Genomic DNA, 57671 nt, shown 5'->3' with positions numbered 1-57671 from the left:
TCAGTCGGGCCGTGGAGCTGGCAATCATCGCTTTTGCTGCACGTTCCGCGGCGTCACTATCCTGATGACGAATAGCGTCGTACAGCGCTTTATGTTCAGCTAATGTGCGCGGCATATTGCCGGCGTCCGCCATGTACGTCTGCGCAAACACCGCTTTCTGGAGCTGGCTTATCGCGACGTTAAGCTGCTGCAGCACCGGATTATGTACCGAGCCCATCACCGCTTCGTGATAGCGAATATCCGCGTCGTTAAACGCTTCGCGATCGAGATGGTTTGCCACCATATCGTTATAGGCCTGTTCGATAGCGGCCAGATCGGTTGAGGTCGCCCGCTCGGCTGACCAGCGCGCAATCTGCGGCTCAACCAGCACGCGCACTTCGTTCATGGCGGCAATCAGGCGCGGATCCTGATCGTGCGCCAGCGCCCACTGCAATACATCGCTATCGAGATAATTCCACTGATTGCGCGGGGTCACGAACGCACCGCGGTAACGCTTCATCTCCATCAGGCGCTTTGCGATCAGCGCACGATAAACCTCACGAATGATGTTGCGTGAGGTCCCGAATTGTTCGCACAGCTCTGCTTCTGCGGGCAGCGCCGCACCCGGCACATACTTACCGGCGACAATCTCTTCACCCAGCGTATGGATAATGCGCTCTGTTTTGCTCAGCTGTTGTTGTGTCATGGGAGTCCGGTATATGAAGGGCATCAGCCCGTCAGATTACTGCGTTCCTGGTTTGAAACCTAACGGCTGCCTGAGCCATTGCGGACGATTGTAGTACTACATATGTATCTCGTACTACAATTCAGATCACAAAACAGACAATCGATGCGGATTTTACCGATCGGCAGGCCCTGCCGGCTCGTCATGACGCGCACAGCGTCAGCGTTTAACCACGCCTGAAGCGCGCGGCTGGTCTGAGAAGGAGGTGATGCCGGTGCGGCAGGCCATACGACCTTCCACAACCGGCACAGAGATACCGCGGTGAGGGGGATTATCTGCGGGGCTCCCGCAGCGTGCCGGGAATCATATAAACGTGCTGGGGTTACAGCACCAGCTCTTCGATAGCGTGCGCAACGCCATCTTCCATATTGGTTTTAGTCACGAACTGAGCGATCTTTTTCACTGAGTCGATGGCATTACCCATCGCCACGCCGGTGCCGGCATACTCAATCATCGCCAGATCGTTCTCCTGATCGCCAATCGCCATCACTTCTGACTGCTGCAGGCCGAGTTTTTCCGCCAGCATCTTCACGCCATAGCCTTTGTTCACCAGCGGGTTGAGGATCTCCAGAAAATAAGGCGCGCTTTTCAGGACGGTGTAGCTCTCCTGCATGCGCGCTGGCAGCCTGGCAATCGCTTTATCCAGCAGCGCCGGCTTATCGATCATCATAATTTTCGGGAAGCGCGTCGCCGGATCCATCTCTTCAACCGCACGATAGCGCACCGGAATACCGGTCAGGCTGGCTTCATGGATGGTGTATTCGCTGATGTCTTTATTGGGGGTATAGAGGGACGATTTGTCGAACGCCTGAAAATGCACGCCGAGTTCGCGCGCCAGCTGCTCAAGATAGAGGTAATCATCAAAGCTCAGCGTTTTCTCAGCCACCACGTCACCGCTATCGGCCTTATGCGCCAGCGCTCCGTTATTGCTGATGCAGTACTGACCCGGCTGGCGCAGATCCAGCTCCATCAGATAGCGCTCAACGCCGACAAACGGGCGGCCGGTCGCCAGCACAATCGACACGCCCTTGTCGCGCGCGCGCCCAATCGCTGTTTTTACCGCCGGAGTGATTTCGTGCTGCGGATTCAGCAGCGTGCCGTCCATATCGATCGCAATCAGTTTTATCGCCATAACGTCCTCGGTTAATTCAGGGTCTGACTTTCATGCTAGCGCGATTCAGCTCTCATTGACCAGTTTATCGGCGCGGCGGATCGCAGATGCGGTGGGCGGCAGGCTGAGCCTGGTGGTTGAGATGCCGGATGGTGCAGGAGAAAGGACTTTGCGGATATAAAAAACCCCTCCCGGGCGGGAGGGGTCAGAGCGTATCAGATATCGATGTTAGCGGCTTTCAGCGCGTTCTCTTCGATAAAGGCGCGACGCGGCTCCACCGCATCGCCCATCAGCGTGGTGAAGAGCTGATCGGCAGCAATCGCATCCCTGATGGTGACGCGCAGCATACGGCGGCTGTCCGGATCCATGGTGGTTTCCCACAGCTGCTCCGGGTTCATCTCGCCCAGCCCTTTATAGCGCTGAATGGAGAGACCGCGGCGTGACTCTTTCACCAGCCACTCAATCGCCTGCTCGAAGCTGGCAACCGGCTGACGACGTTCGCCACGCTCGATATAGGCGTCCTCTTCAATCAGGCCGCGCAGCTGCTCGCCCAGCGCACAGATTTTGCGATACTCCGGGCCACCGATAAACTCGCTATCCAGCGGGTAGTCGGTATCCACACCGTGGGTGCGCACACGCAGTACCGGCTCAGCCAGCTGCAGCTCACGGTTTTCGCGTACCTGTGCCACATAGGTGCTGCCGTGTGCTTCACGCTCGTTAAGATACGCCACCAGCGTCTCCAGCCAGCTGCTGACGGCGGCGGTATCATCCAGCCCTGCCAGCGTTGGATGGTAAACCAGCGCATTAAGCAGGGCTGCCGGGAAGCGACGCTCCATGCGTTTGATCATCTTCTGCGTACTGTTGTACTCCGCGACCAGGCTTTCCAGCGGCTCACCGCCCAGCGCCGGTGCGCTGGCGTTGGTGTGCAGCGTAGCGCCGTCCAGCGCGATGGCGATCTGATACTGATCCATCGCGTCGGTGTCTTTAATATACTGTTCCTGCTTGCCTTTTTTCACTTTAAACAGCGGCGGCTGCGCAATGTAAACGTGGCCGCGCTCAATGATTTCCGGCATCTGACGGTAGAAGAAGGTCAGCAGCAGCGTACGGATATGTGAGCCATCGACGTCCGCATCGGTCATGATAATGATGCTGTGATAGCGCAGCTTATCCGGGTTGTACTCATCGCGGCCGATACCGCAGCCCAGCGCGGTGATCAGCGTGGCGACTTCCTGCGAAGAGAGCATTTTATCGAAACGCGCTTTCTCTACGTTGAGGATTTTACCCTTCAGCGGCAGAATCGCCTGGTTTTTACGGTTACGCCCCTGCTTCGCCGATCCGCCTGCAGAGTCACCCTCCACCAGGTAGATTTCAGAGAGCGCCGGATCGCGCTCCTGACAGTCTGCCAGCTTGCCCGGCAGGCCGGCCAGATCCAGCGCGCCTTTGCGGCGGGTCATCTCACGCGCACGGCGTGCTGCTTCGCGCGCGCGCGCCGCATCGATGATTTTGCCTACCACAATTTTTGCATCCGCCGGGTTTTCCAGCAGGTATTCGCTCAGCAGCTCATTCATCTGCTGCTCTACCGCCGATTTTACTTCGGAGGAGACCAGCTTATCTTTGGTCTGCGAGGAGAACTTCGGATCCGGCACTTTCACGGAAACCACGGCAATCAGGCCTTCACGCGCATCGTCACCGGTGGCGCTGACTTTGGCTTTTTTGCTGTAGCCCTCTTTATCCATATAGGCATTGAGCGTGCGCGTCATCGCCGCACGGAAACCGGCGAGATGCGTCCCGCCGTCGCGCTGCGGAATGTTATTGGTAAAGCAGTAGATGTTTTCCTGGAAACCATCGTTCCACTGCAGCGCCACTTCCACACCGATGCCATCTTTCTCGGTAGAGAAATAGAATACGTTAGGGTGAATCGGGTTTTTGTTGCGGTTCAGATACTCCACAAACGCCCTGATGCCGCCTTCATAGTGGTAGTGATCGCTCTTGTCATCACGCTTATCCTGCAGGCGAATAGAGACGCCGGAGTTCAGGAACGACAGCTCACGCAGGCGTTTGGCAAGAATCTCATATTCAAAATCGGTGACGTTGGTAAAGGTCTCGTGGCTTGGCCAGAAGCGTACGCGCGTACCGGTCGTCTCGGTATCGCCGGTAACCGCCAGCGGCGCCTGCGGCACGCCGTGCACGTAGGTCTGCTGATGCACTTTGCCGTCGCGACGAATGGTCAGCTCCAGCTTCTGCGACAGGGCATTAACCACGGAAACGCCAACGCCGTGCAGGCCGCCCGACACTTTGTAAGAGTTGTCATCAAACTTACCGCCGGCGTGCAGAACGGTCATGATCACTTCCGCCGCCGAGACACCCTCTTCCGGGTGAATACCGGTTGGAATACCGCGCCCGTCATCCTGCACCGACACGGAGTTATCCGCGTGGATAGTGACCACGATGTCACTGCAGTGTCCGGCGAGCGCTTCGTCGATGGCGTTATCCACGACCTCGAATACCATGTGATGCAGACCGGTGCCGTCATCCGTATCGCCGATATACATACCCGGGCGTTTGCGTACCGCATCAAGCCCTTTCAGGACTTTGATACTTGAGGAGTCATAAGAATTCGACATCAACGTTTCTCGCTCATTTAATCTTCAGGTTGAACCGCTATTTTACCCTGTTCCACGCGGAACATCTTGCCCTTTTCGTCGCTCATATCGATTACATGCTCTGTGCCAATAGCGCTGACAAACACCTGAGCCTGCGTGGCTTTCAGCCGCTCAGCCAGCAGTCGCCGGCGCGTGTCATCCAGCTCGGATGCGAAGTCATCAATCAGGTATAAACAGCGACGTCCGCTGCTGCGCGTCAGGTACTCACCCTGCGCTAAACGCAGGGCGCACATCAGCAGCTTCAGCTGTCCGCGTGAGAGTAAATCTTCTACCGGCGTCCCTTCAGCACGAATGCGGAAATCCGCTTTGTGCGGGCCGCTGGCGGTGTAGGTAAGCGCGCGATCGCGCTCAAAATTGCGCTCCAGCAGATCGCCATAGTCGCTCTCTTTATCCCAGCCGCGCTGGAAAGAGAATGACAGGGCAAACTCAGGCAAAAACTGGCTGCAGGTCGCGGTGATCTCACTGGCGATGGCCGCGCTGTACTCCGCGCGCCAGGCGCTGATCTGCGCGGCCAGCGGCACCAGCTCCTGATCCCACGGACGAATCTGGCTGTAGCGTGAGGCCTGACGCAGCGCCGCGTTACGCTGCTTCAGCAGGCGACGCAGGTTGCTCCAGGCGATAAAAAAACCGGGATAAGCATGAAAACAGCCCCAGTCGATATAGGCTCTGCGGTATTTGGGGCCGCCGTTGAGCAATGTAAACCCCTCAGGCGTAATCAGCTGCATCGGCAGCAGCTGCGCCAGCTCGGCCACTTTATGCCCGTCGCTGCCGTCAATCCGCACCTTGCTGTCGCCGGCGCGGTTTTTGGTCAGCCCCACCGCCAGCGCGCGTTCACCGCCGCCATCAATACGCCCGTGCAGGACAAACGCCTCCTGCTCGTGACGGATCACCCGCCCCGCCTGCAGGCTGCGAAACGCCCGTCCGTGACCCAGCGTATAAATCGCCTCCAGCACGCTGGTTTTACCGCTGCCGTTGGCGCCGACAAGAAAGTTAAAGCCGGGTGCGAGGTCCAGGTCAGCCTGCTCAATATTACGAAAATCTTTAATCAGAAGGCGGGTTAAAGCCATGAACGAATCCAGCCAGAAGGGAATAGCCTAACGTTAACAATGCGGGCCGTTGGCGGCGCAGGCAGTCTGGTCACGGCCAGCGCGCAGATCCTGGGAGCATACTGAAGTATGTGACCAGGGGCGAGCACTGCCCGGGACCAGAATGGCAAGTAAGCCAGGCCGATATTTTCTGCTACAAGCGCATCGGCATGACGACGTATGCCGCAGCTGGACTGGCTACGTCTTCAATCTGTACGCTGGAAACAGAGTCGGTAAGCAGCAGACGGACGTTCTCGCACTTCAGCGCATTCAGCACATCCAGTACGTAGCTGACGTTAAAGCCAATCTCCAGCTCGGTGCCGCTATAAGAGACATCCAGCATCTCTTCCGCCTCTTCCTGCTCCGGGTTGTTTGCCGTGATTTTCAGCTGATTTTCAGTGATGTAGATGCGTACGCCGCGGAATTTCTCATTGGACAAAATAGCCGCACGGGCAAACGCCTGCTTGAGCAGATCGCAGCCCGCCTCCAGCGCCTTGTCCGGATTTTTGGGCAGAACGCGCCGGTAGTCAGGAAAACGACCATCCACCAGCTTAGAGGTGAAGATGAAATCGCCTACGTGCGCCCGAATGTTGCTGCTGCCAATCTGCACGCGCAGCGGGTTCTCACCGCCGTCCAGCAGGCGGACCAGCTCAATGACCCCTTTACGCGGTACGATCACAGAATGGTTTGGCAGCGCCTGACCAATCGGCATGGCGCAGACCGCCAGACGGTGACCGTCGGTTGCAACGGTACGCAGCTCTTCACCTTCGGTCTCAAACAGCATACCGTTAAGGTAGTAACGTACATCCTGATGCGCCATTGAAAACTGCGTGGCTTCAATCAGCCGCTTCAGAGTGGCCTGCGGCAGCGTAAATTCAACCTCGCTTTGCCAGTCATCCAGGTTAGGAAAATCGCTGGCAGGCAGCGTTGACAGTGAAAAACGACTGCGCCCGGAACGTACCAGCATGCGATCGCCTTCCAGCGTAACGCTGATTTCAGCGCCTTCCGGCAGGCCACGGCAGATATCAAGGAATTTACGCGCCGGCACCGTGGTAGCGCCAGGCTCGTGGGCCTGATTCAGCGCCACGCGCGCTACCATTTCCATTTCCAGATCGGTTCCGGTCAGCAACAACGACCCTTCATTTACCTGCAGCAGCAAATTTCCGAGGATCGGCAGCGTCGGACGTCCGCCAAGCGGACCACTTACCTGTTGCAGGGGTTTCAGCAACTGCTCACGTTCAACAATAAATTTCATATGCGTCAGGAAGATAATGTTCGGATAAGGTTAGAGAAATCTTCTTTGATGTCGTGGCTCTCTTCACGCAGCTGCTCGATTTTTCGGCAGGCGTGCAGCACGGTGGTATGGTCCCGGCCACCAAACGCATCGCCAATTTCTGGCAGACTATGGTTGGTCAGCTCTTTTGCCATCGCCATCGCCATTTGACGCGGCCGCGCCACAGAGCGCGACCGGCGTTTCGACAGCAAATCCGCCACTTTGATTTTGTAATATTCCGCTACGGTTTTCTGAATGTTGTCGATAGTAACCAGCTTCTCCTGCAGCGCCAGCAAATCGCGCAGCGCTTCACGCACGAAATCGATGGTAATGGCGCGTCCGGTAAAGTTTGCATTCGCGATCACGCGGTTCAGCGCCCCTTCAAGCTCACGCACGTTGGAACGCAGACGTTTGGCAATGAAGAAAGCGACTTCACCCGGCAGGCGGATATCGTTCTCATCTGCTTTTTTCATCAGAATGGCCACGCGCGTTTCCAGTTCAGGCGGCTCAATGGCTACGGTCAGACCCCAGCCAAAGCGTGACTTGAGACGATCTTCCACGCCGTTAATCTCTTTAGGATAACGGTCAGAGGTGAGAATGATCTGCTGATTGCCTTCCAGCAGCGCGTTGAAGGTGTGAAAAAACTCCTCCTGCGAGCGCTCTTTATTGGCAAAGAACTGAATATCATCGATCAGCAGCGCGTCCACGGAACGGTAGTAGCGTTTGAACTCTTCAATCGCATTGTTCTGCAGCGCTTTTACCATGTCCTGCACAAACCGCTCTGAGTGCATGTAGACCACTTTGGCGTTGGGTTTACGGGCAATAATGCCATTACCGACCGCATGCAGCAGGTGCGTTTTACCCAGACCCGTGCCGCCATAAAGGAACAGCGGGTTATAGGCACCACCAGGATTATCTGCCACCTGGCGTGCCGCCGCGCGCGCCAGCTGGTTTGATTTACCCTCAACAAAGTTGTCGAAGTTATGGCGGTTGTTCACGTTCGAGCGATAGGTCACGTCCGCAGGTGCCGGCACTGAATCCCAGCTCGGACGCAGCAGCTGTGCCGGTGCCGGACGGGTTTCCACCGGTGCCGGCGCGCTGACGGTGCTGGTCATAACCGGCTGTGCAGCAGCAACCTGCGCCACAGGACGCGTACCCACTTCAAATCGCAGCAACGGCACATTTGCGCCGCAGAATTCGTTCAGCAGCCCATTAATACTGTTGAGGTATTTATCCCGAACCCAGTCGAGTACAAACCGATTTGGTGCATATAAGGCCAGCGTATTGTCGTTTAATTCAGCCTGCAGTGGACGGATCCACATGCTGAATTCGGTGGCAGGTAATTCATCCTGCAAACGGGCAAGACACTGTTGCCAAAGCGTAAGTGACACGGCGGACTCCACTCGTACAAAATCGATAAGAATTTCAGGCGCTAATAATAGAAACTGTCTTTTTTGACACAGGCGGTCAGAAAGCGCCTGCGACCGCTGTCTGCGGTAGTCATCCCCGGCGATCGCAGTGAGGATCGTCAGCGGAAGGGCGGATCATAGCGCAAAGCGCACCAGAGATCTTCCCTTTCTACACAGTTTTGATCCAATTTATCCACAGGGTGTAAAACCTTTGAACAGTTTATCCGTTCTGGCAAAAAAGCAAGCGAAGATCGCGCAGCAGACGCGAATTTTTCAGCCGCCGTCGCGTTTTTTTTCCTGTGGATAGCGTGTGCGATCGCAAGAAGATCCTGGACGATCCTTGCGCTTTCCTTTACAGGCCGTATAATTCCCCACCCGGCATTGGCACGTGGTGCATTAATGCCCGGAATCGCGGTGTTTCCGGGTATTCAGGTCCCGCGACCAGCGAAGTAAATTGACTCCGGACTGTACAATTATTACAATCCCGCCTCTTTATTAAAGACACATTGAGGCGTCGGTCGCTTTACTGCCCCGAAAACGCGTCACCCAGTGAAATTTTTCAAGTTTAGGTAGAAATCGCCATGAAACGCACTTTTCAACCGTCCGTACTGAAGCGCAACCGTTCACACGGCTTCCGTGCTCGTATGGCAACCAAAAATGGTCGTCAGGTTCTGGCACGTCGTCGTGCTAAAGGCCGTTCTCGTCTGACCGTTTCTAAGTAATAAAAGCTAACCCTCGTGGTTCAGCTCGCATTTCCCAGGGAGTTACGTTTGTTAACTCCCGCTCATTTCACTTTCGTCTTCCAGCAACCTCTTCGGGCTGGCACGCCGCAAATCACCATCCTCGGCCGCCGCAATTCGCTGGGGCATCCCCGCATCGGTCTTACCGTCGCTAAAAAGCATGTAAAGCGCGCGCATGAACGTAACCGGATCAAGCGATTGACCCGGGAAAGTTTTCGTCTGCGTCAGCATGAACTGCCTGCGATGGATTTTGTTATTGTTGCGAAAAAGGGGATTGCTGACCTCGATAACCGGGCACTGATGGAAGCGTTGGAGAAACTATGGCGTCGTCACTGTCGCCTGGCTCGCGGCTCCTGATCGCACTGATACGCGTTTATCAACGCGCTATCAGCCCTCTGCTGGGACCTCATTGTCGGTTCCATCCCACCTGTTCGCAGTACGGGATTGAGGCCCTGCGCCGTTTCGGCGTGATAAAAGGCAGTTGGTTGACGATTAAACGCGTATTAAAATGCCACCCGCTAAACCCGGGTGGCGACGATCCTGTGCCGCCAAAAACCTTTGATACCAGAGAACATTAACGATGGATTCGCAACGCAATCTCTTTCTCATCGCTTTTCTGTTCGTGTCTTTTATGATCTGGCAAGCCTGGCAGACGGACCACGCTCCGCAGCCACAGCAGACCCAGACCACGCAGAACACAAGCAGCGCAGCGGGTGATGCCGCCACTTCCGGCGTGCCGGCCAGCGGTCAGGGCAAAACGATCACCGTTAAAACTGACGTCCTGTCACTCAATATCAACACGCGCGGTGGTGATATTGAACAGGCTCAGCTGCTGACCTACCCGGATAAACTCGGCTCCGACGCGCCATTCCAGCTGCTGGAAACCACGCCGGCATTTGTTTATCAGGCGCAGAGCGGCCTGACCGGTCGTAACGGCCCGGACAACCCGAACAATGGCGCGCGTCCGCTCTATACTGCCGCACAGGATAGCTTCGACATGGCCGATGGCCAGACTGAGCTGCGTGTGCCGCTGAGCTGGACTGGCGAAAACGGTGTGGTTTATACCAAAACCTTCATCTTCAAGCGTGGCGAGTTCGCGGTTAACGTTGACTACAACATCAATAACACCTCACAGCAGCCGCTGGAAGTGGCGATGTTTGGCCAGCTGAAGCAGACCATCGACCTGCCTAAGCATCGCGACACGGGCAGCAACAACTTTGCGCTGCACACCTTCCGCGGTGCAGCCTACTCCACCAGCGATGCGAAATATGAAAAATATAAGTTCGACACCATCGCTGATAACGAGAATCTGAGCACCACCACCAGCAACGGCTGGGTTGCGATGCTGCAGCAATATTTCGCCACGGCGTGGGTGCCGCGTACGCAGGGCAATAATACCCTGTATACCAGCAACCTCGGCAACGGCGTAGCGGCGATCGGCTATAAGTCAGCGCCGGTTACCGTTGGTGCAGGTGCACAGCAGACGCTGGGCGCAACGCTGTGGGTCGGCCCGGAAATTCAGGATAAGATGGCTGCGATTGCGCCGCACCTTGACCTGACCGTGGATTACGGCTGGCTGTGGTTTATCTCTCAGCCACTGTTCAAGCTGCTGAAGTTCCTGCACAGCTTTATCGGTAACTGGGGCTTCTCCATCATCGTCATCACCTTCATCGTGCGCGGCATCATGTACCCGCTGACCAAAGCGCAGTACACCTCGATGGCTAAGATGCGCATGCTGCAGCCGAAGATTCAGGCGATGCGTGAGCGTCTGGGCGATGACAAGCAGAAGCAGAGCCAGGAAATGATGGCGCTCTACAAAGCGGAGAAAGTGAATCCGCTGGGTGGCTGTCTGCCGCTGGTGATTCAGATGCCTATCTTCCTGGCGCTCTACTATATGCTCTCTGGCTCGGTAGAACTGCGTCACGCACCGTTTGTACTGTGGATCCATGACCTCTCTGCACAGGACCCGTACTACATTCTGCCGGTGCTGATGGGTATCACCATGTTCTTCATTCAGAAGATGTCACCGACCACCGTGACCGATCCGATGCAGCAGAAGATCATGACCTACATGCCGGTGATCTTTACCGTCTTCTTCCTGTGGTTCCCGGCAGGTCTGGTGCTGTACTACATCGTCAGCAACCTGGTCACCATTCTCCAGCAGCAGCTGATTTACCGCGGCCTGGAAAAACGGGGCCTGCACAGCCGCGATAAGAAGAAAGCGTAACCTTCAGCCCGGCTGAGCAACAGGTATAATCAAGGGGCGACATTTATGTCGCCCTGTTTTTTTTCTATTTTTCAGCCCGGCACAGTGCGGGCAAGAGGACGATCATGAGCCACAGCGATACTATCGTTGCGCAGGCAACCCCACCGGGCCGCGGCGGCGTCGGTATACTGCGTATCTCAGGCACCCGGGCAGCAGACGTTGCGCAGGCGCTGCTGGGTAAGCTGCCAAAGCCGCGCTATGCCGATTATCTGCCCTTTACCGATGCAGATGGCAGCGTGCTGGATCAGGGCATTGCGCTGTGGTTTCCGGGTCCGAACTCCTTTACCGGTGAAGATGTGCTGGAGCTGCAGGGGCATGGCGGACCGGTTATCCTGGACCTGCTGCTGAAACGTATTGTCGCCCTGCCCGGCCTGCGTATTGCGCAGCCAGGTGAGTTTTCGGAGCGCGCGTTTCTGAATGACAAGCTCGATCTGGCGCAGGCTGAGGCGATTGCCGATCTGATTGATGCCAGCTCGGAACAGGCGGCGCGCTCGGCAGTGAACTCGCTGCAGGGCGTGTTTTCACAGCGCGTAAATGCGCTGGTGGAGGCGCTGACCCACCTGCGCATCTATGTTGAGGCCGCTATCGATTTCCCGGATGAGGAGATCGACTTTCTTTCCGACGGTAAGATTGAAGCGCAGCTTAATGCGGTGATCGGCGACCTGAATGGCGTACGCGCTGAAGCGCGTCAGGGCAGCCTGCTGCGTGAGGGCATGAAGGTGGTGATTGCCGGACGCCCGAATGCAGGTAAGTCGAGCCTGCTGAATGCGCTGGCGGGACGCGAAGCGGCTATCGTTACCGACATTGCCGGCACCACGCGCGATGTCCTGCGCGAACATATCCATATTGATGGAATGCCGCTGCATATCATTGATACCGCCGGACTGCGCGAAGCCAGTGATGAAGTCGAGCGCATCGGCATCGAGCGCGCCTGGCAGGAGATTGAACAGGCCGATCGGGTGCTGTTTATGGTCGATGGCACCACAACGGACGCTACCGAAGCGGCGGCTATCTGGCCCGACTTTGTGGCACGCTTACCGGCGGCGCTGCCCATTACCGTGGTGCGTAACAAAGCGGATATGACCGGTGAGATCCTGGGGCTGAATGAGATGAACGGCCATGCGCTAATCCGCCTTTCAGCCCGGACCGGCGACGGTGTGGAAACGCTGCGCGATCATCTGAAACAGAGCATGGGCTTTGCCGGCAATATAGAAGGCGGATTCCTTGCGCGCCGTCGCCATCTGCAGGCGCTGGAGAGTGCCGCCACGCATCTGCAGCAGGGGAAAGCGCAGCTGCTGGGCGCGTGGGCGGGTGAGCTGCTCGCGGAAGAGCTGCGGCTGGCACAGCAGGCGCTCAGCGAAATTACTGGCGAGTTTACCTCTGACGATCTGCTGGGCCGTATCTTCTCCAGCTTCTGTATCGGGAAATAATACGGCGAGAAATAGCTGAAAATAGAATAAACAATTGAATATAATCATATTATTTTGAATGTTCGTGCCTGATTCTGATACCTAACGGTATCTGCATCAGGCGTCTCTCTGGATATGAGACTGGTAACCCCCTCCCCTCAATCTTTTAAATTTCCATAAGGTCTGCTTTTTGAATATTTCCAGAAGCGATTCCTGACCAGGGTGTCCATAATCTGGCTACTGTTTATAACAGTCAGCAACTAATTACCCACCATAACATGCATGAATTTTCTTACACGCTATAGCGTGTAAGCTTTGATTTACCTGCTTAAGCGTGTAAATTAAAATCATCCGATTAACAGGATGCCACGATATGAAGATTATTAATGTCAGCCAGCTCAGCGCTCACCTGCGAGATGTTCGTCTGTCAAAAAAACTGTCTCAGGGAAAAGTGGCCAGCAAGGTAGGGATTCGCCAGGACACCGTATCCAGCTTTGAACTCCAGCCAGGCACCAGCAGGCTGGAAACTTTTTTCAGGATATTGTCAGCACTGGAGCTGGAGCTGGAGGTGAAACCCAAAGGCAGCGATACCCAAAGCTCTGAAGGCTGGAAAGAGGAGTGGTAATGGCTGAACTGGATGTCTACATGAATGGCTATAAGGTGGGTGTTTTTAGCCGTGCCGGGACCGGTGCTCATGCATTTCAATATGCTGAGGCCTGGCTTAATCAGACCGGCAGCCGTCCTGTATCACTTTCCATGCCCTTGCGGCGACAGCCTTATCAGGGCAATGAGGTTTATAACTTCTTCGATAATCTATTGCCAGATAACCCGGAGATCAGAGGCCGAATCCTGGCCCGCTATAACGCAGACTCAACCCAGCCCTTCGACCTTTTGGCACGAATCGGTGCCGATACTGTTGGCGCGCTACAACTGCTACCTAAAGATGCCGCGCCGGGCGACATTTGCACCATCGACTACAAAGCATTGTCTGACCGGGATCTGGCCAAAATCCTCACAGGCTATAAAGCTGGCGCGCCCCTGGGCATGATTGAAGAAATTGACGACTTTCGCATATCGCTGGCAGGCGCACAGGAGAAAACTGCCTTGCTGTTCAGCAATGATTGCTGGTGCCAGCCCAGAGGAACCTCGCCTACAACCCATATTCTCAAATTGCCTATCGGCAAGATAGAGAGCCACTCATACAGTCTCGACTTGTCAGACAGCGTCGAAAACGAATTTCTCTGCACGCAACTGGCAAAAGAGTTCGGTTTACCGGTCCCTGATTGCTTTATATTGCATATCAATGATATCAAAGCATTGGCTGTGAAACGGTTTGACCGCCGGTATGCCTCGGATGGTAGCTGGATAATGCGGCTGCCCCAGGAAGATTTTTGTCAGGTGTTAAATGTTCCTTCAGCACGGAAATATGAAAATCAGGGCGGCCCTGGCATAGGCGATATAATGCAAACTCTGCTGGGTTCAGCCAACGCAGAGCAGGATCGTTATCACTTTATGAAGGCGCAAGTATTATTCTGGCTGCTGGCGGCCACCGATGGCCATGCAAAAAACTTCTCGGTCTTTATTGAACCGGAAGGGCGTTTTCGCCTGACTCCTTTTTACGACATCTTGTCTGTCTATCCAGTATTTGGCGGCCGGGGCCTCAATCGAAAAGACGCCAGGCTCGCTATGGGCCTGACAAGCAGCAAGGGGAAAAAATACGCCATTGAGCAGATATTCCCGCGCCATTTTTTCCAAACGGCGAAAGCTGTGGGGTTTGAGCGTTCTGTTATGGAAGAGATCCTGACAGAACTGGCTAACTCTGTTGATGTTGTTATTGAGCGTGTGACCCGGCAATTGCCGGCTGGCTTTCCCGATGCCAACAGCAGCGCCATTCTGGAAGGCCTGAAAGCCCGTTCAGCCAGACTGATAGCGGGCTGGGAATAAATTTCCGATAAGCCGGGATGCCTGTAGCTCAGCTGAACCCCTGATGCACGGGAAATAAGCGCGTACTGCTCTTTGCCAGTCGATCATACATCTTTGTTATTTGGCTCCCTTTCTCCTTTACAGTATAACGATAGAGGCTGCGTTAAGCGCAGCCTCTATTATTCATGCTAAAAATCGGGCCTGCATCGCAGCCTGAACAGGAGAAAAACATGAGTACACCGCTCGACAGCGCGGCGCTTGATGCGCTGTTTACTGACGCCCGCACCCACAGCCACTGGCAGGATAAGCCGGTTTCACAGGCGCTGCTGCAGGAGCTTTATACCCTGACGGCTCTGGGCCCGACCTCCGCTAACTGTTCACCAGGCCGCTTTGTATTTGTGACCTCAGCGGAAGGCAAAGCCAGGCTGAAACCTGCCCTCTCCTCAGGCAACGTGGATAAAACCATGTCGGCGCCGGTAACGGTGATTGTCGCGTGGGATCCGGAGTTTTTTGAGCAGCTGCCAAAACTGTTTCCGTTTGGTGACGCGCGCAACTGGTTTACCAGCAGCCCGGAGCTGACAAAAGAGACCGCGTTTCGTAACAGCAGCCTGCAGGCAGGCTACCTTATCCTCGCCGCACGTTCGCTCGGTCTGGATGCCGGTCCGATGTCCGGCTTTGATCCCGCCAAAGTAAATGCCGCTTTCTTCAGCGAAAGCAAATGGCAGGTGAACATGCTGATCAATCTTGGCTACGGCGAGGCAGATAAACTGCATCCGCGCCTGACGCGACTCGGTTTTGATGAAGCCACCACCTTTGCCTGAAAGCTGGCAGCCCGTTTGCGCTCTGCCGGTCAGTCCGGCAGAGTCTCTTTCCCGCCTCGTCCCGCGCTGATTTTCAGTCTTATCTGAATTTATCGCTCTGCCGGGAAAGCCGGATGCAAACATCTAAGAAAATTCTTACAATGCCGCTGATGATTATTCGCCCATTTTCACGGAGCGACAGATGGCTGGTCATTTTGTGCGCTGGACAGGCACCACACCCCTGCCGGTAACGGTTTCACGCATCACTCCGGATGTGCTGGATAGCGCTGCCCGTCTGCCCGACCGGCGGCGCGCGCGTTTTCTTGCTGCCCGCGAGCTGCTGGCGCAGCTGATGCTGCGTATCTACGGAATCGATCGGCTGCCACCGCTGAGCGTCAGCAGCAGCGGACGCCCCTGCTTTGCCGATCCGAACCTGCCTGATTTCAGCATCTCCTATACAGGCAATATTACCGGCGTACTGCTAGCGGAAGAAGGCGGGCGTGCCGGACTGGATATGGAGATTGTCCGCGCGCACAGCCGGCAGACGCAGGAAGCGCTGATGCAGGAACTCTCTTCCGGTGAAAAGGCGTGGATCAATGCACAGCAGGATTTTATGGAAGCGGCCACGCAAATCTGGACGCTACGTCAGAGCGTGCTTAAGCTGACCGGTGAAGCAGATCGGGGCCTCTCTTCGCTGCGTCTGCATCCGGCATCAGGCCGGTTGCGCTCCACGCTATTTCCCGATATTCAGGCGGTCTGTGATGCCGAGCCGACGCTGGTCTGGTCATGCGCCCTTTCACCCGGAACCGGGCATCTGCGACTGTGGGAGATTGACGCGCAGCAGCAGTGGATTGCGCTGCGGGATATTGAAATGAATAAGCCGAACATGGATTCACATACGCTGCGCCTGACCAGTCTGCCCGGCGAACGCCTGGCCGGGCAGCAGGAGATGCGGCAGCACTGAATCGGGTGGCCGCACAGGCCACCTGAAGCGTCAGTGCGCGTCAATAAACGCGATTTTCAGTGCAAACAGCAGCGCAACTATCACCACGCAGGGGCTAATTTCACGCCAGCGTCCGGTGCCCAGCTTCATCACGCAGTAGGCGATAAAGCCCAGCGCGATCCCTTCCGTAATCGAGAAACTAAACGGCATCATCGCCGCGGTGACAAAGGCCGGTACCGCTTCGGTGAGATCGTCCCAGCGTACGCGCGACAGCGATGCCGTCATCAGTACACCGACATAGATCAGCGCGCCCGCCGCCGCATAGCCCGGCACCATCGCCGCCAGCGGCGACAGAAATATTGCCAGCAGGAACAGCAGCCCGGTGATGACCGCCATCAGCCCGGTACGGCCGCCAATGGCAACGCCAGACGAACTCTCAATATAGGCTGTCACCGATGACGTACCCGCCAGCGCACCCGTGACGGAGCTGATGCTGTCCACATACAGCGCCTGCTTCATACGGGGAAAGGTGCCCTTTTCATCGGTCAGACCCGCTTTATCCGTTACGCCAATCAGCGTACCGGAGGAGTCAAACAGATTGACCAGCATAAAGGAGAAGATCACGCCTGCCATACCGATATTGAATGCGCCTTTGATATCCACCGCACCCGCCACCGCAGAGATTGACGGCGGCGGCGCAAAGAAACCGGTGAACCTGACATCTCCCAGCGCAAGCCCGATGCTGGTCGTGATCACAATCGAGACCAGCACCGCCGCGTGAATATTACGCGATGCCAGAATAGCGATAATGAAGAAGCCCAGCGCGCCCAGCAGCACACTGTGCGACGTTAAATCGCCGACGGCCACCAGCGTCTCCGCGTTTGGCACAATAATGCCGGCATTTTTCAGCCCCATCATCGCGATGAACAGGCCGATACCGGCGGTGATCCCGGTGCGCAGGCAGAGCGGAATATTGGCTATCATCCAGTAGCGCACGCGCAGCAACGTCAGGATCAGCAGCCCCAGCGCACCCCAGAAAATGGCGCCCATGCCTATCTGCCAGGAGTAGCCCATTGCACCCACCACCACAAATGCGAAAAAGGCGTTCAGGCCCATCGCGGGTGCCAGCGCAACCGGCAGGTTCGCTATCAGCCCCATCAGGATGCTGCCAAAGGCGGCAATCAGACAGGTAGTGACAAACACCGCCTGGGTATCCATACCGGCAGCGCCGAGGATCTGCGGGTTAACAAAGACGATATAAACCATCGTCAGAAAAGTGGTGAACCCGGCAATCACTTCGGTGCGTACCGTAGTCCCGTGTTCCTGCAGTTTAAACGTGCGCTGCAGCAGGCCCTGAGTCTTCATTTCGCTGTTCCGCTGAAAAATTTATCGCCGCGTATCCTATAGGCTTTATTGCGGTAAAACACGGAATTTTCGCAACCGGTTGCCTGCTGCTGCCTGTGGCAATCCAGGCTAGAGTAAAAGCTGAAGAGTTATCAGAAGGATAGTGGGCGATGACAGTGGAGTGTGTGTTCTTTGATTGTGACGGCACGCTGGTCGACAGCGAAATGCTCTGCACGCAGGGCTATGTGAATACGTTTGCGCGCTACGGCATCACGCTGTCGCTGCAGCAGATGTTTGAGCGGTACAAAGGCGTGAAGCTTTACGACATTATTCGCGACATCAGCGAAGAGTATCATCAGGCGCTGCCGGTAGCAGAGGTGGAGCACGCCTATCGTATTGAAGTCGCGCGCCTGTTTGAGCAGGAGCTGCAGCCGATCGGCGGTGCACCGGAGCTGGTGGCGCGGATCCGCGTTCCGGTATGCGTGGTTTCTAACGGACCGGTAAAGAAAATGCAGCATTCGCTGGGTCTTACCGGCATGCTGCCGTGGTTTACCGAGCGCCTGTACAGCGGCTATGACATTCAGGCATGGAAACCCGATCCGCAGCTGATGTTCCACGCCGCAGAGCAGATGCAAGTGCCGATTGAACGCTGCATTCTGGTGGATGATTCCGAAGCGGGCGTTCGCGCCGGCATTGCTGCAGGTATTCCGGTGTTTTACTACTGCGCCGATGCGCATAATCCCGCAATTGATCATCCGCTGGTGACGCGGTTTGATGATATGGCGCAGCTGCCTGCGCTGTGGCAGGCGCGCGGCTGGGCGCTGTTATCAACCAACGAGGTTCTGTAGGGGGCGCCCCTGATATGCGGCGGCATTGCCTGATGAACCGGGGGCAGCGCCTGATACCAGGGCGGCATGAATGCCGCCCCTGCAATGCCCCAGAAGAAGTTCGGCAGGGGGCGCATTTATGCGCCCCTGGTGTACGGCGGGCTATCAGCCTATCGCGCCCAGCGAATCCTCATTGCTTTGCTTCTTAGGCAGCAGAAACAGCGTGGCGAAAATATCCAGCAGATAAATCAGCGCCAGCAGCGTAATAGCGGCGGTGAAGGAAATTTGCGTAGCCAGCGCGCCAATCACCAGCGGACCAAAACCGCCGACGCCGCGCCCGAGGTTAAACAGCACATTTTGCGCGGTAGCACGCGCCTGCGGCGGGAACGTATCGGAGATCAGCGCGCCATAGCCGCCAATCATGCCGTTAACAAACATGCCCATGATGGCGCCGGTAAACAGCATTACCGTCGGATCGCGCAGCTGCGCATAGACCACCACCATCACCACGGCACCGAACTGGTACAACAGAAAAATTTTCCAGCGTGCGAAGCGATCGGCCAGCACGCCAAACAGCCAGATACCCAGGGTCATGCCCACCACCGTCACCGCGGTCCACAGCCCCGATTTTGTCAGGCTGAAACCAAAGCTGGAGGAGAGATAGCTCGGCATCCAGATCATCAGACCGTAATAGCCAAAGTTCTGTACCGAACAGAGGATAAAAATACCCAGGCTCGCTTTACGGGTGGCGCGGTCAGCAAACAACAGCCTTATGCGGGCGGTAAATGAGAGTGCCGGTACGCTTTTTACCTGCCGTGTGAAACTCTCCGGCTCACCCATACTGCGCCGCAGCACGAATGAGAGCAGTGCCGGCAGCATACCCACCAGAAACATGCCGCGCCAGCCAATCACGCTGAGCAGCGGCGGCGTAATAAAGGCAGCCAGCAGCACACCGAGCTGCCAGCCGATGCCGACCCAGGCCGATGCCCGGTTGCGCTTCTCCTGCGGCCAGGCTTCGGCGATCAGCGCCATACCGATACCAAACTCGCCGCCCAGCCCCACCCCGGCCAGAGTCCGGTACGCCAGCAGATCCCAGTAGCCCTGCGCCACCGCGCACAGGCCGGTAAACAGTGAAAACATCAGTATCGTTACGGTCAGGATACGGATCCGGCCAAAGCGATCGCTGAGGTGGCCAAACAGAATACCGCCGATCACTGCACCGATCAGCGTCCAGGTCACCAGCGAGCCCGCCTGTGACGGGTCAAGCACCAGCGATACGCTGATGGCCGGCAGCATAAAACCGAGGATCAGCAGATCAAATCCATCCATGGCGTAGCCGCTGATTGCGGCCAGCATCGCTTTAGCCGGCGTAACGGCTGGTTTAGCAGATCGGGAAAGGGACATAAAAGAGCACCTGGCGAAAAAAAGTGCGCCAAGTATAAAGAGCGGGCGGCGGAGTGACCAATCAGAAATGGTAATGGCTGCCGCACAGGCAGCCGGAGGAGAGGATCAGGTAGGGCGATTGCTGCCGTCGTCGCCGGAGAGCAGTTCATCCAGCCGGTCGCCGCCAACGTGACGAAAATCCTGCCCCTTAACAAAATAGAAGATAATTTCGCAGATGTTCTGACAGCGATCGCCGATACGCTCGATCGCGCGCGCGCAGAACAGGGCGGTCAGCACGCTGGGGATCGTGCGCGGATCTTCCATCATATAGGTCATCAGCTGGCGCACGATGCCTTCATACTCTTTATCCACTTTTTTATCTTCACGGTAGATGGTGATGGCAGCGCTGAGATCCATGCGCGCAAACGCATCCAGTACGTCATGCAGCATCTGCACCGTATGATGGCCCAGCGACTCCAGGCTGACCAAGAGCGGCAGATGCTGCTGGCCAAACTTCTCCAGCGCGGTGCGGCTGATTTTTTCCGCCACGTCACCAATACGCTCCAGCTCAGAGATCGCTTTGATAATGGCCATTACCAGCCGCAGGTCGCTGGCGGTAGGCTGACGCTTGGCGATAATACGCACGCACGCCTCATCAATCTCTACCTCCATCATATTGACCTTCTGGTCGCCTTCAATCACCCGGCGTGCCAGTTCCGCATCCTGATTATGCATGGCGGTAATCGCATCGGTGAGCTGCTGCTCCACCATACCGCCCATGATCATCACCTGCGTACGAATATGCTCCAGCTCGGCATTAAACTGACCGGAGATATGTTTATTAAGATTTAAATTATCCATGAGTCTCTCCTGAATCAGCCGTAACGACCGGTGATGTAATCTTCAGTCTGCTTCTGCGCGGGTTTGGTAAACAGCGTGTCGGTGTCGCTGAACTCAATCAGCTCGCCAAGATACATAAACGCCGTATGATCGGAGCAGCGGGCAGCCTGCTGCATATTGTGCGTCACAATCACCACGGTGTAATCCTGCTTGAGCTCGGTGATCAGCTCCTCAATGCGGCCGGTGGAGATCGGGTCCAGCGCCGAGCAGGGCTCATCTAGCAGCAGCACTTCCGGCCGGATAGCGATACCGCGCGCGATGCAGAGACGCTGCTGCTGCCCGCCGGAAAGACTGTAACCGCTCTGATGAAGCTTGTCTTTGGTTTCGTTCCACAGCGCGGCTTTGGTCAGCGCCCACTGCACGCGCTCATCCATATCCGCGCGCGACAGCTTCTCAAACAGGCGCACGCCGAAGGCGATGTTGTCGTAAATTGACATCGGAAACGGCGTTGGCTTCTGAAATACCATGCCGACGCGCGCGCGCAGCAGGGCGATATCCTGGTGCGACGCGAGAATATTGTCGCCATCCAGTAGGATCTCACCTTCTGCGCGCTGCTCCGGGTAGAGCGAATACATTTTATTAAACGTGCGCAGCAGCGTGGATTTCCCGCAGCCCGACGGACCGATAAACGCGGTGACCTGATTGCGGGCAATATCCAGGTTGATATCTTTCAGCGCGTGGAACTTACCATAATGAAAGTTCAGATTACGCACCTGGATTTTACCGGCAGAAGGGGTTGCCATACTCATTGCTCATCTCTCTTATGCAGCGCCGCCAGAGCCGCGCCGGAAAATTAGTGTTTGCCTTTGGCGAAGATCATGCGGGCAACAATGTTCAGCAGCAGCACGCACAGCGTAATGATCAGCACACCCGCCCACGCCAGGCTCTGCCATTCGGCAAACGGGCTCATGGCGAACTTGAAGATAGTGACCGGCAGGTTGGCCACCGGCTGCATCATGTCAGTGCTCCAGAACTGGTTGGAGAGCGCGGTAAACAGCAGCGGAGCGGTTTCACCTGCGATACGCGCAATCGCCAGCAGTACGCCGGTAATGATGCCGGAAACAGACGCTTTCAGCGTGATGGCTGAGATCATCTTCCACTTCGGTGTGCCCAGCGCGTATGCCGCTTCGCGCATGCTGTCCGGCACCAGCCGCAGCATATTCTCGGTGGTACGGATCACAATCGGGATCTGCAGCAGCGCCAGCGCCGCAACGCCTGCCCAGCCGGAGAAGTGCTGCATCTGTGATACCACAATGGTGTAGACAAACAGTCCGACCACGATAGAGGGCGCGGAGAGCAGAATGTCGTTGATAAAGCGGATCACCTCTGCCAGCCAGTTCTTACGGCCATACTCCGCCAGCCAGATCCCGGCCATAATGCCCAGCGGCGTACCGAAAAAGGTGGACCAGAAAATCAGCAGGCCGCTGCCCGCCAGCGCATTTGCCAGCCCGCCGCCGGCGGTGTTGGGCGGCGGCGTTGATTCGGTAAACAGCGACCAGCTCAGCCCGTCGATGCCTTTAGTCACCGTGGTGAACAGGATCCAGATCAGCCAGAAGAGGCCAAACGCCATGGTCAGCAGCGACAGCGTCAGGGCGATTTTATTTTTTGTACTGCGCCACGCCTGCATTTTGCGGCGCGAGGCTTCCAGCTCAGTACGGCTCTGCATTTCAATTGCGGTCATGAACGGGCCCCTTCACTTTTTGCCAGCCGCAGGATCATCAGCTTCGAGATCGCCAGGACGATAAAGGTGATCACAAACAGGATCAGACCCAGCTCCATCAGCGCAGCGACATGCACGCCCGATTCCGCTTCAGCAAACTCGTTAGCCAGCGCTGAGGTGATACTGTTGCCAGGCATAAACAGCGAAGCGCTGTCGAGCTGGTAGGTGTTACCGATAATAAAGGTCACCGCCATGGTCTCTCCCAGCGCCCGCCCCAGTCCCAGCATCACGCCACCGATGACGCCGTTTTTGGTAAACGGCAGCACGATACGCCAGATCACTTCCCAGGTTGTGCAGCCGATGCCATACGCGGACTCTTTCATCATCACCGGCGTCTGTTCAAAGACGTCGCGCATTACCGAGGCGATATAAGGAATGATCATAATCGCCAGGATGACGCCTGCGGCCAGGATACCGATACCAAACGCCGGGCCGGAGAACAGCGTGCCGACGATGGGAATGTTAGCGAGGACGTTGCCAACCGGCGTCTGAAAATATTCGGCAAACAGCGGCGCGAAGATAAACAGGCCCCACATGCCATAAACAATGCTCGGGATGGCCGCCAGCAGTTCAATGGCGGTGCCCAGCGGACGACGCAGCCAGCCGGGTGCCAGCTCGGTCAGAAACAGTGCGATCCCGAAGCTTACCGGTACCGCGATGATTAATGCGATCAGTGAGGTCACCAGCGTGCCGTAAATCGGCACCAGTGCGCCAAACTCTTCGTTTGGTGCATCCCAGGTTTTGGTCCAGAGAAAGGCGAAGCCAAACTTCTGAATGCTGGGCCAGGAGGAGACGATCAGGGAGACAATAATGCCACCCAGCAGCAGCAGGACAATCAGCGCAGAGAGTTTAACCAGCGCGCCAAAAATCATGTCGCCTTGCTTACCCGGTGCTTTGAATGCCGGCTTGGTAGCAGCCATAAAATTCTCGGTTCTCAGAGGATATGCAGGGCGACCAGGCGGCCGCCCCCGGGATACTCAGCCAGTAGCCGAGCCTGACAATGGCTTACTGCCAGAGCGCTTTGCCGCTGCTGTCTTTGATATTCGCTTTCCATGCCGCACGGATCTGCGTCACTACGCTCTCCGGCAGCGCTGCGTAATCCAGCGCCGTGGCGGTTTTGCTGCCGCCTTTATAGGCCCAGTCAAAGAACTTCAGCACTTCTGCGCCCTTCTCCGCATTAGCCTGATCTTTGTAAATCAGGATAAAGGTGGTGGAGGCGATCGGCCACGCGTCGTCACCTTTCTGGAACGTCAGGTCCTGAGCAAACGAGCTGCTCCAGTCAGCGCCTTTGGCGGCGTTGGCAAAGCTGCTTTCACTCGGGGCCACCGGCTTGCCATCCGCATCCAGCAGTTTGGTGTAGGTCAGGTTGTTCTGTTTCGCGTAGGCGTATTCGACATAGCCAATTGAACCCGGCAGACGCTGCACGAAAGCGGCCACGCCATCGTTGCCTTTACCGCCAAGGCCTGTTGGCCAGTTAACGGTGTTGCCTTTGCCTATTTTGCTTGCCCAGTCCGTGTTCACTTTGGTCAGATAGCTGGTAAACACAAAGGAGGTACCGGAGCCGTCAGCGCGGCGCACGACGTTGATATTGGTGTCAGGCAGTTTCAGGTTCGGGTTCAGCTTAGCGATCGCCGGATCGTTCCATTTTTTGATGGTGCCGAGGTAGATGTCACCTACGGTTTTGCCATCGAGCGTCAGCTCGCCCGACTTCACACCCGGAATGTTAACGGCCAGCACCACGCCACCGATAACGGTCGGGAACTGGAACAGGCCATTTTTCTGCAGATCTTCCTCTTTCATCGGCGCATCAGAAGCACCGAAATCCACGGTTTTTGCGATGATCTGCTTTACGCCACCCGAAGAGCCGATCCCCTGATAGTTGATTTTGCTACCGGTGGCCTGCTGATACTCTGCTGCCCACTTGGCATAAACCGGGGCCGGGAAGGTCCCGCCAGCGCCGGTCAGATCGGTAGCGGCAAACGCAGAAACTGCGCTGACGGCGAAAGTGGCGGCGAGGATTCGGGCTACGGTGCTACGCATCAGTGTCATGTTCCCTCCGGGGGAGTATAAATCAGGCTTAACGCCGTTTTAGTTGGAGTCAGTGATTGCTGCTGGAGGGAAAATAGGACAGTTTGATGACAGCGAAATGTACGAAATATGACAGTTTTATGACGAGGATAAAAACCGGGCGGGCCCGTTGCAGGCCCGCCCGGCTTAGCGATTACTCAACGGTAACCGATTTTGCCAGGTTACGCGGCTGGTCCACGTCGGTGCCTTTGATCAGCGCCACATGATAAGAGAGCATCTGCAGCGGCACGGTGTAGAAGATAGGGGCAATCACTTCCTCAACATGCGGCAGTGAAATGATTTTCATCCCTTCACTGTCGCTGAAACCCGCATCGCCATCGGCGAAGACATAGAGCAGGCCGCCGCGCGCGCGCACCTCTTCAATGTTGGATTTCAGCTTTTCCAGCAGCTCATTGTTAGGTGCGACCACGATCACCGGCATATCGGCATCGATCAGCGCCAGCGGGCCGTGCTTCAGCTCACCGGCCGCGTAGGCTTCGGCATGAATATAGGAGATCTCTTTGAGCTTAAGCGCGCCTTCCATGGCGATCGGGTACTGATCGCCGCGGCCAAGAAACAGCGCATGATGCTTGTCAGAGAAATCTTCTGCCAGGCTCTCGATGATCTTATCCTGCGCCAGCATCTGCTCAATACGGCTTGGCAGCGCCTGCAGCGCGTGCACAATCTCATGCTCCGTTTCCGGCTTCATGCCGTGCAGACGACCCAGTTTTGCCACCAGCATCAGCAGTACCGTCAGCTGCGTGGTAAAGGCTTTGGTGGAAGCCACGCCAATTTCCGTGCCCGCTTTGGTCATCAGCGCCAGATCGGATTCGCGCACCAGCGAAGAGCCGGCGACGTTACAGATAGCCAGTGAGCCAAGATAACCCAGCTCTTTGGAGAGGCGCAGCGCCGCCAGCGTATCGGCGGTTTCACCCGACTGCGACAGGGTGATCAGCAGGCTGTTTTTGCGAACTGCGGATTTGCGGTAGCGGAATTCAGAGGCGATCTCAACGTCACACGGGATATTCGCCAGTGATTCAAACCAGTAGCGCGATACCATACCGGAGTTGTAGGAGGTGCCGCAGGCGATGATCTGGATATGCTCTACTTTGCTCAGCAGCGACTCTGCATGCTCACCCAGTTCGCGCAGATCGACAATCCCGTCGTGGAAGCGGCCCGCCAGCGTATTTTTGATAGCGTTGGGCTGCTCGTAGATCTCTTTCTGCATATAGTGGCGATAGATACCTTTATCGCCCGCGTCATACTGCGCGTTTGATTCGATCTCCGCGCGCTGGACCTGATGGCCTTCGCGATCGATGATAGTGACTTCACGGCGGGTAACCTCGGCAATATCCCCCTCTTCCAGGTAAATAAAGCGGCGGGTAACCGGCAGCAGCGCCAGCTGATCGGATGCGATAAAGTTCTCGCCCACGCCACGGCCAATCACCAGCGGGCTGCCGGAGCGCGCGGCCACCAGCACCGACGGATCACGGCTGTCCATGATGACCATGCCGTAAGCACCGCGCAGCTGAGGGATCACGCGCAGAATAACCTCACGCAGCGTGCCGCCCTGCTTCTGCTCCCAGTGCACCAGATGCGCCACCACTTCGGTGTCCGTCTCGGAGGCAAAATGGTAGCCACGTTCGATCATTTGCGCGCGCAGCGGCTCATGGTTTTCGATAATGCCGTTATGCACCACGATGATCTGCTCTGAGACGTGCGGATGCGCATTTGCCTCAGAAGGTTCACCGTGCGTGGCCCAGCGGGTGTGGGCAATACCGGTACCGCCAATCAGCGGCTGCTGATCTGCGGCCTCCGCCAGATTAGCCACTTTGCCAACGCGACGCAGACGCGTCACGTGCCCCTGACGATCGACGACCGCCAGACCGGCTGAGTCATAACCGCGATACTCCAGACGACGCAGACCTTCCAGCAGGATCTCTGCAATGTCACGCTGCGCTACTGCTCCAACAATTCCACACATATTCGTTTCCTGACTTCATGGCTTTCGGCCATTGCGTTGTCATCTGACCTGATTTCCGGCTGCGCCGGTTCCCCGAGCCTTGTAGAGAGTGGGGATATCGTTATGGCACTGCTAAACGGGCCGATCTTTGCCGGCCCTTAAAATTTATTTTTTCTTCACCGGGCGCTGCCAGCCCGCTTTCTGCTGCTGTTCTTTGCGGTTGTAGACCAGATCGGCGGCGGTAACATCTTTCATCACCGTAGTACCGGCAGCGATAGTGGCGCCTGTGGCAACAGTGACCGGTGCCACCAGCTGCGTATCCGATCCCACAAAGACGTTATCGCCAATGATGGTTTTAAACTTGTTAGCGCCATCATAGTTGCAGGTAATAGTGCCGGCGCCGATGTTAACGCCCGCCCCTATTTCCGCATCACCCAGGTAGGAAAGATGGCCCGCTTTGGAGCCTTTGCCGAGCGTGGCCTTTTTCATTTCCACAAAGTTGCCGACGTGCGCCTGTTCAGCCAGTTCGCTGCCAGGACGCAGCCGGGCAAACGGCCCGACCGTGCAGGCGGCGGCCAGCGTCGCATCTTCGATGACAGAATAAGGGCTGATCTCACAGTCATCGCCCAGAACGCTGTTTTTGATCACGCAGCCGGCGCCAATTTTTACCCGGTTGCCCAGCGTGACATCACCTTCAATGATGACGCCGATATCAATTTCCACGTCGCGCCCGTGCGCCAGCGTACCACGCAGGTCAAAACGCGCCGGATCGCGCAGCATCACGCCCGCCAGCAGCAGTTTTTCCGCCTGCTCCTGCTGAAAAGTGCGCTCCAGCGTAGCCAGCTGCAGACGATTATTTACACCTTCCGTTTCACTGATACGCGCCGGATGAACGGTATTAATTACGCGGCCTTCCTGATGCGCCATCGCGATGATATCGGTGATATAAAACTCACCCTGTGCGTTATTGTTGTCGAGCTGTGCCAGCCAGCGCCGGAGATCGCCGCCGTTGGCTATCAGGATACCGGTATTGATCTCCTGAATAGCCAGCTGCTCAGGAGACGCATCTTTCTGCTCAATAATGCCGGTCACGGTCATATCTTCGCGCACGATGCGGCCGTAGCCGGTGGGGTTATCCAGCACCACGGTCAGCAGCCCGATGCCGCCTTCAGGTTTCGCCGCGCGCAGCTGCTGCAGCGTTGTCTGCGAGATCAGCGGCACATCGCCATACAGCATCAGAATATCTTCGTCATCGGCAAAGAAGGGCGCTGCCTGCTGCATGGCGTGCCCGGTGCCGAGCTGTTCCGCCTGCAGTACCCAGTTCAGGGCGTTGTGCGCCAGCTTCTGCTGCAGTAGTTCCCCCCCGTGACCATAGACCAGGTGAACCTGCCGGGCACCAAGCCCGGTAGCGGCATCAATAACATGCTGCACCATGGGTTTACCTGCCAGCGTATGCAGAACTTTAGGCAGATCGGAATACATACGGGTGCCTTTGCCAGCGGCCAGGATCACCACACTCATCGCGCTTACAGACATAATTTTCCAGACTCAATTTAACTTTCGAAAGTGTAAGGTTTACCCCTGAGATTACTACATTTTTCTCATGGCGAAATTAGACAACCGGAGGAAAGCGGAAAGGGGAGTCAGGGAGGGTGCATGACAACGGGTTTGCCGGGCGCCGGGCAAAAAAATGCCAGCCCCGGAGGGCTGGCATTTCATGACGCATAAAGCCTGATTACATCGCTTTTTTGGTCAGCTCGATAACACGCAGTTTCGCGATAGCTTTCGCCAGCTCTGCAGAGGCCTGAGCATAGTCCACGTCGCCGTGGCTGCTGTTCATGTGCTCTTCTGCTTTACGTTTCGCTTCCAGCGCGCGCGCTTCGTCAAGGTCTTCACCACGAATCGCGGTGTCGGCCAGAACGGTCGTGCTGCCCGGCTGTACTTCCAGCACGCCGCCGGAGAGGTAGATATACTCCTCGTCGCCGTGCTGCTTCACGATGCGAATCATGCCAGGCTTGATGGCGGTCAGCAGCGGGGCGTGGCCCGGGTGGATACCCAGCTCGCCTTCACTACCTGACACCTGGATACGCTGTACCAGACCGGAGAACATCTGCTGCTCCGCGCTGACCACGTCCAGATGATAAGTCATAGCCATACCATTCCTCCCGGGAAACCGTTATTACAGTTTCTTCGCTTTTTCTACGGCTTCTTCGATAGCGCCGACCATGTAGAACGCCTGCTCTGGCAGGTGGTCGAATTCGCCTTCCATGATGCCTTTGAAACCACGAATGGTATCTTTCAGCGTCACGTATTTGCCCGGAGAACCGGTGAAGACTTCAGCAACGAAGAATGGCTGAGACAGGAAGCGCTGGATCTTACGCGCACGTGCCACCAGCAGTTTATCTTCTTCAGACAACTCGTCCATACCGAGGATGGCGATGATGTCTTTCAGCTCCTGGTAACGCTGCAGCAGTGACTGTACGCCACGTGCGACGTCATAGTGCTCCTGACCCACGATCAGTGGATCCAGCTGACGGCTGGTAGAGTCCAGCGGGTCAACGGCCGGGTAGATACCCAGAGAGGCGATCTGACGGCTCAGCGTAACCGTTGAGTCTAAGTGAGCAAAGGTGGTTGCCGGAGACGGGTCAGTCAGGTCATCCGCAGGAACGTAAACGGCCTGTACGGAGGTGATTGAACCAGTCTTGGTGGAGGTAATACGCTCCTGCAGCACACCCATCTCTTCAGCCAGCGTTGGCTGATAACCTACCGCAGATGGCATACGACCCAGCAGTGCAGATACTTCAGTACCTGCCAGGGTATAACGGTAGATGTTGTCGATGAACAGCAGAACGTCACGACCTTCATCACGGAATTTTTCCGCCATGGTCAGACCGGTCAGTGCTACGCGCAGACGGTTACCCGGCGGCTCGTTCATCTGGCCATACACCAGCGCTACTTTATCGATAACGTTGGAGTCAGTCATTTCGTGGTAGAAGTCGTTACCCTCACGAGTACGCTCACCCACACCAGCAAAGACCGAATAACCTGAGTGCTCAGCCGCGATGTTACGGATCAGCTCCATCATGTTTACGGTTTTACCTACGCCCGCACCACCGAACAGACCGACTTTACCGCCCTTAGCGAACGGACACATCAGGTCGATAACCTTGATGCCGGTTTCCAGCAGTTCCTGCGAGTTTGACTGATCTTCATAGGAAGGCGCGGCGCGGTGAATAGAGGAGACCTCTACTGCGCTGCCATCTTCTTCTGTCAGGTCGCCTTTCATGTCGATAGGCTCGCCCAGCACGTTCATGATACGGCCAAGGGTCGCTTTACCAACCGGAACCTGAATAGGTTTTTTCAGATCGATTACTTCCAGACCGCGCTTCAGGCCGTCAGAAGAACCCATGGCGATAGTACGTACTACGCCACCACCCAGCTGCTGCTGAACTTCCAGCACCAGACGAGTATCACCATTCTTAACCTCGAGAGCGCTGTATACCTGTGGTACCGCGTCCTGAGGGAATTCGACGTCAACTACGGCGCCGATAATCTGGACAATCTTTCCAGCTGCCATCTTGAATCCTCTACCTAATACGAGAATATCCGGCCGCGCTCGGGCGACAGGATATATGCCTGGTTAAACCGCGGAGGCTCCCGAGACGATCTCGGTAAGTTCCTGGGTGATGCTGGCCTGACGAGCTTTGTTGTAGACCAACTGCAGCTCTTTGATCAGGTTTCCGCCGTTATCGGTTGCGGCTTTCATCGCTACCATACGCGCGGCCTGCTCACTGGCCAGGTTTTCCACCACACCCTGATAAACCTGCGATTCGACATAACGACGCAGCAGCGTATCGAGCAGCGCCTTCGGATCGGGTTCGTACAGGTAATCCCAGGTCTTCGCCTTCATCTCTTCTTCACCTTCCGCTGGCGGTAACGGCAGCAGTTGGGTAATGGTCGGAGTCTGAGACATGGTGTTGTTAAACTTGTTGCTGACGATATACAGCTTGTCGATACGGCCTTCATCGTAGGCCTGCAGCATAACTTTTACCGGGCCGATCAGATCGGACAGCGCAGGCTTATCGCCCATGCCGGTAACCTGAGCCACGACGTTACCACCGACAGAGCCGAAGAATGAAACGCCTTTAGAACCGACAATCGCCAGATCGCTCTGAACGCCTTTGTCTGCCCAGCCTTTCATTTCAGCCAGCAATTTTTTGAACAGGTTAATGTTCAAACCACCACAAAGCCCGCGGTCAGTCGAAACGACCAGGTAGCCGACGCGCTTAACGTCGCGCTCATCCAGGTAAGGGTGCTTGTATTCCAGATTACCCAGTGCAAGGTGACCAATCACTTTGCGCATGGTATCTGCATACGGACGGCTGGCCGCCATGCGTTCCTGCGTTTTACGCATTTTGGAGGCGGCGACCATTTCCATCGCTTTGGTGATCTTCTGCGTATTTTTTACGCTTCCGATCTTGGTACGTATTTCTTTTGCGCCGGCCATTAGCTTCTCCTCAAAGCCTTGCGGCCTGTCTTTTCAGACAAGCCGCCAGACATTACCAGGACTGGGTTGCTTTAAACGTTTCGAGCAGGCCTTTCAGCTTCGCTTCGATATCGTTGTTGTAGTTACCCGCCTGGTTGATTTCAGCCATCAGCTCAGCGTGTTCGCGATCGGCGTACGCCAGCAGAGCGGCTTCGAAGCTGCCGATTTTCGCCAGTTCAACGTCGTTCAGGAAGCCGCGCTCAGCAGCAAACAGCACCAGACCCTGCTGCGCAACGGACATTGGCGCATACTGTTTCTGTTTCAGCAGCTCGGTCACTTTCTGACCGTGGCTCAGCTGTTTACGCGTTGCATCATCCAGATCGGAAGCGAACTGAGAGAACGCTGCCAGTTCACGATACTGTGCCAGCGCGGTACGAATACCACCGGACAGTTTCTTGATGATCTTGGTCTGTGCAGCACCACCAACACGGGATACGGAGATACCCGGGTTAACGGCTGGACGGATACCGGAGTTGAACAGGTTCGACTCCAGGAAGATCTGACCATCAGTGATCGAGATAACGTTGGTCGGAACGAACGCAGAAACGTCACCAGCCTGGGTTTCAATGATTGGCAGCGCGGTCAGAGAACCGGTCTGGCCTTTCACAGCACCGTTGGTGAAACGCTCAACGTAGTCAGCGCTTACGCGTGATGCACGCTCCAGCAGACGAGAGTGGAGATAGAACACGTCGCCCGGGAATGCTTCACGGCCTGGTGGGCGGCGCAGCAGCAGGGAGATCTGACGGTAAGCGATAGCCTGCTTAGAGAGGTCATCGTAAACGATCAGCGCATCTTCACCGCGGTCGCGGAAGTATTCGCCCATGGCACAACCAGCGTACGGAGACAGGTACTGCAGCGCAGCAGACTCCGATGCAGAAGCCACAACCACGATGGTATTAGCCAGCGCGCCGTGCTCTTCCAGCTTGCGAACCACGTTAGAGATGGTTGACGCTTTCTGACCAATCGCAACGTAGACACACTTGATGCCTGAATCACGCTGGTTGATGATGGCGTCGATAGCCATTGCAGTCTTACCGGTCTGACGGTCACCGATGATCAGCTCACGCTGGCCACGGCCGATTGGAATCATCGCATCGACAGATTTGTAACCAGTCTGAACAGGCTGGTCAACAGACTGACGATCGATAACGCCTGGTGCAATCATTTCAACCGGCGAGAAGCCGTCGTTGTCGATTGCGCCTTTACCGTCGATAGGTGCACCCAGGGTGTTCACCACGCGACCCAGCAGGCCACGGCCAACCGGTACTTCCAGAATACGACCGGTGCACTTAACCTTCATGCCTTCGGCAAGGTCAGCGTACGGGCCCATAACGACCGCACCAACCGAGTCGCGCTCGAGGTTCAGTGCGATAGCGTAACGGTTGCCCGGCAGGGCAATCATTTCACCCTGCATAACATCGGCCAGGCCATGTACGCGGATGATACCGTCACTTACAGAAACAATAGTACCTTCGTTGTGAGCTTCACTCACGACATTGAACTGAGCAATGCGCTGCTTGATCAGTTCGCTGATTTCGGTGGAATTCAGTTGCATATGCTCCAGTCCCCTTAAGACTGCAAGACGTCTGCCAGACGGTCAAGACGGCCGCGCACGCTGCCATCAATCACCAGGTCACCCGAACGGATAACCACACCTGCCAATACAGACTTATCAATTTTGCAATTCAGCTTAACTTTGCGTGACAGACGTTTTTCCATCGCGGTGCTGATTTTGGTCAGCTGGCTGTCACTCAGCGCACTGGCGGAGATTACATCAACTTCGGCTGTCGCTTCATAAGCGTCACGCAGTTGAATAAATTGCTCCAGTACGTCTGGAAGCGCTGTCAAACGTCCGTTCTCCGCCATTACCTTGATCAGGTTCTGAGCGTGTTCATCAAGTTGATCACCACAGACTGCATTGAAAGAGGCAGATAACGCTTCAGGTGCTAAGGCACCAGAGAGTACTTCTGCCATCTGTTCGTTGCGAGCCACTTCTGCGGCAAACGCCAGCATGGTCTGCCAGCGTTCGATACTTTGATGCTCAACAGCAAAGTCAAAAGCTGCTTTGGCGTAGGGGCGAGCTACAGTAATCAGATCAGACATCAGCCCCTCCCTCCTTACAGTTCAGCGACCAGTTTATCAACGATGTCGCTGTTAGCAGCTTCATCCACGGAACGTTCGATGATTTTCTCGGCGCCAGCTAATGCCAGCAACGCGACCTGTTTACGCAGCTCTTCACGTGCACGTGAGCGCTCGGCTTCAATTTCTGCCTGCGCCTGAGTGACGATGCGGTTACGTTCAGTTTCAGCTTCAGTTTTGGCTTCGTCCAGAATCTGGGCACGGCGTTTGTTCGCCTGCTCGATAATGACCTGAGCTTCTTCCTTCGCTTTTTTCAGCTGGTCGGTCGCATTGGCCTGCGCGAGATCCAAATCTTTCTTCGCGCGTTCAGCAGAAGCAAGGCCTTCAGCAATTTCTTTCTGGCGCTTTTCGATGGCAGCCATGATCGGTGGCCATACGTACTTCATGCAGAACGCGACAAACAGGATGAACGCGATGGCCTGGCCGAGGATTGTTGCGTTAATGTTCACAGCACAATGCCTCTTATTAAGTTAACGTGCTCTGCCGCTATCATTGATAAACGGCAGAATCTGTTCCTCATCACACCAGGTGCCATGAGTGAACAATGGCTACAGGCTTTAGGCGACAGCAAACATCACGTAGAGACCCAGACCAACAGCGATCATCGGGATTGCATCCACCAGACCCATTACAACAAAGAACTGCGTACGCAGCAGAGGGATCAGATCCGGCTGACGCGCTGCGCCTTCCAGGAATTTACCTCCGAGGATGCCGATACCGATCGCAGCACCGATTGCCGCCAGACCCATCATCACAGCGGCAGCCATGTACAGCAGATCCATATTCAGGTTTTCCATGACAGTCTCCAGTTTGTTTCAGTTATGCTTAAGTTGTTGAGAAAAAAATCAATGTTCTTCAGATGCCATCGACAGATAGACAATCGTGAGGACCATGAAAATGAAAGCCTGCAGCGAAATAATCAGGATGTGGAAAATGGCCCATGGCACATTCAGCACCCACTGCGACCACCACGGCAGCAGACCGGCAATCAGGATAAAGATCAGCTCACCCGCATACATGTTGCCGAACAGTCGCAGACCGAGTGAAACCGGTTTTGACAGCAGGCTGACACCTTCAAGAATCAGGTTGATGGGGATGAAGATCGGGTGATTAAAAGGCTGCAGAGTCAGCTCTTTAGCAAAGCCGCCTACCCCTTTCATTTTGATGCTGTAGAACAGAATCAAAATAAATACGCCCAGCGCCATAGATAGCGTGATGTTCACGTCTGCTGACGGCACGACGCGCAGCGCCGGCAGGCCCAGATAGTGCTCACCGATAAACGGCAGCAAATCAATAGGCAGCAGATCCATGAAGTTCATCAGGAAGACCCAGACAAAAATTGTCAGAGCCAGCGGGGCGATAACTTTACTTTTACCGTGGTACATGTCGCGAACGTTGCTATCAACAAAGCCGACAACCAGCTCGATAGCCGCCTGCATTTTCCCTGGCACGCCGCTGGTGACGCTTTTCGCCACGCTGCGGAACAGCACAAGGAATAATACTCCCAGTGCAACAGAGAAAAACATGGAGTCCAGGTTTAACGTCCAGAATGTTGCTGGCGCGTCGTGTGCATTCACCAGCTCGAAAGTACGCAGGTCCATCTGAAGATGCGTCAGATGATGTCCTATGTATTCCTGCGGCGTTGAGATTTCTCCTGCGGCCATGATGCCTCTTACCCTTTGTTGTTAATTACAGCCGGTGCGACGATTTGCACCACCAGCACCGATAACCAGGTGATTGCGAGTGGCCAGAAGACCGCTCCGAACCCACCCAACGCCACAGCGAGAAAAATAACGGTGGCGAACACCTTAAGAACTTCACCCAGGGCGAAACTCCAGGCGACACGCCCTTTAGCCGGTGTTTGATCCTGCAGACGCCAGGCTAAAAACGTGAACAGTATGTTTGGCAGCCAGGCTGCCACACCACCCGCGATAGCAGAGGCGCCCCAGGTGACATCTTTCAGGGCAAACAGCGCACCGATTACGACAAACGTCACCAGCTGGACAACCAGAACGGCTCGGGCTAATTTCACACTGTAAAGAGACACTGACATGACGCTTAACTCTCCTGCCCCGAACGGGGTATGTCGCGTGTCGTATAAGACTGCCTTTGCCGTTTTGAGTCAAGCAGCAAAAGCCGTGCAAATTATACGGGCCGCACCTGCGATTTCAATCGCTAAGTAGCGAAAAGGTGAACAATTATTTAAATTTCTTTCTGAAGGGCTATTTTTCCAAAGATTCATAACCCGGAAAGCCATCAGCGACGTTGCCGTTTTCTGGCTAAAGCGCGATATAAAGCGTGCTGCAGATCACATAATAAACAACCAGACGCTGAAAAATTTACCAGAATGCATAATCCGCACTAATAATCAGGGCATGTTAACCATTTAAAATCATGGTGTTATAAATTTAAATCTGCTTCAGCTCACTCTTTTCCGATAAAAACATCCGGTTGACACTGCGGAAAGAATTAAAATCGAAATAATAATATTACGCCCGCCGATTTATTGCCGCGTCATATTTCCCTGCGTGATAATCGAAAGCAGAAAACAGCGGTTATCATGTGACATTAGTGGCAATAAAATGTGAATTAATCGTTAAATGTAACAACGCTTTTCGGATAATTACGGCGAAGGATGTTAACGCCTTTCCCCTCCCCTGCCGAATAAAAGCGTTTGTCACCGCGCGTTCAACCGCTGTTTTTTTATTCAGCCCTGACGATGGTTCCGCTGCCAGAAGCTGAATAAAACCCTGCTTTTTGCAGGCTTATTGCTGCGAAATCACCACAAGATGACGCTCGCCTTCCAGTTCAGGAACGCGCAAGGCTTCAATTTTTTCTACGCTAAAGCCTGCTGGCAACGAAGCGATCTCCTCATCCGGACGCACGCCTTTCAGCGCATAAAAGCGTCCATGCGTTCCGGGCAATGCGCGGCACCAGGTCAGCATATCCTCCAGTGAGGCAAATGCCCGGCTGATGACACCATCAAACGGTGGATCTGCCGGGAACTCTTCAACCCGGCTCTGGACCGGAGTAATGTTAGTGAGTCCTAACTCATGCTGTACCTGACGCAGAAAACGAACCCGCTTACCCAGGCTGTCCAGCAGCGTAAAATGCGCCTGCGGACGGACAATGGCCAGAGGAATGCCCGGCAGTCCTGGTCCGGTCCCTACATCAATAAAGCGCTCCCCCTGCAGATGCGGCTCTACCACCACGCTGTCGAGGATATGGCGTACCAGCATTTGATGCGGATCGCGCACTGAGGTCAGGTTATACGCTTTGTTCCACTTATGCAGCAGCTCCACATAGCCAACCAGCTGCTGTTTTTGTTGATCGGAGAGCGAAATATTTGCTGCGTCAAGCAGCCGGGAGAGTTTGTTAATCACAGCGAGGTTTCCGTTAACAGGGGCAGTCGAAGCTGCCCCGGTGGTCAGTCAGGCGCTTTTACGCAGCAGACCCTGTTTTTTGAGATAGATCAGCAGAATTGAGACCGCAGCTGGCGTGATGCCGGAAATACGCGATGCCTGGCCAATAGAGGTCGGCTTATGGTCGTTGAGCTTGGCGATCACTTCGTTTGACAGGCCATTAACCTGACGGTAATCGAGATCGACAGGCAGCAGCGTGTTCTCATTGCGCAGCTGGCGATCTATCTCCTCCTGCTGACGCGCAATATAACCCTCATATTTAACCTGAATTTCAACCTGCTCGGCTGCCTGTTCATCAGGCAGTGCCGGACCATAGTCCGCCAGCGTCATCAGTCGGGCATAGGTCATCTCCGGACGACGCAGCAGATCCTCTGCGCTGGCTTCTTTTGTCAGCGGTGCGCTGATGATGCTGTTTACGTCAGCCACATTCTCTGACTTCGGATGCACCCACAGGCTGCGCAGACGCTGGCGCTCCTGCTCAATCGCCTCCAGCTTCTGGTTATAGCGCGTCCAGCGCGCATCATCGACCAGTCCCAGCTCACGGCCCGTTTCAGTCAGACGCAGATCGGCATTATCTTCGCGCAGCATCAGACGATACTCAGCGCGGGAGGTAAACATGCGGTATGGCTCTTTGGTACCCAGCGTGCAGAGGTCGTCGACCAGCACGCCGAGATAAGCCTGATCGCGGCGCGGTGCCCAGCCCTCTTTGTCCGCAGACTGCCGTGCAGCGTTAAGGCCAGCCAGCAGTCCCTGGGCTGCCGCTTCTTCATAACCGGTGGTGCCGTTGATCTGGCCGGCAAAGAAGAGACCGTGGATAAACTTGCTCTCCAGCGTGGGTTTCAGATCGCGCGGATCGAAGAAATCGTACTCGATAGCATAGCCAGGGCGCACAATGGTGGCGTTCTCCAGCCCTTTCATTGAACGGACAATCTGCATCTGTACATCAAAAGGCAGACTGGTTGAAATTCCGTTCGGGTAAATTTCATTGCTGGTCAGCCCTTCCGGCTCCAGGAAGATCTGGTGGGCGTTGCGATCGGCAAAGCGCATCACTTTATCTTCGATAGATGGGCAGTAACGCGGACCAATCCCCTCAATGACGCCCGCATACATCGGGCTGCGATCGAGATTATTACGGATCACATCATGCGTCTGTTCGTTGGTATAGGTGATCCAGCAGGGAACCTGCTGCGGATGCTGTGCCACGCTGCCCATAAACGAGAACACCGGCATCGGCGTATCACCGTGCTGTGGCGTCAGTACAGAGAAATCGATCGAACGCGCGTCAATGCGCGGTGGCGTACCGGTCTTGAGACGGTTGACGCGCAGCGGCAGCGCCCGCAGCCGTTTTGCCAGCGGAACAGAAGGCGGATCGCCGGCGCGTCCACCGCTGTAATTATCAAGACCGATATGAATTTTGCCATCGAGGAAGGTGCCAACGGTCAGCACCACGGTTTTAGCCCGGAATTTCAGTCCCATCTGCGTGACGGCACCTACCACCCGATCGTTTTCGACGATCAGATCGTCAACCGCCTGCTGGAAGATCATCAGGTTGGGCTGGTTCTCCAGCGCGGTGCGTACCGCCTGGCGGTACAGTACACGGTCTGCCTGAGCACGCGTAGCGCGCACCGCCGGACCTTTGCTGGCGTTTAGTATCCTAAACTGGATACCTGCCTGATCGATTGCCGTGGCCATCAGGCCGCCGAGGGCGTCCACTTCCTTTACCAGGTGTCCTTTCCCGATACCACCGATTGCCGGATTGCAGGACATCTGTCCCAGCGTGTCGATGTTATGCGTGAGTAACAGCGTCTGCTGACCCATTCGGGCGGCCGCCATAGCGGCTTCGGTACCCGCATGACCACCACCGATTACGATGACGTCAAAAGGATCTGGATAAAACATGAAGTGGGTCCTCGTTAAAGTTCAGACAGGGATCGTTGCCCTGGGCGGTGGATTCTACTGAAATTATGGTTCAGGCGAAAGCGGCGGATCCTGTGTGTTTATAGAAAGGATCTTTACTCTTTTATATGATCTTCTTGTTAGATCTCTTATTAGGATCGCCGGTTTCTGTGGATAACGTGGCAAACCCGTTATTTTACATCAGCCTGGGAAGGATCGTTTGCTGTGAAAGATCGGTGATCCTGATCCAGATAAGCTGGGATCAACTTTGCTGGTTATCCACAGATGAAAAAAGCATCAGCGGTTATTCTTGGGATAACTACCGGTTATACGCATGATTCAGGCTGGTTTATCCACAGGAGATCGGAGGGATCCGGAAGAAATACAGTGTAATCGTCTGGGGATCGTCACTATTTCCCGATCCCCTGCCGGTTATGATCCGTCAGATCTGCTCAATCCAGCCAGCGACCCAGGCTTCAGCGGCATCTTCCGGTATTTCATGCTCAAGCATGTCGATTTCCAGCCGTTCCCCGATGCGCGTTGCGCCCAGCGCGATCAGCTGAGCCTCCAGAGTTTTTATTGCGCCACAGAAAAGATCGTATTCGCGGTTGCCGATGCCTGCTGCGCCAAAGCGCACGGCGGAAAGATCGGGCTTTTCAGTCTGCAGTGCCTCATAAAAGGGCAGCAGATTGTCCGGCAATTCACCGGCGCCGTGTGTGGACGTTACCACCAGCCAGATACCCGAATCAGGCACCTCATCAAGCGCCGGGCCGTGCAGTACGCTGGTTTTGAAGCCCGCATCCTGCAGCTTCTCTTCTAAATGTTCTGCGACATATTCGGCACTGCCAAGGGTACTGCCGGTGATTAAGGTAATATCAGCCATGATCGTCTCCCGCACTAAAGGCAGGCATTGTACGCTGTGATCAAGCCGTGATCCACCTGTGGAAAACAGGGTTAATAACAGAAAGCATCCGCTGACAAACCGGATACCGCGCCGGATCGCTGCTGCATAACTTTATGCACAGGCTGGTGCGGTTCAGGGCTTGATGGTACGCATGATCGGGTTTTGCAGCGAGATCAGCGTCTCAGTGGACTGGATCTCATCAATAGTCTGGATCTTGTTGATCAGCACCTGCTGCAGCGCATCGATAGATCGGCACATGACCTTAATAAAGATGCTGTAGTGACCGGTGGTATACCAGGCTTCAACCACCTCATCCAGCGCTTCAAGCTTGCTGAGCGCTGCCGGGTAGTCTCGTGCGCTCTTCAGAATGATGCCAATAAAGCAGCAAACATCGAATCCCAGCTGGCGTGGATCGATTTCCACGCGCGTACCGAGAATAATGCCGGCCTGACGCATTTTCTCAACGCGGACATGAATAGTGCCGGGGCTAACATTGAACTGCTTTGCCAGCTCTGCGTAAGCCGTGCGGGCGTTCTCCAGCAGCGCATTGAGTATGCCGCGGTCGAGATTATCCAGTTGCAGATGTTCTGCCATCATCCTTCCTCTTAAATTCGTCTTCGCTGAACAGAGGTGAATGTGCAGGAATTTAGCGGGGCAGGCAAGATGCAGACTGCGGGCATGCCGCAGTCTGCACGCTTTTAGCGCTTACGCCAGAGCGTAAGCTGCGCCTGAGTATGCTGAAACTTGCGTGCGGTTTCGCGGATCACAAAGGGAACATCCTGCGGCGGCGCGATTTCATCAAACTCGTCGCGCAGAAGGCGCTGCAGTGCCTGGCAGGTGGTCAGCGCTTCGCCGTTTTCACGGATACCGCCCAGCCAGTTCTCTTTCGGCGTGAACTCCTCAAGCCAGGTGTAAGGTGAAGAGATCGCCAGCACGCCGCCCTGACGGATCATCGGTGCGATATCCTGCAGGAAACGCTTTGGCTGACGCAGACGATCAATCAGATTGGCGGCCAGCACCAGATCGTACCGATCCGGCTGCGGCTTCAGGTTGCAGGCGTCACCCTGAACGAATTGGATCCGCTCCGCCTGCTGCCGGTCCGTGCCGATCTCCTTCAGGCGCACCTGGCGATACGCCACCAGCTCGCCCTCCTCCGGTACCACGTAGCGGAAATCCTCACCGGAGGTGAGCTGCAGCGCCACGTCGATAAAGCGTGCGGAGTAGTCCATGCCGGTAACGGCAGCAAAGTGACGCGCCAGAGCAAAGCTGGCGCGACCGGTGGCACAGCCGATATCCAGCGCATGCTCGCGCTGATGGCAGTGCGGCAGCACCAGCTCAATCAGTTTTTCGGCATAATTTTCCACTCCGTAGTAGCCAGGCCCGTACTGGAAATCGAGATACTGCGACACCATGCCGTCGGTTTCATACGGGTTAAGCTGCATACTCTCCTGATGCGCTGACACCACGTAACGGAAGCCGGCATGCTGGAAAAAGTGGCGGCGAAACGCGTAGCGCGACGATTTTAACGCCTCATTACCGGTTGAGATCCAGCTGCCGCCTTTGATGATGGCATGCTTGCCGTCAAAGGTAGGCGTGGAAAAATCGTCATACAGCGGATGTACGCGAAATCCTTCAAAGCCATTGATGGGCGTGGTGGTCCACTGCCAGACGTTCCCCACCAGATCAAAGAACGCGCCCTGGGAAAAATGATCCACCGGACAGGAGGAGGCCCAGTACGCGAGATTGATATTACCGGGTGCCTGCTCCCAGTCTGGCTGATCGCCGCTGACCTGTTCGCGCAGCAGCATATATTCCGCCTCACATGGCAGCTGAATTGTCTTACCGCTTTTGTCTGCCAGCCAGCGGCAGAAGGCGGCCGCTTCCAGCTGATTAACTTCAGCCGGCCAGTCCCACGGCATCGGGACTTCCTGCGTCATCAGGCGCAGGCGCAGCGCGTCAGGTTGGGTGATATCACCGACCCAGAAAGCAGGCATCTGCGCCCCGGCAAATGTCCGCCAGCCCTCTCCCTCTTCATCCCACCAGCGCGCCGTCTGATAGCCACCGGCAGCGACAAACTGATAAAACTCCGCGTTGCTGACCAGCATTTTGCTGGCCTGGAAGGGGCCGAGCTCGGTTTTCTGATGGCCATACTCATTGTCCCAGCCATAAGTCTCATCCGTTTTTCCCTGCAGCACCGATCCACCCGCCAGCGCAATCAGACTGTTTTCCGGCACCGCGGCGCGATCGTGACGCGCCAGCGGGCAGGCAGGCCAGACGGGCTGCGGCTGCACCCACTCCAGCGGCAGCTGGCGGATCAGCACGCTGGAGGTTTCCAGATGGATGCGCTCATGCTCAATGCCCATCAGGATCACCCAGGCCGGACTCTCCCAGCCGATCGGCAGCTCAAGCGGCATCGTACGGATAAAATCAGTCACCAGCGCTTTCACTTTGCCGCGGTAGTCGCGCACTTCTGCCACACCGGGCCAGTCGTAGTGGGCGTCATTGAGATCGTCCCAGCTCATCTCATCCACACCAATCGCCATCATCGCCTCAATGCGCGCGTCAACACGCCGATCGAGATAGCGTCCAGCCATCAGCTTGTTGATATAGAAAGATGCGGTATGGCCAAAATAGAAAATCAGCGGATGGCGCAGCGAAATCGCTTTATTAAACCAGGCGCGCTCATCGCTCAGGCAGTCGAACAGGCTTTCATACAGCGTCCAGGTCTGAGTGAAATAGGCGAGCAGTTCGGCGCGTTTCTCTTCAGCGGTGCCACCGGAAAGGCGCAGGGTGCGGGTCGGAGCAGGCAGCTGGCAGGGCAGATCGGCGATTGTCACAGTGAACTCCATAAAGCTGAATAAACACAGCGGGTCATTCACTATAGCAAACAGGCGTGTCTGTCAGATGAATCAGCGCGTCCAGCGACGCAGCAGGCGGCTTTTCAGCCCGGTATCGAAGCGCCAGATATGATCGAAGATGCGCAGAATGCCGGGTTTGCCATGCGCTGACATCGCCACGGCGTGAAACCGCTGCTGCTGCATCCGCTGTCGCTGCTTTATGGTCTTAATCAGCTCTTCCGGCAGGCGCTGGGCGATAAAGTCCGACACGATCACCGCGTCTGCCTCCTGCCACTGGCTGCCTTCCATGCGCTGCACCACGGCACTCAGGCAGGCCGTCAGATCGGTACCGCCGCGAAAACGCTGGCTGAGGAAACGAATCGCCTGTTCAATGCCGTTATCGGCGGTCAGCTCATAGCCGACCACCTCATGGGCAAACAGCATAATGTAGCAGCGACGCCGATCTGCCAGGGCGATTTTCAGCAGCGCAAGGCAAAAGGCCTTGGCGCAGCGTTCATTAAACCCGCCCATAGAGCCGGACGTATCCACGCAGACAATAAACGGACCGCGCGGCTCTGTTTCATGCTGCTGATGGCTCACCGGCCGCAGCGCGGTTTTTTCGTGCCAGGCATCACCCTGCAGGCGATAGGTCAGCAGGCGTTTTTCTACCAGACGCCGGTAAAATTCCAGCTCCAGTTCACTGATACTGAGCGCGGCCAGTTCCGGCGGCAGCAGGCGCAGCACATCATCGCTCTGATGAATGCCGCTGACCTCTTCCGGCACGTTATCTGGCTCATGCACCAGCTGATGAAACGCTTCCAGCGGCGCATCGCGTGACGGCACCGATTTGGCTTCGCGGCTGCGGCCTAACTGCTGCGCCAGCTGCATCAGCTCCGGCTGCTGCGCCAGAAACGCACCATATTGCACAATTAGTGTGTAGTCGCCTGGCTGCAGCGAGGCTTTGCTGAGATCCCACAGCCGGCCGGCGGCGGCCTCATCTTCATCGCTCAGCACCGGCGCCAGCTGGCCGCTCAGCGCCATACGCTGCTGCAGTTCCGCCAACAGCCGTTCACGCTGCGCCTCCAGCAACGTTTCATTCAGCGTCAGCGTCTGCAGCGTCAGGCTCAGTCGCCAGCGCTGCAGGAACAGCCGGTGCTGCGCGTTGCTCAGTTCCGGGCCTTCATTACGCTGCAGCAGCATCCTGGCTTCGGTGAGAAAAGGGGATGGCAGCTTCTGCAGTTGCTCAAGGAGGTGCGGCAGCTGAGCGCTGAAATCACGGCTGCTGAGCAGCTGTAACCGCTCAAACAGCTGAAACTCCTGCGCCAGCACGGCGGGCACGGGCGTCGATCTCATCTGCCCGGCGATTTCAGCGCGCCAGCGCGGCAGATCGCGCAGCATCGCCTGCTTCATGCGGGGAAATTTTTCGAAAAACAGCGTCAGCTGCGGTGTGGCCAGCAGCGCCAGAATCAGCTCATCAATCAGCTCCGTTTCACCAATTGAGAGCAGTGTGCTGAGCGTCTCCAGCGAGATCATTTCCGCGCCTGTTTCAGCTGCTCGGCGACATCCTGCAGGCTGGTCTCAATGCGTGCCAGCCAGTCATCGCTGATAAACAGGCAGCGCTGATGCTGGCTGAACAGCGCCCGCTGCGCCCGCAGGCGGGCCTCAAGCGCATCATATTCATCAACGATTTCCGGCGGCAGCGCCTGCAGGCTCGCCGCTCCGGGCAGCGTCAGGCGCGCAGACTGCAGGCTGACATCGCGTAGCGTCAGGCAGTGATGGGTATCGACCACCAGATCGAGTGACTGTGCAAAGCCGATGCCGTTCAGCTTGCCGCGTATATCTCCGCCTTTCAGCAGCCACTGTACCAGGGCCTCACGGCTTACCACTATATGGCTGACCTGCATATCGTGCAGCGTCAGCGGCTGCTGCAGCATCAGGGTCAGCTGTTCGCCGGCAACCGACTCCGGCAGCTCATAATGTGGCTTACGGCTGAACATGCCGCTGTGTTTCTCCAGCGTCAGCGCCTGCGCCACGCTCTGCTGCTGCTGCAGTGCCAGACGCTGCGCATTGATCTGCTGCAGCCGGTGCAGCATCGCCTGCTGCTGCCAGGCGTGCTGCGTCATCAGCGCATCCATTTCCCGGTCCAGCAGCGTCATCGAAGCGATGTCGTGCCAGAGGCAATCTTTGAGCAGAACCAGATCGATAGGCGCAATCGCCGTGCGCCCGCTGTAAAAGGCGCTGGCCTGCAGCAGATGAATCGCTTTTTTCCAGCGGCGGTCAGAGATGTAGGGCGCATCCGGCAGGTTTTCCAGCTGCTGACGCAGCTGATAGATAAGCTCAAACACATCGTCAGGCAGCTTTACCTGACTGATGCCCTTTTGCCACTGCAGATACTCTTCATCGCTGATGCAGAGCGACTCCGCGACCGGATTGACGTTCTCATCCTGCTGGTGGGTCAGCATGCTGCGAAAATTTTGCTTCTCATGTACGTTATCGAGCCACAGGCGGATAAGCATGCGGTCATAGAGCGCTTCAAGGCCGCTGTCAGCTTCCGGCAGCTCGTTTGAGGCGGTCACCAGCAGACGCATCGGGATCGCCTCTTCGCAGTCGCCGTTCCGGAAGCGGCGTTCGTTAATGGCGGTCAGCAGCGTGTTCAGAATGGCCGGACCCGCTTTCCAGATCTCATCCAGAAAGACGATCTCCGCATCCGGCAGATAGCCTCTGGTCAGACGCTGATAGCGGCCCTCATCTTTCAGTGCCTGAATCGACAGCGGGCCAAACACCTCTTCCGGCGTGGAGAAACGGGTCATCAGATATTCAAACGCACGGGCGTGCTGGAAAGCATATTTAAGGCGACGGGCAATCAGGCTTTTGGCAATGCCGGGCGGGCCGAGCAGAAAAACGCTTTCGCCGCTTAACGCTGCCAGCAGGCAGAGGCGAATGGCATGGTGCCGTTCATACAGCCCTTTTTCCAGCGCATTACTCAGTCGGGAAATTCTTTCTGCCAACAGATGGGGTTGAGCCATAATCACATCATTGTCCTTCTGAACCTGGTGCCGTTACGGTCTGGCGAGCGCAATACTCTACTGTTTATCATGCTTGAATGCGTTGATAGCCGTCAGCTTTTTTGTTTCAGAAGGTTGTGGCAGCACAACGTGCGGTTTTCAGCCCGTTTTCTGCAGGATTTTCGGCGAAAAAGCAGAGTACGCTGCGTATTATCATCAGCGCTGTCTGTTGGTTTCTGCCAATTATGTGCATACTGTGCGCTTTTTGATGGCCTGAGTCGCAACGGCTCCAACACAAGACACCCTATGAGCTCGGATAAGAAACAGTCTCTTAGCGCCGTCACGCTGGCTGCAATCGGCGTGGTCTATGGCGACATTGGCACCAGCCCGCTGTATACCTTACGTGAATGCCTTTCCGGCCAGTTCGGCTTTGGCGTTGAACGCGAAGCGGTATTCGGCTTTTTATCGCTGATCTTCTGGCTGCTGATTCTGGTGGTTTCGCTGAAATATATCAGTTACGTCATGCGCGCGGACAATGCGGGTGAAGGCGGAATTCTGACGCTGATGTCGCTCGCGGGTCGTCACACCGGCGCGCGTGCCACAGCCGTTCTGGTGATCATGGGGCTGATCGGCGGCAGCTTCTTTTATGGTGAGGTGGTGATCACCCCGGCCGTATCCGTGCTCTCAGCGATTGAGGGACTGGAGATTGCCGCGCCCGGTCTCGACACCTGGATCGTCCCGCTGGCGATCGCCGTGCTGACGCTGCTGTTTATAATCCAGAAACAGGGCACCGGTATCGTAGGCAAGCTGTTTGCGCCGGTTATGCTGGTATGGTTTCTGGTGCTGGCCGTGCTGGGCGCGCGCAGCATCCTGAATAATCCTGATGTACTGCACGCGATGAATCCTTACTGGGCGCTGCACTTCTTTGTTCAGTATAAGTCGGTCTCCTTTTTTGCGCTGGGTGCGGTGGTACTGGCGATCACCGGCGTCGAAGCGCTTTATGCGGACATGGGACACTTCGGCAAATTTCCGATCCGTCTGGCGTGGTTTGTGGTGGTGCTGCCTTCGCTGGTGCTGAACTATTTTGGCCAGGGTGCGCTGCTGCTGGCGCATCCGGAAGCGATAAAGAACCCGTTTTTCCTGCTGGCACCGGACTGGATGCTGATCCCGATGCTGCTGCTCGCTACGCTGGCGACGGTTATCGCCTCACAGGCGGTGATCTCCGGCGTCTTTTCCCTGACGCGTCAGGCGGTGCGGCTCGGTTATCTGCCGCCGATGCGCATTGTTCACACCTCTGAAGAGGAGTCAGGACAGATCTACATTCCGGTCATTAACTGGCTGCTCTACGCCGCGGTGGTGATTGTGATTGTTGGTTTTGAGCACTCCAGTAATCTGGCGGCGGCCTACGGCATTGCCGTAACCGGCACTATGGTGCTGACGGCGATCCTCTGCGCCACGGTGGCGATTCAGAACTGGCACTGGAATCGCTATCTGGTCATGCTGATGCTGGCCGCGATGCTCTGCATTGATGTGTCGCTGTTCTCCGCTAACCTGATCAAAGTCTTCTCCGGCGGCTGGCTGCCGCTGACGCTGGCGCTGATGATGTTCATCATCATGACGACCTGGAAAAGTGAGCGCTTTCGTCTGCTGCGCCGCATGCATGAGCACGGCAATTCGCTCGATGCGATGATCGCTTCACTGGAGAAATCACCGCCGGTACGCGTATCGGGTACGGCGGTATATATGTCGCGTGCGCTGAACGTGATCCCTTTCGCGATGCTGCATAACCTCAAGCACAACAAAGTGCTGCATGAGCGCGTGGTGCTGCTGACGCTGCGTACGGAAGATTCACCCTATGTGCATAACGTACGCCGGGTCACCATTGAACAGCTGTCGCCTACGTTCTGGCGCGTGGTGGCGAGCTACGGCTGGCGCGAGACGCCAAACGTGGAGGAGATTTTTCACCGCTGCGGGCTGGAGGGGCTTAACTGCCGGATGATGGAGACCTCATTCTTTATGTCGCATGAATCGCTGATCATCGGTAAGCGGCCCTGGTATCTGCGCCTGCGCGGCAAACTGTTCCTGACGCTGCAGCGTAACGCGCTGCGCGCGCCGGATCAGTTTGAAATCCCGCCTAACCGTGTTATCGAGCTGGGTACGCAGGTCGAGATTTAGCGCCGCTGCGTTGCCGGATTAGCGTAATGCGCAGCCCCTGCGGCACGGCGTGACTGAAGTGCAGCTGCAGGTCGTGCAGCTGCGCAATATTTTTCACAATTGACAGCCCCAGGCCGCTGCCGCTCTGTGCCTGGCCGGGCGGACGCCAGAAGCGTTCGCCGAGCCGCGCCAGCTGCTCGTCCGATACGCCCGCACCATTGTCTTCAACCACTATGCTGTCCGTCTCCAGCCGCAGCGCTATCCGGCTCTGTGCCGGCGCATAGCGCAGCGCATTATCCAGCAGATTACGTATCATCAGGCCCAGCAGCAGCGGATGACCGTTCATCACCGGCGCGGCATCGCTGGTCAGTGTTATCTCTGTCTGCTGCGCGGCGGCCTGCGGCAGATGTTCAGCGACCAGCGCCTGCAGCAGCGGGAGCAGCGCGACCGGCTGAAATTCACTGCGCAGATCGTCCGCTTCAACGCGCGACAGCGTCAGCAGCTGATCCACCAGCCGGGTCGCACGGATAATACCGCTATCGAGCTGCTGCAGCGCCCGCCGTCGCACCTGCTCATCATCTTCGGCCAGCTGGATCACCTCACTTTGCACGCGCAGGGCAGCCAGCGGGCTGCGCAGTTCATGGGCGGCATCGGAGGTGAAGCGACGCTCGCGCTGTACCAGCTGCGCCGTGCGTCCGAAGAGATCGTTGAGCGCCGCTACCAGCGGCTGTACCTCACGCGGCAGATGCGTAACCGGCAGCGTGGTCGCGTCATCCGGCGCACGCTGCTGCAGCCGGTGCGCCAGCTGCTTCAGCGGCCGCAGTTCATACCACACCAGCAAGAGCAGCAGCAGCAGCATAAACGGCATCGCGACAAGCCACGGCAGCAGGGCGGCGGACGCCAGATCGAGCGTCATATCATCCCGGTACTCCTGCTCCTGCCCCACTACCACGCGATACTGTTTATCGGGTGACGTCAGCCAGAGCAGACGCCAGCGCTCATCGTCGTCACGCAGCTGCCCGTCACGAAAGCCGTCGCGTCGCGTATCGAATGATAACCCGCGCCCGTTCTCGCCGTCGTTGAGCAGCGGCGTACCGTCGGTGCGGAACACCGCAAATGCCAGGGCGTCATCATCCTGATCGCCGCGGTGATGGCGTAAAAGGGTTTTGGTTTTCGGTAATGCCGCGTGATGCAGGCTGGTGGGGTCGAGCGCCAGCAGCCGTTTGGCAAACAGCATCTGCTGGGTATCAAACAGTTCATTAACCGTATCGCGCGTCTGCTGCCACGCGCTCCAGCCGGCGCTGGCACCGCACAGCAGGATCAGCAGCACAAAGCCGATCGCCAGCCGGACAAACAGGCTCATTCTGCCGCTCCCAGCGTATAGCCAATACCGTGCACGGTGCGGATAAACTGGCTGCCCAGTTTTTTGCGCAGATGATGAATATGTACTTCTACCGCGTTGCTGGAAACATCGTCATCCCAGCTGTAAAGCTTCTCTTCAAGCTGGCTGCGCGTCAGCACCTGAGCCGGATGTCGCAGAAACAGCTCCAGCAGCGCCAGTTCGCGGCTTTTCAGTTCAAGCGGTTCGCCATTGAGCAGAACGCTGTGGCTGGCGGGCTGCATGACAACATTGCCGTGCCGCAGCTCAGGCTGCAGCTGGCCATGCCGGCGGCGGATCAGCGCCTGCAGTCGCGCAGCCACTTCAGTCAGTGCGAACGGTTTGCAGAGATAGTCATCGGCACCCAGCTGTAAACCCTGTACGCGCTGGTCCAGTGCGTCGCGCGCGGTGAGGATCAGCACCGGAATATCCGCGCCTGCAGCGCGCCACTGGCGCAGGATCTCCAGCCCGTCGCGTTCCGGCAGCGACAGATCCAGCACCACTGCATCCCAGGGCGCTGCGCTCAGCGCCTGACATCCGGCCTCACCGGATATAAACCAGTCGACGCTGAATCCCAGTTTTGTCAGGCCAACCTTCAGCCCGTCGCCAATCAGCGTGTCATCTTCAATCAACAGAATTCGCATTGTGCTCTCCCCCGGCTATAGGCGAGTTATACGAAGCCCGTCCGGGCTTGTACAGGCCAGCAGCGCGATTTTCAGCTATTTTTCACGCAACGGTAAAAAACAGCGCTCCTTAAGATCCTGTTAAGAACTCTCTGGTCTACTGCTGATATTCCACCTGTTCACAGAAATGAGGTAACTAATGAAAACACGTATCGCGTTACTGACCCTGATTGCCCTGGCCACCGCACCGGTACTTGCTGCGCCGCAGGGCGGCTTTATGGATCCCGCTGCGCCAGCCGCACAAAGTAATCAGGCGGGCGGTTTTAAAGCGGGCGAAGCCAGCGTCGTGACGGTAAAACAGGCTGAAGAGATGAAAGATGACAGCTGGATCACCGTGCGCGGGACGCTGGAAAAGCAGACTGGCGATGAAGATTATCTGTTCCGCGACAGCAGCGGCACCATGAAAGTCGAGATTGACCACAAGCACTGGAACGGCGTGACCATTACGCCAAAAGATCGGGTCGAACTGACCGGCGAGCTGGATAAAGATTTCAACGCCATTGAGCTTGACGTAAAACAGGTTCGCAAGCTGCCATAAGCACACTGTGAAGCCACTGCCTGAGTGGCTTCATTCATTCTGATGGGCCCATATCATCCTGCTCCCTGCCTCTCTGTACTCCCTTACCCAAATTTTTTCCGGCTGACAGCGAAACGTTTCGATGGCGATCACACTTCCGTGATGGTGTCATTGCGTTACTATGCTGCTTTTATACACTGCTCCACAGCGAAACGTTTCGCTGTGGAGTGGATGAAATGAAAAAAGGTCGCCTGTTACACGCTGAACTCTCTCATGTGATTGCCCGCCTCGGGCATACCGATACGCTGACTATTGCGGACGCGGGCCTGCCTGTTCCGCACGGCCCCCGGCGTATTGACCTGGCGTTAACGCCCGGTACGCCCGGATTTTTACAGGTTGTGGAGGTGGTCACACAGGAGATGCAGGTAGAAAGCGCCCTGATTGCGGAGGAGATAAAAGAACATAATCCGCAGCTTCACAGCCAGCTGCTCGCCGTGCTCGAAGCGTTGCAACAGCACCAGGGGAATAGCATCACCGTCCGTTACATCAGTCATGAACAGTTCAAACAACAGACGCAGTGCAGCCAGGCGGTCATTCGCAGCGGAGAGTGTTCTCCGTATGCGAATGTCATCCTGAGCGCCGGCGTCACCTTCTGAGGCCGCTATGCAACCCTTACTGCAACTTAAAGGAATCGAAAAGTCGTTTCCTGGCGTAAAGGCGCTGAATGGTGCCTCGCTGGCGGTCTACCCGGGGCGCGTTATGGCGCTGGTAGGCGAAAACGGGGCCGGTAAATCCACCATGATGAAGGTGCTGACCGGCATCTACACCATGGACGCTGGCTCGCTGCAGTGGCTGGGTGAACCTGTTGCCTTCTCCGGCCCAAAGGCGTCGCAGGAGGCAGGCATCGGCATTATTCATCAGGAGCTTAATCTGATCCCGCAGCTGAGCGTGGCGGAGAATATTTTCCTGGGCCGGGAGTTTATAAACCGGTTTGGCCGTATCGACTGGAAAAAGATGCATCGTGAGGCAGAGGCGCTGCTTAAGCGTCTTAACCTGCGTTTCAGCAGCCACAAACTGGTGGGCGATCTCTCAATTGGCGATCAGCAGATGGTAGAGATTGCCAAAGTACTGAGTTTTGAATCACGCGTCATCATTATGGATGAGCCGACGGATGCGCTGACGGATACCGAAACGCTGTCGCTGTTTCACGTTATTAACGAACTGAAAGCGCAGGGGTGCGGCATTGTCTATATCTCGCACCGTATGAAAGAAATTTTTGAGATCTGCGATGACGTAACCGTATTTCGTGACGGGCAGTTTATTGCCGAACGCGCCGTCAGCGATCTGAGCGAAGAGCAGCTGATTGAGATGATGGTGGGACGCAAGCTGGAAGATCAATATCCCCATCTCGATCAATCGCCCGGTGAAATCCGTCTGCAGGTTGAAAAGCTCTGTGGTTCAGGCGTGGAGGATGTCAGCTTTACCCTGCGCAAAGGTGAAATTCTGGGGATTTCAGGGCTGATGGGGGCCGGGCGAACGGAGCTGATGAAAGTGCTCTATGGCGCCCTGCCGCGCCGCAGCGGCAGCGTCACGCTCAATGGCCGTACCGTGACCGTACGTTCGCCGCAGGAGGGGCTCGCCAGCGGTATCGTTTATATCTCTGAAGATCGTAAGCGCGACGGACTGGTGCTCGGAATGTCGGTAAAAGAGAACATGTCGCTGACGGCGCTGCGCTATTTCAGCCACGCCGGCGGTAACCTGAAACATGCGGAAGAGCAGCTGGCGGTAGGCGATTTTATCCGCCTGTTCAATGTAAAGACGCCCTCAATGATGCAGCCAATTGGCCTGCTCTCCGGCGGTAATCAGCAAAAGGTGGCGATTGCCCGCGGCCTGATGACCCGTCCGGACGTGCTGATCCTGGATGAACCCACGCGCGGTGTCGATGTAGGTGCCAAAAAAGAGATTTATCAGTTAATTAATCAGTTCAAAGCGGAAGGGCTGAGCATCATTCTGGTGTCATCGGAAATGCCGGAAGTGCTGGGCATGAGCGATCGCATTCTGGTGATGCATGAAGGCCATATCAGTGGCGAATTTTCCCGCGAGCAGGCTACCCAGGAATCCCTGATGGCGGCGGCGGTCGGTAAGCAACACAGCGAGGATTTAGTCGTATGAGTACCCAAACCCTACCCGCCAGCCGCCGCTGGTTCAGCAAAAGCTGGCTGCTGGAGCAGAAGTCACTGATTGCGCTGATTGTGCTGATCGCCGTGGTCGCCAGCCAGAGCCCGAACTTCTTTACGCTGGCCAACATGTTCAACATTCTGCAGCAGACCTCGGTCAACGCCATTATGGCGGTGGGGATGACGCTGGTGATCCTGACGTCAGGCATCGACCTGTCAGTGGGATCGCTGCTGGCGCTTACCGGTGCGGTTGCCGCGTCTATTGTCGGCATGGAGGTCAATGCGCTGGTTGCCGTTGCCGCTTCCCTGGCGCTGGGCGCGTTTATTGGCGGCATCACCGGCGTGATAGTTGCGCGCGGCAGGGTGCAGGCGTTTATCGCCACGCTGGTGATGATGCTGCTGCTGCGCGGCGTCACCATGGTTTACACCGACGGCAGTCCGGTGAATACCGGCTTCAGTGAAAACGCCGATCTGTTTGGCTGGTTCGGTATCGGTCGTCCGCTGGGGATCCCGACGCCGGTATGGCTGATGGCGCTGGTGTTTGCGCTGGCGTGGTACATGCTGCACCACACGCGTCTGGGCCGCTATATCTATGCGCTGGGCGGTAATGAGGCCGCTACCCGGCTATCAGGCATCAGCGTTAACCGCGTCAAAATTACCGTTTATGCGCTGAGCGGCCTGCTGGCGGCGCTGGCGGGCACGATTGAAGTCGCCCGCCTCTCATCAGCACAGCCTACGGCTGGCACCGGTTATGAACTGGATGCGATTGCTGCAGTGGTACTGGGCGGCACCAGCCTGGCAGGTGGTAAAGGCCGTATTATGGGTACGCTGATTGGCGCGCTGATTCTGGGCTTCCTGAATAATGGCCTGAACCTGATGGGCGTATCTTCCTACTACCAGATGATTGTTAAAGCCGTCGTGATTTTACTGGCGGTGCTGGTAGATAACAAAAGCAGTAAATAACTCTGACCCTCACACAGGATCCTGTAAATGAAAAAATTAACTGCACTGGCCGTCATTCTTGGTGCCACCCTGAGTGCCGGCGCAATGGCCAAGGATACGATTGCGCTGGTGGTTTCTACCCTCAATAACCCCTTCTTTGTCTCGCTTAAAGATGGCGCTCAGAAAGAAGCGGACAAGCTTGGCTACAACCTGGTGGTGCTGGACTCCCAGAACAACCCGGCAAAAGAGCTGGCTAACGTGCAGGATCTGACCGTTCGCGGCACTAAGCTGCTGCTGATCAACCCGACAGATTCCGACGCTGTTGGCAACGCCGTAAAAATGGCTAACCAGGCAAATATCCCGGTGATCACGCTGGACCGTATGGCAGCACAGGGCAAGGTAGTGAGCCACGTCGCCTCTGACAACCGCTTTGGCGGTAAAATGGCGGGCGATTTTATTGCGAAAAAAGTGGGTGACGGCGCAAAAATCATTGAGCTGCAGGGCATCGCCGGCACATCAGCCGCACGCGAGCGCGGTGAAGGTTTCAAGCAGGCCGCTGATGCGCACAAATTTGCTATTCTTGCCAGTCAGCCGGCTGACTTCGATCGTACTAAAGGGCTGAACGTGATGCAGAACCTGCTGCAGGCGCATCCGGATGTGCAGGCGGTGTTTGCACAAAACGATGAGATGGCGCTGGGTGCGCTGCGTGCGCTGCAGACCGCCGGTAAAACCGATGTGCTGGTGGTTGGATTTGATGGTACGGCTGACGGCGTGAAAGCGGTAGAGTCCGGTAAACTGACCGCAACCGTGGCGCAGATGCCGGATAAGATTGGTATGATTGGCGTGGATACCGCAGACAAAGTGCTGAAAGGTGAAAAAGTGCAGGCGATCAACCCGGTTGACCTGAAACTCGTCACTAAATAAAACCAAAGAAAAGCGTGGCCTCGCGTCACCCTCAGGGTGACGCAACTTCCTGGATCTCTCCCTATGAGTAAATGCGCAAAACTGGCGGTAATGGGCAGCATCAACGCCGATCATATCCTGAACCTGAGTCACTTCCCGCGCCCCGGTGAAACCGTTATCGGTAAGGCGTATCAGATTGCGTTTGGCGGCAAAGGCGCTAATCAGGCGGTGGCAGCCGGACGCGCGGGTGCTGATATCGCCTTTATCGCCTGTGTAGGTGGCGATGACACGGGCGAACGCATCTGTGAACAGCTGCAGCGCGACAATATTGATATCACGCCGGTTGAAGCCATCCCGTCAGAGGCAACCGGCGTGGCGATGATCTTCGTCAACGGTGAAGGTGAAAACAACATCGGCATTTATGCCGGCGCGAACGCCGCGCTGACGCCAGACTCTGTACGGCGTCATCAGCAGGTGATCGCTGACGCTGAGGCGCTGCTGATGCAGCTGGAATCCCCGCTGGAAAGCGTGCTGACGGCAGCGCAGCTTGCGCGACAGCACGGCACGCAGGTGATCCTCAATCCGGCCCCTGCGACCAGGCTGACGGATGAATTGCTGGCACAGATTGACATCATTACGCCTAACGAAACCGAAGCGGAGATCCTGACCGGGATTGCCGTTTCCAGTGACGCTGAGGCCGCACAGGCAGCGCAGGTGCTGCATGCCAAAGGGATCCGCACCGTGCTGATTACGCTGGGGCGGCGCGGCGTATGGCTGAGCGAACAGGGTAACGGCGAGCGCATTCCTGGTTTTAACGTACAGGCCGTTGACACCATTGCCGCAGGTGACACCTTCAACGGTGCTTTTATTACCGCGCGGCTGGAAGGCATGACGATGCATGATGCGGTACGGTTTGCGCATGCGGCAGCGGCGATTGCCGTGACGCGGCCCGGCGCTCAGCCTGCTGTACCGTGGCGCCGCGAAATCGACGCTTTCCTGCAGCAACAGGAATAAGCGCTTGGCTACCATGAAAGATGTTGCCCGTCAGGCGGGCGTCTCCACCTCTACCGTTTCGCATGTGATCAATAACAATCGCTTTGTCAGCGAGCAGGTGCGCGAAAAGGTTGAACAGGCCATCCGTGAGCTGAACTATGCCCCTTCGGCGCTGGCGCGCAGCCTGAAGATCAGGCAGACGCGTACTATCGGTATGTTACTGACGGCCAGCAGCAACCCTTTCTATGCTGAGGTCGTGCGCGGCGTGGAAAACAGCTGTTACGAACGCGGCTATAGCCTGATCCTGTGCAATACCGAAGGGGATGAAGAGCGCATGAATCGCAGCCTGGAAACGCTGATGCAAAAGCGCGTGGATGGCCTGCTGCTGATGTGCACGGAGACGCATCTGCCTTCGGCTGAGATCCTGAATCGTTATCCCTCGGTACCGATGGTAATGATGGACTGGGCACCGTTTGAGGGACGGGGCGATATCATTCAGGATAATGCCTTACTGGGCGGCGAAATGGCGACCCGCCATCTGATTGAACGAGGCTACCGGCGTATTGCCTGTATTGCGGGACCGCAGGACAAAACGCCGGCGCGACTTCGTCTTGAAGGCTTTCATAAAGCGATGGCGGCGCACGGTTTAACGGTACCTGATGGGTATGTGGTTGACGGCGACTTTGAGTTCCAGGGCGGATTCAATGCCATGACGCAGCTGCTGGCGCTGGAGCCGGTACCGGAGGCGGTGTTTACCAGTAACGATGCGATGGCCGTTGGCGTCTATCACGCGTTGTATCAGGCGGGCCTGCAGGTACCGCAGGATATTGCGGTTATGGGATATGACAACATCGAATTGGCCCGCTATCTGACACCGCCGCTGACCACGGTACATCAGCCAAAAGATGAGCTGGGCGAGCTGGCTATCGATACATTGATTCACCGCATGGGCGCGCCCGACGCCAGTCAGCAAACGCTGGTGCTGACGCCGGAGCTGGTGGAACGCGGTTCTGTTTAAGCCGCTTTCTTTTTCTTTTCCCGGTTGGCGATCAGGTTACGGCCGTCGCCGGGCCGCAGTAACAGAAACGCGGCGGCAGACAGCACGGTAATGACGCCCATCGTCAGAAACGTAGCGTGGAACTGCTGCACGGTCGTACTTTCAAAATCCTGGTAAAAGCGCAGCACCGCCGCGCTGACCGCAACACCAAAGCTGATAGAAACCTGCTGCGTTACCGCCAGTACGCTGTTGCCACCGCTGGCGTTGTCATCATTCAGATCGGCCAGCGTAATCGTGTTCATCGCGGTGAACTGCGTTGACATCGCCATGCCCAGCACAAACAGCGCTATCAGCAGCATAACTGCGCCCTCACCCGGTGACTGTAGCGAGAAGCTGGCGATCAGGATGCCAATAATGATAGTAATGCCCACCAGGGTGCGACGATAGCCAAAACGGCGCAGCACCTGCGTCACCGTCGATTTAGCCAGCAGCGAGCCAATGGCCGTAGGTCCCATCATGCAACCTGCAATAATAGCCGGATAGCCGAAGCCCACCTGGAGCATCAGCGGCATCAGAAAGGGAATACAGCCGGTGCCGAGGCGCGCCGCAATATTGCCGAGAATGCCGACAGAAAAGGTGCGGGTGCGGAACATCGGCAGGCCGATCAGCGGTGCGGGATGGCGCCGCGCATGCAGTATATAAAGAAGCAGCAGTGCAAAGCCGCCAAACAGCACCAGCAGCGCCTGCCATGACGCAACAATGCGCTCGCCGAACAGCTCAATGCCCACTGAGATCAGCACCAGCCCCAGACCGAAAAGAAGAAAGCCGGTAAAATCGAAGCGGCGTTTTGGCGTGGTGAAATCCGGCATATATTTGCGCGCGTAAAAAATGCCGGCAATACCGATGGGAATATTGATCAGGAAAATCCAGTGCCAGCTGGCGTAGGTTACCAGCAGGCCTCCCAGCATTGGTCCGAGGATAGGGCCGACCAGGCCCGGCATTGTCACGAAATTAAGCACCGGCAGCAGTTCACTGCGCGGATAGGCACGCAGCAGAGCCAGACGCGCCACCGGCATCATCATGGCACCGCCCACGCCCTGCACAATGCGTGACACCACCAGAATAGTCAGCGAGCCCGACAGGGCGCAGGCCAGCGATCCCAGCGTAAACAGTGAAACGGCAATAATAAAAATACGGCGCGTGCCAAACCGGTCGGCCAGCCAGCCGCTGACGGGTATCAGCATAGCGACAGTCAGGGTATAGCTGATAACGGCGGACTGCATAGCAAGGGGGGAGCGTTCAAGGCTGGTGGCAATGGCCGGCAGCGCTGTATTAAGAATGGTTGCGTCGAGTGCCTGCATAAAAAACGCCATTGCGGCTATCCACGGCAAGCCAGCCATACTGCGCGCAGAACGAATCATCGAAAATCCTTCTATTGGTGGTGCTGGCAAACAGCATTATCAGAAAAGAATAGCATTGCAGTTACAGGCGATGACGTTGATTTGTGCCTCTTACGAGGCCATTTTGGCCATTAATTGGTCATATAATGCCTGCTTTTAGCGCTTTCGCTCAAAAAAGAGACGCTCAGCTATTTTTTTGCAATAAACACTTGTCACCCGGCGAGAACT

General features: G+C 56.3%; 52 protein-coding genes (1 of these 52 running past the window's edge). 18 read left to right on the top strand and 34 right to left on the bottom strand.

Translation table 11 applies throughout. The features are described from left to right. From B4M48_RS14055 to dnaA, 6 genes are all read right to left on the bottom strand, one after another. Positions 1 to 685 carry the 5' portion of a FadR/GntR family transcriptional regulator gene (locus tag B4M48_RS14055; protein WP_039381509.1) on the bottom strand. 14 nt of this gene lie to the left of the window's left edge, so only the first 685 of its 699 coding nucleotides appear in the window; it begins with the start codon at positions 683 to 685; the stop codon falls past the left edge of the window. A 361-nt stretch (positions 686 to 1046) separates the two neighbouring features. After that, positions 1047 to 1856, bottom strand: coding sequence for a sugar-phosphatase (gene yidA, locus B4M48_RS14050; RefSeq protein WP_039381505.1), 810 nt, complete (start codon positions 1854 to 1856; stop codon positions 1047 to 1049). A 194-nt stretch (positions 1857 to 2050) separates the two neighbouring features. Continuing rightward, on the bottom strand, positions 2051 to 4459 hold the full coding sequence (gene gyrB, locus B4M48_RS14045) for a DNA topoisomerase (ATP-hydrolyzing) subunit B (protein ID WP_039381501.1): 2409 nt from the start codon (positions 4457 to 4459) through the stop codon (positions 2051 to 2053). Positions 4460 to 4476: 17 nt separating this feature from the next. Then, entirely contained in the window at positions 4477 to 5565 is a 1089-nt protein-coding gene (gene recF, locus B4M48_RS14040) for a DNA replication/repair protein RecF (RefSeq protein ID WP_071668250.1), read from the bottom strand. A 172-nt stretch (positions 5566 to 5737) separates the two neighbouring features. After that, positions 5738 to 6838, bottom strand: coding sequence for a DNA polymerase III subunit beta (gene dnaN, locus B4M48_RS14035; RefSeq protein ID WP_039381494.1), 1101 nt, complete (start codon positions 6836 to 6838; stop codon positions 5738 to 5740). 5 nt (positions 6839 to 6843) lie between these two features. Further along, on the bottom strand, positions 6844 to 8247 hold the full coding sequence (gene dnaA / locus B4M48_RS14030) for a chromosomal replication initiator protein DnaA (protein ID WP_039381492.1): 1404 nt from the start codon (positions 8245 to 8247) through the stop codon (positions 6844 to 6846). Between the two features lie 599 nt (positions 8248 to 8846). On the opposite strand from dnaA, the gene rpmH reads away from it, so the two are divergent. From rpmH to B4M48_RS13985, 9 genes are all read left to right on the top strand, one after another. Then, positions 8847 to 8987, top strand: coding sequence for a 50S ribosomal protein L34 (gene rpmH / locus B4M48_RS14025; RefSeq protein WP_003849659.1), 141 nt, complete (start codon positions 8847 to 8849; stop codon positions 8985 to 8987). A gap of 15 nt (positions 8988 to 9002) precedes the next feature. Continuing rightward, positions 9003 to 9362: a ribonuclease P protein component gene (rnpA, locus tag B4M48_RS14020; protein WP_071668251.1), complete on the top strand. Its 360-nt coding sequence runs from the start codon at positions 9003 to 9005 to the stop codon at positions 9360 to 9362. Next, positions 9326 to 9583 (top strand): membrane protein insertion efficiency factor YidD, encoded by a 258-nt coding sequence (gene yidD, locus B4M48_RS14015; RefSeq protein ID WP_071668252.1) that lies wholly within the window; start codon positions 9326 to 9328, stop codon positions 9581 to 9583. The genes rnpA and yidD overlap by 37 nt, the downstream gene beginning before the upstream one ends. A gap of 2 nt (positions 9584 to 9585) precedes the next feature. After that, positions 9586 to 11232 carry a membrane protein insertase YidC gene (gene yidC, locus B4M48_RS14010; protein ID WP_065647883.1) on the top strand — a complete coding sequence of 549 codons (1647 nt, stop codon included), beginning with the start codon at positions 9586 to 9588 and terminating at the stop codon, positions 11230 to 11232. A 104-nt stretch (positions 11233 to 11336) separates the two neighbouring features. After that, a complete protein-coding gene (gene mnmE, locus B4M48_RS14005) occupies positions 11337 to 12701 on the top strand; it encodes a tRNA uridine-5-carboxymethylaminomethyl(34) synthesis GTPase MnmE (protein WP_039381482.1) in 1365 nt (454 codons plus the stop codon). Between the two features lie 352 nt (positions 12702 to 13053). Further along, positions 13054 to 13305, top strand: coding sequence for a helix-turn-helix domain-containing protein (locus tag B4M48_RS14000; protein WP_039381479.1), 252 nt, complete (start codon positions 13054 to 13056; stop codon positions 13303 to 13305). Continuing rightward, complete coding sequence (locus B4M48_RS13995) at positions 13305 to 14624, top strand: type II toxin-antitoxin system HipA family toxin (protein ID WP_286876634.1); 1320 nt, start codon at positions 13305 to 13307, stop codon at positions 14622 to 14624. The genes B4M48_RS14000 and B4M48_RS13995 overlap by 1 nt, the downstream gene beginning before the upstream one ends. A gap of 209 nt (positions 14625 to 14833) precedes the next feature. Then, a complete protein-coding gene (locus tag B4M48_RS13990) occupies positions 14834 to 15424 on the top strand; it encodes a malonic semialdehyde reductase (protein ID WP_039381472.1) in 591 nt (196 codons plus the stop codon). A 181-nt stretch (positions 15425 to 15605) separates the two neighbouring features. Continuing rightward, entirely contained in the window at positions 15606 to 16367 is a 762-nt protein-coding gene (locus B4M48_RS13985; protein WP_071668254.1) for a 4'-phosphopantetheinyl transferase family protein, read from the top strand. Between the two features lie 30 nt (positions 16368 to 16397). Here B4M48_RS13985 and B4M48_RS13980 read toward each other — a convergent pair whose 3' ends face one another. Beyond that, a complete protein-coding gene (locus tag B4M48_RS13980; RefSeq protein WP_039381465.1) occupies positions 16398 to 17711 on the bottom strand; it encodes an NCS2 family permease in 1314 nt (437 codons plus the stop codon). Between the two features lie 149 nt (positions 17712 to 17860). Here B4M48_RS13980 and yieH point away from each other — a divergent pair, with 149 nt between their 5' ends. Further along, a complete protein-coding gene (gene yieH / locus B4M48_RS13975) occupies positions 17861 to 18538 on the top strand; it encodes a 6-phosphogluconate phosphatase (RefSeq protein ID WP_071668255.1) in 678 nt (225 codons plus the stop codon). Between the two features lie 144 nt (positions 18539 to 18682). Here the strand turns inward: yieH and B4M48_RS13970 are convergent, their stop codons facing one another. From B4M48_RS13970 to ravA, 24 genes are all read right to left on the bottom strand, one after another. Beyond that, entirely contained in the window at positions 18683 to 19921 is a 1239-nt protein-coding gene (locus B4M48_RS13970; protein WP_071668256.1) for an MFS transporter, read from the bottom strand. 105 nt (positions 19922 to 20026) lie between these two features. Then, the gene (gene phoU, locus B4M48_RS13965; protein WP_071668257.1) at positions 20027 to 20761 is read right to left on the bottom strand and encodes a phosphate signaling complex protein PhoU; all 735 of its coding nucleotides are present in this window, start codon (positions 20759 to 20761) and stop codon (positions 20027 to 20029) included. A 14-nt stretch (positions 20762 to 20775) separates the two neighbouring features. Continuing rightward, on the bottom strand, positions 20776 to 21549 hold the full coding sequence (gene pstB, locus B4M48_RS13960) for a phosphate ABC transporter ATP-binding protein PstB (RefSeq protein ID WP_039381453.1): 774 nt from the start codon (positions 21547 to 21549) through the stop codon (positions 20776 to 20778). A gap of 44 nt (positions 21550 to 21593) precedes the next feature. Beyond that, positions 21594 to 22481 carry a phosphate ABC transporter permease PstA gene (gene pstA / locus B4M48_RS13955; RefSeq protein ID WP_039381450.1) on the bottom strand — a complete coding sequence of 296 codons (888 nt, stop codon included), beginning with the start codon at positions 22479 to 22481 and terminating at the stop codon, positions 21594 to 21596. Beyond that, positions 22478 to 23440, bottom strand: a complete 963-nt coding sequence (gene pstC, locus B4M48_RS13950) for a phosphate ABC transporter permease PstC (RefSeq protein ID WP_039381448.1) — start codon at positions 23438 to 23440, stop codon at positions 22478 to 22480. The genes pstA and pstC overlap by 4 nt, the downstream gene beginning before the upstream one ends. Before the next feature lie 85 nt (positions 23441 to 23525). Beyond that, positions 23526 to 24569, bottom strand: coding sequence for a phosphate ABC transporter substrate-binding protein PstS (pstS, locus tag B4M48_RS13945; protein WP_039381445.1), 1044 nt, complete (start codon positions 24567 to 24569; stop codon positions 23526 to 23528). A gap of 172 nt (positions 24570 to 24741) precedes the next feature. Beyond that, positions 24742 to 26571, bottom strand: coding sequence for a glutamine--fructose-6-phosphate transaminase (isomerizing) (gene glmS, locus B4M48_RS13940; RefSeq protein ID WP_039381443.1), 1830 nt, complete (start codon positions 26569 to 26571; stop codon positions 24742 to 24744). A 144-nt stretch (positions 26572 to 26715) separates the two neighbouring features. After that, positions 26716 to 28086: a bifunctional UDP-N-acetylglucosamine diphosphorylase/glucosamine-1-phosphate N-acetyltransferase GlmU gene (gene glmU / locus B4M48_RS13935; protein ID WP_039381439.1), complete on the bottom strand. Its 1371-nt coding sequence runs from the start codon at positions 28084 to 28086 to the stop codon at positions 26716 to 26718. Between the two features lie 199 nt (positions 28087 to 28285). Next, entirely contained in the window at positions 28286 to 28705 is a 420-nt protein-coding gene (locus B4M48_RS13930) for a F0F1 ATP synthase subunit epsilon (RefSeq protein ID WP_039381436.1), read from the bottom strand. A gap of 24 nt (positions 28706 to 28729) precedes the next feature. After that, positions 28730 to 30127 (bottom strand): F0F1 ATP synthase subunit beta, encoded by a 1398-nt coding sequence (atpD, locus tag B4M48_RS13925; RefSeq protein ID WP_065647895.1) that lies wholly within the window; start codon positions 30125 to 30127, stop codon positions 28730 to 28732. A 63-nt stretch (positions 30128 to 30190) separates the two neighbouring features. Further along, entirely contained in the window at positions 30191 to 31057 is an 867-nt protein-coding gene (gene atpG, locus B4M48_RS13920) for a F0F1 ATP synthase subunit gamma (RefSeq protein ID WP_039381430.1), read from the bottom strand. A gap of 52 nt (positions 31058 to 31109) precedes the next feature. After that, positions 31110 to 32651: a F0F1 ATP synthase subunit alpha gene (gene atpA, locus B4M48_RS13915; protein WP_039381427.1), complete on the bottom strand. Its 1542-nt coding sequence runs from the start codon at positions 32649 to 32651 to the stop codon at positions 31110 to 31112. A gap of 14 nt (positions 32652 to 32665) precedes the next feature. Further along, complete coding sequence (gene atpH, locus B4M48_RS13910) at positions 32666 to 33199, bottom strand: F0F1 ATP synthase subunit delta (RefSeq protein ID WP_283341349.1); 534 nt, start codon at positions 33197 to 33199, stop codon at positions 32666 to 32668. 14 nt (positions 33200 to 33213) lie between these two features. Beyond that, on the bottom strand, positions 33214 to 33684 hold the full coding sequence (gene atpF / locus B4M48_RS13905) for a F0F1 ATP synthase subunit B (RefSeq protein ID WP_039381418.1): 471 nt from the start codon (positions 33682 to 33684) through the stop codon (positions 33214 to 33216). 108 nt (positions 33685 to 33792) lie between these two features. Beyond that, entirely contained in the window at positions 33793 to 34032 is a 240-nt protein-coding gene (atpE, locus tag B4M48_RS13900; RefSeq protein WP_003849523.1) for a F0F1 ATP synthase subunit C, read from the bottom strand. A 48-nt stretch (positions 34033 to 34080) separates the two neighbouring features. Beyond that, positions 34081 to 34899 carry a F0F1 ATP synthase subunit A gene (gene atpB, locus B4M48_RS13895; RefSeq protein ID WP_039381416.1) on the bottom strand — a complete coding sequence of 273 codons (819 nt, stop codon included), beginning with the start codon at positions 34897 to 34899 and terminating at the stop codon, positions 34081 to 34083. 8 nt (positions 34900 to 34907) lie between these two features. After that, a complete protein-coding gene (gene atpI / locus B4M48_RS13890; RefSeq protein WP_039381414.1) occupies positions 34908 to 35288 on the bottom strand; it encodes a F0F1 ATP synthase subunit I in 381 nt (126 codons plus the stop codon). 712 nt (positions 35289 to 36000) lie between these two features. Next, positions 36001 to 36618, bottom strand: a complete 618-nt coding sequence (gene rsmG, locus B4M48_RS13885; RefSeq protein ID WP_071668258.1) for a 16S rRNA (guanine(527)-N(7))-methyltransferase RsmG — start codon at positions 36616 to 36618, stop codon at positions 36001 to 36003. Between the two features lie 48 nt (positions 36619 to 36666). Next, positions 36667 to 38556 carry a tRNA uridine-5-carboxymethylaminomethyl(34) synthesis enzyme MnmG gene (gene mnmG / locus B4M48_RS13880; protein ID WP_150034927.1) on the bottom strand — a complete coding sequence of 630 codons (1890 nt, stop codon included), beginning with the start codon at positions 38554 to 38556 and terminating at the stop codon, positions 36667 to 36669. A gap of 439 nt (positions 38557 to 38995) precedes the next feature. Continuing rightward, positions 38996 to 39436: an FMN-binding protein MioC gene (gene mioC, locus B4M48_RS13875; RefSeq protein WP_039381406.1), complete on the bottom strand. Its 441-nt coding sequence runs from the start codon at positions 39434 to 39436 to the stop codon at positions 38996 to 38998. A gap of 153 nt (positions 39437 to 39589) precedes the next feature. After that, entirely contained in the window at positions 39590 to 40051 is a 462-nt protein-coding gene (gene asnC / locus B4M48_RS13870) for a transcriptional regulator AsnC (RefSeq protein ID WP_039381403.1), read from the bottom strand. A 104-nt stretch (positions 40052 to 40155) separates the two neighbouring features. Further along, complete coding sequence (gene ovoA, locus B4M48_RS13865) at positions 40156 to 42294, bottom strand: 5-histidylcysteine sulfoxide synthase (RefSeq protein WP_223811799.1); 2139 nt, start codon at positions 42292 to 42294, stop codon at positions 40156 to 40158. 72 nt (positions 42295 to 42366) lie between these two features. Continuing rightward, positions 42367 to 43827: an ATPase RavA stimulator ViaA gene (gene viaA, locus B4M48_RS13860; protein ID WP_104085894.1), complete on the bottom strand. Its 1461-nt coding sequence runs from the start codon at positions 43825 to 43827 to the stop codon at positions 42367 to 42369. After that, on the bottom strand, positions 43824 to 45320 hold the full coding sequence (gene ravA / locus B4M48_RS13855) for an ATPase RavA (RefSeq protein ID WP_039385671.1): 1497 nt from the start codon (positions 45318 to 45320) through the stop codon (positions 43824 to 43826). Before ravA ends, viaA begins: the two co-directional genes overlap by 4 nt. A gap of 285 nt (positions 45321 to 45605) precedes the next feature. On the opposite strand from ravA, the gene kup reads away from it, so the two are divergent. Then, entirely contained in the window at positions 45606 to 47474 is a 1869-nt protein-coding gene (kup, locus tag B4M48_RS13850) for a low affinity potassium transporter Kup (protein ID WP_039381392.1), read from the top strand. On the opposite strand, the gene qseC is transcribed toward kup, so the two are convergent. After that, positions 47443 to 48816: a quorum sensing histidine kinase QseC gene (gene qseC, locus B4M48_RS13845; RefSeq protein WP_039381388.1), complete on the bottom strand. Its 1374-nt coding sequence runs from the start codon at positions 48814 to 48816 to the stop codon at positions 47443 to 47445. The two genes, kup and qseC, sit on opposite strands and share 32 nt — an antisense overlap. After that, on the bottom strand, positions 48813 to 49475 hold the full coding sequence (gene qseB, locus B4M48_RS13840; RefSeq protein ID WP_071668262.1) for a quorum sensing response regulator transcription factor QseB: 663 nt from the start codon (positions 49473 to 49475) through the stop codon (positions 48813 to 48815). Before qseB ends, qseC begins: the two co-directional genes overlap by 4 nt. 178 nt (positions 49476 to 49653) lie before the next feature. On the opposite strand from qseB, the gene B4M48_RS13835 reads away from it, so the two are divergent. The 7 genes from B4M48_RS13835 (at position 49654) to rbsR (ending at position 56064) form a co-directional block, all read left to right on the top strand. Beyond that, the gene (locus tag B4M48_RS13835) at positions 49654 to 50052 is read left to right on the top strand and encodes a YgiW/YdeI family stress tolerance OB fold protein (protein WP_071668263.1); all 399 of its coding nucleotides are present in this window, start codon (positions 49654 to 49656) and stop codon (positions 50050 to 50052) included. Positions 50053 to 50267: 215 nt separating this feature from the next. Beyond that, positions 50268 to 50687: a D-ribose pyranase gene (gene rbsD, locus B4M48_RS13830; protein ID WP_039381382.1), complete on the top strand. Its 420-nt coding sequence runs from the start codon at positions 50268 to 50270 to the stop codon at positions 50685 to 50687. A 7-nt stretch (positions 50688 to 50694) separates the two neighbouring features. Further along, positions 50695 to 52203 (top strand): ribose ABC transporter ATP-binding protein RbsA, encoded by a 1509-nt coding sequence (rbsA, locus tag B4M48_RS13825; protein ID WP_039381380.1) that lies wholly within the window; start codon positions 50695 to 50697, stop codon positions 52201 to 52203. Further along, positions 52200 to 53171, top strand: coding sequence for a ribose ABC transporter permease (gene rbsC / locus B4M48_RS13820; protein WP_039381378.1), 972 nt, complete (start codon positions 52200 to 52202; stop codon positions 53169 to 53171). Before rbsA ends, rbsC begins: the two co-directional genes overlap by 4 nt. Positions 53172 to 53198: 27 nt before the next feature. After that, entirely contained in the window at positions 53199 to 54074 is an 876-nt protein-coding gene (gene rbsB / locus B4M48_RS13815; protein WP_039381376.1) for a ribose ABC transporter substrate-binding protein RbsB, read from the top strand. A 63-nt stretch (positions 54075 to 54137) separates the two neighbouring features. Then, complete coding sequence (gene rbsK, locus B4M48_RS13810; RefSeq protein WP_071668265.1) at positions 54138 to 55067, top strand: ribokinase; 930 nt, start codon at positions 54138 to 54140, stop codon at positions 55065 to 55067. 13 nt (positions 55068 to 55080) lie between these two features. Further along, entirely contained in the window at positions 55081 to 56064 is a 984-nt protein-coding gene (gene rbsR / locus B4M48_RS13805) for a ribose operon transcriptional repressor RbsR (RefSeq protein ID WP_039381369.1), read from the top strand. Here rbsR and mdtD read toward each other — a convergent pair. After that, positions 56061 to 57464, bottom strand: a complete 1404-nt coding sequence (mdtD, locus tag B4M48_RS13800) for a multidrug transporter subunit MdtD (RefSeq protein WP_071668266.1) — start codon at positions 57462 to 57464, stop codon at positions 56061 to 56063. The genes rbsR and mdtD overlap by 4 nt on opposite strands. Positions 57465 to 57671: the final 207 nt, after the last annotated feature.

The organism is Pantoea sp. UBA6567 (assembly GCF_002434165.1).
In the GTDB taxonomy this organism is placed as follows: domain Bacteria; phylum Pseudomonadota; class Gammaproteobacteria; order Enterobacterales; family Enterobacteriaceae; genus Pantoea; species Pantoea eucrina.
Note: the sequence above shows the minus strand (reverse complement) of the source record. Positions and strands in the feature narration are given on the sequence as shown.

What these genes read in the sequence shown, in the direction of transcription:
- B4M48_RS13970 (WP_071668256.1), bottom strand. Translation starts at nt 19,921, where the DNA reads ATGTCCCTTTCCCGATCTGCTAAACCAGCCGTTACGCCGGCTAAAGCG.
- yieH (WP_071668255.1), top strand. Translation starts at nt 17,861, where the DNA reads ATGACAGTGGAGTGTGTGTTCTTTGATTGTGACGGCACGCTGGTCGAC.
- mnmE (WP_039381482.1), top strand. Translation starts at nt 11,337, where the DNA reads ATGAGCCACAGCGATACTATCGTTGCGCAGGCAACCCCACCGGGCCGC.
- atpI (WP_039381414.1), bottom strand. Translation starts at nt 35,288, where the DNA reads ATGTCAGTGTCTCTTTACAGTGTGAAATTAGCCCGAGCCGTTCTGGTT.
- glmS (WP_039381443.1), bottom strand. Translation starts at nt 26,571, where the DNA reads ATGTGTGGAATTGTTGGAGCAGTAGCGCAGCGTGACATTGCAGAGATC.
- gyrB (WP_039381501.1), bottom strand. Translation starts at nt 4,459, where the DNA reads ATGTCGAATTCTTATGACTCCTCAAGTATCAAAGTCCTGAAAGGGCTT.
- B4M48_RS13995 (WP_286876634.1), top strand. Translation starts at nt 13,305, where the DNA reads ATGGCTGAACTGGATGTCTACATGAATGGCTATAAGGTGGGTGTTTTT.
- qseB (WP_071668262.1), bottom strand. Translation starts at nt 49,475, where the DNA reads ATGCGAATTCTGTTGATTGAAGATGACACGCTGATTGGCGACGGGCTG.
- rpmH (WP_003849659.1), top strand. Translation starts at nt 8,847, where the DNA reads ATGAAACGCACTTTTCAACCGTCCGTACTGAAGCGCAACCGTTCACAC.
- rbsC (WP_039381378.1), top strand. Translation starts at nt 52,200, where the DNA reads ATGAGTACCCAAACCCTACCCGCCAGCCGCCGCTGGTTCAGCAAAAGC.
- atpA (WP_039381427.1), bottom strand. Translation starts at nt 32,651, where the DNA reads ATGCAACTGAATTCCACCGAAATCAGCGAACTGATCAAGCAGCGCATT.
- B4M48_RS13930 (WP_039381436.1), bottom strand. Translation starts at nt 28,705, where the DNA reads ATGGCTATGACTTATCATCTGGACGTGGTCAGCGCGGAGCAGCAGATG.
- B4M48_RS13990 (WP_039381472.1), top strand. Translation starts at nt 14,834, where the DNA reads ATGAGTACACCGCTCGACAGCGCGGCGCTTGATGCGCTGTTTACTGAC.
- qseC (WP_039381388.1), bottom strand. Translation starts at nt 48,816, where the DNA reads ATGAGCCTGTTTGTCCGGCTGGCGATCGGCTTTGTGCTGCTGATCCTG.
- kup (WP_039381392.1), top strand. Translation starts at nt 45,606, where the DNA reads ATGAGCTCGGATAAGAAACAGTCTCTTAGCGCCGTCACGCTGGCTGCA.
- yidC (WP_065647883.1), top strand. Translation starts at nt 9,586, where the DNA reads ATGGATTCGCAACGCAATCTCTTTCTCATCGCTTTTCTGTTCGTGTCT.
- recF (WP_071668250.1), bottom strand. Translation starts at nt 5,565, where the DNA reads ATGGCTTTAACCCGCCTTCTGATTAAAGATTTTCGTAATATTGAGCAG.
- yidD (WP_071668252.1), top strand. Translation starts at nt 9,326, where the DNA reads ATGGCGTCGTCACTGTCGCCTGGCTCGCGGCTCCTGATCGCACTGATA.
- pstC (WP_039381448.1), bottom strand. Translation starts at nt 23,440, where the DNA reads ATGGCTGCTACCAAGCCGGCATTCAAAGCACCGGGTAAGCAAGGCGAC.
- pstB (WP_039381453.1), bottom strand. Translation starts at nt 21,549, where the DNA reads ATGAGTATGGCAACCCCTTCTGCCGGTAAAATCCAGGTGCGTAATCTG.
- atpB (WP_039381416.1), bottom strand. Translation starts at nt 34,899, where the DNA reads ATGGCCGCAGGAGAAATCTCAACGCCGCAGGAATACATAGGACATCAT.
- pstS (WP_039381445.1), bottom strand. Translation starts at nt 24,569, where the DNA reads ATGACACTGATGCGTAGCACCGTAGCCCGAATCCTCGCCGCCACTTTC.
- yidA (WP_039381505.1), bottom strand. Translation starts at nt 1,856, where the DNA reads ATGGCGATAAAACTGATTGCGATCGATATGGACGGCACGCTGCTGAAT.
- atpE (WP_003849523.1), bottom strand. Translation starts at nt 34,032, where the DNA reads ATGGAAAACCTGAATATGGATCTGCTGTACATGGCTGCCGCTGTGATG.
- B4M48_RS14000 (WP_039381479.1), top strand. Translation starts at nt 13,054, where the DNA reads ATGAAGATTATTAATGTCAGCCAGCTCAGCGCTCACCTGCGAGATGTT.
- ravA (WP_039385671.1), bottom strand. Translation starts at nt 45,320, where the DNA reads ATGGCTCAACCCCATCTGTTGGCAGAAAGAATTTCCCGACTGAGTAAT.
- rbsD (WP_039381382.1), top strand. Translation starts at nt 50,268, where the DNA reads ATGAAAAAAGGTCGCCTGTTACACGCTGAACTCTCTCATGTGATTGCC.
- B4M48_RS13985 (WP_071668254.1), top strand. Translation starts at nt 15,606, where the DNA reads ATGGCTGGTCATTTTGTGCGCTGGACAGGCACCACACCCCTGCCGGTA.
- glmU (WP_039381439.1), bottom strand. Translation starts at nt 28,086, where the DNA reads ATGTCTGTAAGCGCGATGAGTGTGGTGATCCTGGCCGCTGGCAAAGGC.
- phoU (WP_071668257.1), bottom strand. Translation starts at nt 20,761, where the DNA reads ATGGATAATTTAAATCTTAATAAACATATCTCCGGTCAGTTTAATGCC.
- mnmG (WP_150034927.1), bottom strand. Translation starts at nt 38,556, where the DNA reads ATGTTTTATCCAGATCCTTTTGACGTCATCGTAATCGGTGGTGGTCAT.
- rbsB (WP_039381376.1), top strand. Translation starts at nt 53,199, where the DNA reads ATGAAAAAATTAACTGCACTGGCCGTCATTCTTGGTGCCACCCTGAGT.
- atpH (WP_283341349.1), bottom strand. Translation starts at nt 33,199, where the DNA reads ATGTCTGATCTGATTACTGTAGCTCGCCCCTACGCCAAAGCAGCTTTT.
- rbsK (WP_071668265.1), top strand. Translation starts at nt 54,138, where the DNA reads ATGAGTAAATGCGCAAAACTGGCGGTAATGGGCAGCATCAACGCCGAT.
- B4M48_RS13980 (WP_039381465.1), bottom strand. Translation starts at nt 17,711, where the DNA reads ATGAAGACTCAGGGCCTGCTGCAGCGCACGTTTAAACTGCAGGAACAC.
- mdtD (WP_071668266.1), bottom strand. Translation starts at nt 57,464, where the DNA reads ATGATTCGTTCTGCGCGCAGTATGGCTGGCTTGCCGTGGATAGCCGCA.
- rbsA (WP_039381380.1), top strand. Translation starts at nt 50,695, where the DNA reads ATGCAACCCTTACTGCAACTTAAAGGAATCGAAAAGTCGTTTCCTGGC.
- pstA (WP_039381450.1), bottom strand. Translation starts at nt 22,481, where the DNA reads ATGACCGCAATTGAAATGCAGAGCCGTACTGAGCTGGAAGCCTCGCGC.
- mioC (WP_039381406.1), bottom strand. Translation starts at nt 39,436, where the DNA reads ATGGCTGATATTACCTTAATCACCGGCAGTACCCTTGGCAGTGCCGAA.
- atpG (WP_039381430.1), bottom strand. Translation starts at nt 31,057, where the DNA reads ATGGCCGGCGCAAAAGAAATACGTACCAAGATCGGAAGCGTAAAAAAT.
- viaA (WP_104085894.1), bottom strand. Translation starts at nt 43,827, where the DNA reads ATGATCTCGCTGGAGACGCTCAGCACACTGCTCTCAATTGGTGAAACG.
- B4M48_RS13835 (WP_071668263.1), top strand. Translation starts at nt 49,654, where the DNA reads ATGAAAACACGTATCGCGTTACTGACCCTGATTGCCCTGGCCACCGCA.
- rbsR (WP_039381369.1), top strand. Translation starts at nt 55,081, where the DNA reads ATGAAAGATGTTGCCCGTCAGGCGGGCGTCTCCACCTCTACCGTTTCG.
- dnaN (WP_039381494.1), bottom strand. Translation starts at nt 6,838, where the DNA reads ATGAAATTTATTGTTGAACGTGAGCAGTTGCTGAAACCCCTGCAACAG.
- atpD (WP_065647895.1), bottom strand. Translation starts at nt 30,127, where the DNA reads ATGGCAGCTGGAAAGATTGTCCAGATTATCGGCGCCGTAGTTGACGTC.
- asnC (WP_039381403.1), bottom strand. Translation starts at nt 40,051, where the DNA reads ATGGCAGAACATCTGCAACTGGATAATCTCGACCGCGGCATACTCAAT.